At 73.6% G+C, this 57671-nt stretch carries 44 protein-coding genes and 1 pseudogene (2 of these 45 running past the window's edge); 20 read left to right on the top strand and 25 right to left on the bottom strand.

The window, feature by feature from the left end; translation table 11 throughout:
• From AB0J76_RS19190 to AB0J76_RS19165, 6 genes are all read right to left on the bottom strand, one after another.
• On the bottom strand, positions 1 to 2851 hold the 5' portion of the coding sequence (locus AB0J76_RS19190; protein WP_352320282.1) for an AAA family ATPase. It extends 62 nt beyond the left edge of the window; the window shows 2851 of its 2913 coding nt (coding positions 1–2851); its start codon is at positions 2849 to 2851; its stop codon lies off the left edge, out of view.
• 58 nt (positions 2852 to 2909) lie between these two features.
• Positions 2910 to 3344, bottom strand: a complete 435-nt coding sequence (locus AB0J76_RS19185) for a GNAT family N-acetyltransferase (protein WP_352320284.1) — start codon at positions 3342 to 3344, stop codon at positions 2910 to 2912.
• 92 nt (positions 3345 to 3436) lie between these two features.
• The gene (locus AB0J76_RS19180; protein ID WP_352320286.1) at positions 3437 to 4573 is read right to left on the bottom strand and encodes an acyl-CoA dehydrogenase family protein; all 1137 of its coding nucleotides are present in this window, start codon (positions 4571 to 4573) and stop codon (positions 3437 to 3439) included.
• A gap of 2 nt (positions 4574 to 4575) precedes the next feature.
• A complete protein-coding gene (locus AB0J76_RS19175) occupies positions 4576 to 5481 on the bottom strand; it encodes a hydroxymethylglutaryl-CoA lyase (RefSeq protein WP_352320288.1) in 906 nt (301 codons plus the stop codon).
• A complete protein-coding gene (locus AB0J76_RS19170) occupies positions 5481 to 7430 on the bottom strand; it encodes a biotin carboxylase N-terminal domain-containing protein (RefSeq protein WP_352320290.1) in 1950 nt (649 codons plus the stop codon). The genes AB0J76_RS19175 and AB0J76_RS19170 overlap by 1 nt, the downstream gene beginning before the upstream one ends.
• 2 nt (positions 7431 to 7432) lie before the next feature.
• Positions 7433 to 9001 (bottom strand): carboxyl transferase domain-containing protein, encoded by a 1569-nt coding sequence (locus tag AB0J76_RS19165; protein WP_352320292.1) that lies wholly within the window; start codon positions 8999 to 9001, stop codon positions 7433 to 7435.
• Positions 9002 to 9110: 109 nt separating this feature from the next.
• On the opposite strand from AB0J76_RS19165, the gene AB0J76_RS19160 reads away from it, so the two are divergent.
• Positions 9111 to 9662, top strand: a complete 552-nt coding sequence (locus AB0J76_RS19160; RefSeq protein WP_352320333.1) for a TetR/AcrR family transcriptional regulator — start codon at positions 9111 to 9113, stop codon at positions 9660 to 9662.
• Positions 9663 to 9893: 231 nt separating this feature from the next.
• Complete coding sequence (locus tag AB0J76_RS19155; protein WP_352320294.1) at positions 9894 to 12029, top strand: thiamine pyrophosphate-dependent enzyme; 2136 nt, start codon at positions 9894 to 9896, stop codon at positions 12027 to 12029.
• Here the strand turns inward: AB0J76_RS19155 and AB0J76_RS19150 are convergent.
• Together AB0J76_RS19150 and AB0J76_RS19145 are read right to left on the bottom strand one after the other, a co-directional pair.
• Entirely contained in the window at positions 12018 to 13676 is a 1659-nt protein-coding gene (locus AB0J76_RS19150; RefSeq protein ID WP_352320296.1) for a protein kinase, read from the bottom strand. The two genes, AB0J76_RS19155 and AB0J76_RS19150, sit on opposite strands and share 12 nt — an antisense overlap.
• Before the next feature lie 46 nt (positions 13677 to 13722).
• The gene (locus tag AB0J76_RS19145) at positions 13723 to 14427 is read right to left on the bottom strand and encodes a M50 family metallopeptidase (RefSeq protein ID WP_352320298.1); all 705 of its coding nucleotides are present in this window, start codon (positions 14425 to 14427) and stop codon (positions 13723 to 13725) included.
• 34 nt (positions 14428 to 14461) lie between these two features.
• Here AB0J76_RS19145 and AB0J76_RS19140 point away from each other — a divergent pair, with 34 nt between their 5' ends.
• The 8 genes from AB0J76_RS19140 to AB0J76_RS19105 all read left to right on the top strand — a co-directional run bounded on the left by AB0J76_RS19140 (position 14462) and on the right by AB0J76_RS19105 (position 23186).
• On the top strand, positions 14462 to 15349 hold the full coding sequence (locus tag AB0J76_RS19140; protein ID WP_352320300.1) for an amidohydrolase family protein: 888 nt from the start codon (positions 14462 to 14464) through the stop codon (positions 15347 to 15349).
• A gap of 4 nt (positions 15350 to 15353) precedes the next feature.
• Positions 15354 to 15830: a nuclear transport factor 2 family protein gene (locus AB0J76_RS19135; protein ID WP_352320302.1), complete on the top strand. Its 477-nt coding sequence runs from the start codon at positions 15354 to 15356 to the stop codon at positions 15828 to 15830.
• 32 nt (positions 15831 to 15862) lie between these two features.
• Positions 15863 to 16981, top strand: a complete 1119-nt coding sequence (locus tag AB0J76_RS19130) for a magnesium and cobalt transport protein CorA (protein WP_352320304.1) — start codon at positions 15863 to 15865, stop codon at positions 16979 to 16981.
• A gap of 183 nt (positions 16982 to 17164) precedes the next feature.
• Positions 17165 to 17770 carry a TetR/AcrR family transcriptional regulator gene (locus tag AB0J76_RS19125; protein WP_352320306.1) on the top strand — a complete coding sequence of 202 codons (606 nt, stop codon included), beginning with the start codon at positions 17165 to 17167 and terminating at the stop codon, positions 17768 to 17770.
• An 11-nt stretch (positions 17771 to 17781) separates the two neighbouring features.
• Complete coding sequence (locus AB0J76_RS19120; RefSeq protein ID WP_352320308.1) at positions 17782 to 20007, top strand: glycoside hydrolase family 3 C-terminal domain-containing protein; 2226 nt, start codon at positions 17782 to 17784, stop codon at positions 20005 to 20007.
• A gap of 337 nt (positions 20008 to 20344) precedes the next feature.
• Complete coding sequence (locus tag AB0J76_RS19115) at positions 20345 to 20581, top strand: hypothetical protein (RefSeq protein ID WP_352320310.1); 237 nt, start codon at positions 20345 to 20347, stop codon at positions 20579 to 20581.
• On the top strand, positions 20578 to 22644 hold the full coding sequence (locus AB0J76_RS19110) for a hypothetical protein (RefSeq protein WP_352320312.1): 2067 nt from the start codon (positions 20578 to 20580) through the stop codon (positions 22642 to 22644). The genes AB0J76_RS19115 and AB0J76_RS19110 overlap by 4 nt, the downstream gene beginning before the upstream one ends.
• On the top strand, positions 22641 to 23186 hold the full coding sequence (locus tag AB0J76_RS19105) for a hypothetical protein (RefSeq protein ID WP_352320314.1): 546 nt from the start codon (positions 22641 to 22643) through the stop codon (positions 23184 to 23186). The genes AB0J76_RS19110 and AB0J76_RS19105 overlap by 4 nt, the downstream gene beginning before the upstream one ends.
• Positions 23187 to 23232: 46 nt before the next feature.
• Here AB0J76_RS19105 and AB0J76_RS19100 read toward each other — a convergent pair whose 3' ends face one another.
• Complete coding sequence (locus AB0J76_RS19100; protein WP_352320316.1) at positions 23233 to 23985, bottom strand: IclR family transcriptional regulator; 753 nt, start codon at positions 23983 to 23985, stop codon at positions 23233 to 23235.
• A 445-nt stretch (positions 23986 to 24430) separates the two neighbouring features.
• Between AB0J76_RS19100 and AB0J76_RS19095 the strand changes: the two genes are divergently transcribed.
• Complete coding sequence (locus tag AB0J76_RS19095) at positions 24431 to 25252, top strand: fumarylacetoacetate hydrolase family protein (protein WP_352320318.1); 822 nt, start codon at positions 24431 to 24433, stop codon at positions 25250 to 25252.
• A 281-nt stretch (positions 25253 to 25533) separates the two neighbouring features.
• On the opposite strand, the gene AB0J76_RS19090 is transcribed toward AB0J76_RS19095, so the two are convergent.
• The 3 genes from AB0J76_RS19090 to AB0J76_RS19080 all read right to left on the bottom strand — a co-directional run bounded on the left by AB0J76_RS19090 (position 25534) and on the right by AB0J76_RS19080 (position 28837).
• Positions 25534 to 27048 (bottom strand): heparinase II/III family protein, encoded by a 1515-nt coding sequence (locus AB0J76_RS19090; protein ID WP_352320320.1) that lies wholly within the window; start codon positions 27046 to 27048, stop codon positions 25534 to 25536.
• Between the two features lie 84 nt (positions 27049 to 27132).
• A complete protein-coding gene (locus AB0J76_RS19085) occupies positions 27133 to 28260 on the bottom strand; it encodes a hypothetical protein (protein WP_352320322.1) in 1128 nt (375 codons plus the stop codon).
• Positions 28253 to 28837: an RNA polymerase sigma factor gene (locus AB0J76_RS19080; RefSeq protein WP_352320324.1), complete on the bottom strand. Its 585-nt coding sequence runs from the start codon at positions 28835 to 28837 to the stop codon at positions 28253 to 28255. Before AB0J76_RS19080 ends, AB0J76_RS19085 begins: the two co-directional genes overlap by 8 nt.
• A gap of 42 nt (positions 28838 to 28879) precedes the next feature.
• Between AB0J76_RS19080 and AB0J76_RS19075 the strand changes: the two are divergent.
• A pseudogene (locus AB0J76_RS19075) lies at positions 28880 to 29284 on the top strand (FAD/NAD(P)-binding protein); the annotation flags it as partial.
• A 215-nt stretch (positions 29285 to 29499) separates the two neighbouring features.
• Here AB0J76_RS19075 and AB0J76_RS19070 read toward each other — a convergent pair.
• From AB0J76_RS19070 to AB0J76_RS19050, 5 genes are all read right to left on the bottom strand, one after another.
• On the bottom strand, positions 29500 to 30450 hold the full coding sequence (locus tag AB0J76_RS19070) for a winged helix DNA-binding domain-containing protein (RefSeq protein ID WP_352320325.1): 951 nt from the start codon (positions 30448 to 30450) through the stop codon (positions 29500 to 29502).
• Positions 30451 to 30458: 8 nt separating this feature from the next.
• The gene (locus tag AB0J76_RS19065) at positions 30459 to 32492 is read right to left on the bottom strand and encodes a DUF3488 and transglutaminase-like domain-containing protein (RefSeq protein ID WP_364390007.1); all 2034 of its coding nucleotides are present in this window, start codon (positions 32490 to 32492) and stop codon (positions 30459 to 30461) included.
• 122 nt (positions 32493 to 32614) lie between these two features.
• Entirely contained in the window at positions 32615 to 33715 is a 1101-nt protein-coding gene (locus AB0J76_RS19060) for a DUF58 domain-containing protein (protein ID WP_352328497.1), read from the bottom strand.
• A complete protein-coding gene (locus AB0J76_RS19055; RefSeq protein WP_352328495.1) occupies positions 33716 to 34714 on the bottom strand; it encodes a MoxR family ATPase in 999 nt (332 codons plus the stop codon).
• Between the two features lie 13 nt (positions 34715 to 34727).
• Positions 34728 to 36857 carry a hypothetical protein gene (locus AB0J76_RS19050; protein ID WP_352328493.1) on the bottom strand — a complete coding sequence of 710 codons (2130 nt, stop codon included), beginning with the start codon at positions 36855 to 36857 and terminating at the stop codon, positions 34728 to 34730.
• Between the two features lie 151 nt (positions 36858 to 37008).
• Here AB0J76_RS19050 and AB0J76_RS19045 point away from each other — a divergent pair, with 151 nt between their 5' ends.
• From AB0J76_RS19045 to AB0J76_RS19035, 3 genes are read left to right on the top strand one after another with little or no spacing between them, the layout of a single operon-like run.
• Complete coding sequence (locus AB0J76_RS19045) at positions 37009 to 38208, top strand: hypothetical protein (RefSeq protein ID WP_352328491.1); 1200 nt, start codon at positions 37009 to 37011, stop codon at positions 38206 to 38208.
• Positions 38205 to 39548, top strand: a complete 1344-nt coding sequence (locus AB0J76_RS19040) for a hypothetical protein (protein WP_364390004.1) — start codon at positions 38205 to 38207, stop codon at positions 39546 to 39548. The genes AB0J76_RS19045 and AB0J76_RS19040 overlap by 4 nt, the downstream gene beginning before the upstream one ends.
• A gap of 44 nt (positions 39549 to 39592) precedes the next feature.
• A complete protein-coding gene (locus AB0J76_RS19035; RefSeq protein WP_352321472.1) occupies positions 39593 to 42649 on the top strand; it encodes a chromosome partitioning protein ParA in 3057 nt (1018 codons plus the stop codon).
• A 19-nt stretch (positions 42650 to 42668) separates the two neighbouring features.
• Here AB0J76_RS19035 and AB0J76_RS19030 read toward each other — a convergent pair whose 3' ends face one another.
• On the bottom strand, positions 42669 to 43985 hold the full coding sequence (locus AB0J76_RS19030) for an FAD-dependent oxidoreductase (protein WP_352321474.1): 1317 nt from the start codon (positions 43983 to 43985) through the stop codon (positions 42669 to 42671).
• Between the two features lie 74 nt (positions 43986 to 44059).
• Positions 44060 to 45349: an MFS transporter gene (locus tag AB0J76_RS19025; RefSeq protein WP_352321476.1), complete on the bottom strand. Its 1290-nt coding sequence runs from the start codon at positions 45347 to 45349 to the stop codon at positions 44060 to 44062.
• A gap of 129 nt (positions 45350 to 45478) precedes the next feature.
• Between AB0J76_RS19025 and AB0J76_RS19020 the strand changes: the two genes are divergently transcribed.
• Complete coding sequence (locus AB0J76_RS19020) at positions 45479 to 46102, top strand: HAD family hydrolase (protein WP_352321485.1); 624 nt, start codon at positions 45479 to 45481, stop codon at positions 46100 to 46102.
• A gap of 201 nt (positions 46103 to 46303) precedes the next feature.
• On the opposite strand, the gene AB0J76_RS19015 is transcribed toward AB0J76_RS19020, so the two are convergent.
• A complete protein-coding gene (locus tag AB0J76_RS19015; protein ID WP_352321478.1) occupies positions 46304 to 46498 on the bottom strand; it encodes a hypothetical protein in 195 nt (64 codons plus the stop codon).
• A 74-nt stretch (positions 46499 to 46572) separates the two neighbouring features.
• Between AB0J76_RS19015 and AB0J76_RS19010 the strand changes: the two genes are divergently transcribed.
• Positions 46573 to 47622 carry a LacI family DNA-binding transcriptional regulator gene (locus tag AB0J76_RS19010; RefSeq protein WP_352321480.1) on the top strand — a complete coding sequence of 350 codons (1050 nt, stop codon included), beginning with the start codon at positions 46573 to 46575 and terminating at the stop codon, positions 47620 to 47622.
• Here the strand turns inward: AB0J76_RS19010 and AB0J76_RS19005 are convergent.
• Together AB0J76_RS19005 and AB0J76_RS19000 are read right to left on the bottom strand one after the other, a co-directional pair.
• A complete protein-coding gene (locus AB0J76_RS19005; RefSeq protein ID WP_364390000.1) occupies positions 47615 to 51157 on the bottom strand; it encodes an AAA family ATPase in 3543 nt (1180 codons plus the stop codon). The genes AB0J76_RS19010 and AB0J76_RS19005 overlap by 8 nt on opposite strands.
• A complete protein-coding gene (locus AB0J76_RS19000) occupies positions 51158 to 52267 on the bottom strand; it encodes an exonuclease SbcCD subunit D (RefSeq protein ID WP_352323451.1) in 1110 nt (369 codons plus the stop codon). It lies immediately after the preceding gene.
• 107 nt (positions 52268 to 52374) lie between these two features.
• Between AB0J76_RS19000 and AB0J76_RS18995 the strand changes: the two genes are divergently transcribed.
• Positions 52375 to 53868, top strand: coding sequence for a prolyl oligopeptidase family serine peptidase (locus tag AB0J76_RS18995; RefSeq protein ID WP_352323450.1), 1494 nt, complete (start codon positions 52375 to 52377; stop codon positions 53866 to 53868).
• On the opposite strand, the gene AB0J76_RS18990 is transcribed toward AB0J76_RS18995, so the two are convergent.
• Complete coding sequence (locus AB0J76_RS18990) at positions 53841 to 54758, bottom strand: alpha/beta hydrolase (RefSeq protein WP_352323449.1); 918 nt, start codon at positions 54756 to 54758, stop codon at positions 53841 to 53843. The two genes, AB0J76_RS18995 and AB0J76_RS18990, sit on opposite strands and share 28 nt — an antisense overlap.
• Before the next feature lies 1 nt (position 54759).
• Complete coding sequence (locus tag AB0J76_RS18985) at positions 54760 to 55629, bottom strand: enoyl-CoA hydratase-related protein (protein WP_352323448.1); 870 nt, start codon at positions 55627 to 55629, stop codon at positions 54760 to 54762.
• 143 nt (positions 55630 to 55772) lie between these two features.
• Here AB0J76_RS18985 and AB0J76_RS18980 point away from each other — a divergent pair, with 143 nt between their 5' ends.
• On the top strand, positions 55773 to 57203 hold the full coding sequence (locus AB0J76_RS18980) for an LCP family protein (RefSeq protein ID WP_352323447.1): 1431 nt from the start codon (positions 55773 to 55775) through the stop codon (positions 57201 to 57203).
• A 71-nt stretch (positions 57204 to 57274) separates the two neighbouring features.
• Entirely contained in the window at positions 57275 to 57547 is a 273-nt protein-coding gene (locus AB0J76_RS18975) for a hypothetical protein (RefSeq protein ID WP_352323446.1), read from the top strand.
• Here AB0J76_RS18975 and AB0J76_RS18970 read toward each other — a convergent pair.
• Positions 57533 to 57671: the 3' portion of an alpha/beta hydrolase gene (locus tag AB0J76_RS18970; RefSeq protein WP_352323445.1), read on the bottom strand. 743 nt of this gene lie beyond the right edge of the window; 139 of the gene's 882 nt are visible here — the last part of the coding sequence; its start codon lies beyond the right edge, outside the window; its stop codon occupies positions 57533 to 57535. The genes AB0J76_RS18975 and AB0J76_RS18970 overlap by 15 nt on opposite strands.

The raw sequence follows: 57671 nt of genomic DNA, 5'->3' as shown, positions 1-57671 counted from the left end.
GCTTGGCCAGGATGTTGGAGACGTGCACGCTGACCGTCTTCACCGAGATGAACAGCGCCTCGGCGATCTCCCGGTTGCTGCGCCCGTTGCTCACCTCGCGCAACACCTCCAGCTCGCGCGCGGTCAGCCCCAGCGGCGGCCCTTCGGGTTCGTCGGGGCCGCCGACGCGGGCCCGCCGTCCGAACACGTCGAGCTGTTCGAGCAGCGGCGTGGCGCCCAGCTGCGCGGCCAGCTCCCGCGCCCGCGTCACCATCGCGGCCGCGGCGCGCCGGTCGCCCTGGGCCAGCGCCGCCTGGGCGGCCCCCACCAGGCACTGCGCCTCCGCGTACGGCTGCCGCAACCCCGCCCAGGCCGCCACCGCCGACTCCCACGCCTTGAGCTGGGCTGCCCCGCCGAGCCCCTCCTCCGGCCCGGTCAGCGCCGCGAACGTCAGCCGCTGCGCCTCCTGCAGGTCGCCGTCGACGGCCAACTCCCGCGCCACCTCCCGCAGCCGCGCCACGAGGGCCGCCGCGACCCCCGCGTACGGCGCGCCGCCCTCGCCGAGAGCGGGCCGGGCGAGCTGCGCGAACGTCACCAGCAGCGGCCAGGCGTACCGCGGCGAGGGCAGCAGGTCCTGGTTCTCCAGCCCCCGCGACGCGGCCTCCAGCGCCTCGCCGAGCCGCCCCTGGGCCCGCAGCAGCAGAACCTGCCTGCGCAGCTGCGGCAGCACGGTCTGGTCCCGGTAGGTGCCGCGCGCGAACACGCTGGCGGAGGACGACAGCAGCTTGTCGGCCCGGTCGATCTCCCCCCGCGCTAGCGCGATGTCCGCCAGGAACCCCTGGAGACTGGCCCGGTAGGGGGCCGGCGGCGCGAGGTCGAGCGCCTGCTCGACCACCTGCAGCGCCTCGTCCCAGCGGCCCAGCGACAGCAGCGGCTCGGTCAGGTTGATCGCCAGGAACGTGCCGGACGTGCGCGCCAGGCCGTAGTGCCCGGCCTCCTGCACGCCCTCGCGGGCGACCTGGGCGGCCCGCTCGTGCCGTCCGGCGCCCTCCAGCGCGTCGGACTCGGAGATCGCGCAGCGCATCAGCGCGTTGTAGGCGCCCTGGGCGCGGGCGACCCGGCGGGCCTCGGCGAACTGCCCGAGCTGCGCCTCGATGTCGGAGAAGCGCGACCGCGCCCAGGCGAGGCTGATGAGCGCGTGGGCCTCGACGTTCGCGTCGCCCATCTGGTGGCCGATCTCCATGGCGAGCTGCGCCGTCGCCAGCTTCTCCGGCCAGTCCTCCGGACGGTGCAGCATGCGCGCCAGCGTCTCCAGGACCTGGCCGCGCAGCTTGCTCGGCGGCTCGGCGGGCACCAGCTCGGCCGCCTGGCGCAGGTCGTCGAGATATCCGGCGCGGCCCAGGTCGTAGCGGGTCAGGCCGCGCTGGCGCAGCAGGGTGGCCGCGGTGATCGGGTCGGCGTCGAGGTCGACCTCGGCGAGTGCGGCCCCGGCCAGGGCCAGGCTGCGCTCGTACTCGCCGGCGAGGTGGGCGACCGTGGAGGTCTGCCTGAGCACGTCGAGGCGGCCGCAGCCGATGCGCTCGGCGGCGTCGGGCACCTGGTCCCACAGCTCCAGCACCCGCGAGAGCATCCTGAGCTGCTCGTCGTAGGCGGTGGACTTGCGGGCCGCGGCGGCCGCGCGCCAGGCGCTGACCAGCGCCCAGGTGGAGTCGTGGGCGGAGTGCCAGTGGTGGGCCAGCTCGATCGCGCCGCGCGGGGCGGGCAGGATCGACAGGTCGCGTTCGAGCGCCTGCGCGTAGCGGGTGTGCAGCCGGGTGTGCTCGCCGGGCAGCAGGTCGTCGTGGAGCGCCTCGCGGATGAGCGCGTGCCGGAAGCCGTAGCCCTCGCCGTCGACCACCAGCACGTTGCCCGCCACGGCCGGGCGCAGCGCCCGCGACAGGGCGGTGTCGTCGAGCCCGGCCACGGCGCTCAGCAGGTCGTGCTCGATGCGCTGGCCGCCCGCGCTGGCCACGCGCAGCAGTTCCTGGGTCTCGTCGGGCAGCCGCTCGACGCTGGCCAGCAGCAGGTCGCGCAGCGACTCGGGCAGCATGTCGCCGCCGTCGGCCTCGCTCAGCAGCGCCTCGACGAACAGCGGGTTGCCCTCGCTGCGGGCGTAGATGAGGTCCATCGCGGCGGCCGACGGCTCGCGCCGCAGGATGCTGGCCGCCTGCGCGACGGCCTCCCTGCGGGTGAGGCGGCGCAGCTCTATCCGGCTCACCCACTCGATGCGGCCCAGCTCGGCCAGCATCGGCCGGAGCGGATGGGTGCGGTGCAGCTCGTCGGTGCGGTAGGTGACCACGATCATCAGCCGGGCCGCCGTGCGCTGGTAGCGGACCAGGAACGACAGCAGGTCACGGGTGGAACGGTCGGCCCAGTGGGCGTCCTCGACCACCAGCAGCACCGGACGCTCCTCGGCCAGCCGCTCCAGCAGCCCGAGCACCTGCTCGAACAGCCGGGCCCGCGCCTCGGCGCCGTCCTTGTCCGGCTCGCCGAACTCGGGCAGCAGCCGGGCCAGCCCGCGCGTCGTGCCCCCGGGCACCAGCGCCGCCACGCCGTCGCGCCCGAGCTCGCGCACGAGCCCGCGCAGCACGGCCGTGAACGGCGCGAACGGCAGGCCCTCGGTGCCCAGCTCCAGGCAGCCGCCGACGAGCACCCGCGCATCGCCCGCCCGGTCGATGAACTCGCTGATCAGGCGGGTCTTGCCGACCCCCGCCTCGCCGCCGACGAGCACGGTGGACGACGCGCCCGCACGTGCTCTGGCCAGGGCGTCGCCCAGAGCGTGCAGCTCGCGGGCGCGCCCGACGAACAAGGGGCTGACGGTGTGAATGCTCACGCCCCAAGGATGCCATCAAACACCGACAAAACGGACCGAAACTCCGGGCCGTCGTCTGTCAGCGCAAAACCTTGCGGAAGAAGGTCGCCGACGCCTCGTAGCCCAGGGCGTGGTAGAACTCCGGCGCCCGCCGGGTGGCCATCGCCACGTACCCGGCCTGACGGGTACGGGCCCACGCCTCGAACTCCTCCAGCAGCCGGCGGCCGATGCCCTGCCGGCGCGAGCCCGACTGGACCATCGCCTCCTCGACCCAGGCGACCGGCCCGTTGGCGAACAGCGTCAGGTGCACGAACCCCAGCAGGTACCCGTGGACGCGCCCGCCCACCACGGCCGTGAGCAGCAGGGCGTCCTCGTTGCGCAGGAGCTGCGGGAGCGCGGCGTCGAAGGCCGCCCGCTCCGGCCTGAAGGTCAGCCCGAACTCGCGCGCCAACGCGAACACCTCGTCCGCGTCCGCCTTCTCCGCCCTCCTGATGAGAAGATCGTCCGCCGTCATGAGGTACGACACTAGAACCTCTGTGCCCTTTCGTCCATCGTGCCACGGGAGTGTGCCGTGACGTCCGGTACGGCGTGCGACACGGCCTCCGGTCAGAGGTCGCCGAGGCCGAGCTGGCGGGCGATGAGCATGCGCTGCACCTCGCTGGTGCCCTCGCCGATCTCCAGGATCTTGGCGTCGCGGTAGAAGCGGCCGACCGGGAACTCGTTCATGAAGCCGTACCCGCCGAACACCTGGGTGGCGTCGCGGGAGTTGTCCATGGCCGCGTTCGAGGACACCAGCTTGGCGATCGCCGCCTCCTTCTTGAACGGCGCCCCGGCCAGCATCTTCTCGGCCGCGTGGTAGTAGGCCAGCCGGGCGGTGTGGGCGCGCACCTCCATGTCGGCGATCTTGAACTGGATGGCCTGGTAGTGGCCGATCGGGTGGCCGAACGCCTTGCGGTCCCTGACGTACTTGAGGCATTCGTCCACGCAGCCCTGGGCCAGGCCCACGCTGAGGGCGGCGATGGCGATGCGGCCCTCGTCGAGGGTCTGCAGGAACTGCGCGTAGCCGCGGCCGCGCTCGCCGAGCAGGTTGGCGGCGGGCACCCGGCAGTCGGAGAAGGACAGCTCGCGGGTGTCGGAGGCGTTCCAGCCGACCTTGGAGTACTTCTTGGAGACGGTGAACCCCGGCGTGCCGCTCGGCACCAGGATCGTGGAGATCTCCCGCTCGCCGGTGAGCGCGGCCACGCCGATCACGCCGGTGATGTCGGTGCCGGAGTTGGTGATGAACGCCTTCGTCCCGTTGATCACCCATTCGCCGCCGTCGAGCACGGCGGTCGTCCGCATGCCGCCCGGCACGTCGGAGCCGCCGCCGGGCTCGGTCAGCCCGAACGCGCCCAGCATCTCGCCGGAGGCCAGCCGGGGCAGCCACTCCTGGCGCTGCTCGTCGGTGCCGAACCGGTAGATCGGCATCGCACCCAGCGAGACCGCGGCCTCCAGGGTGATCGCCACGCTGGAGTCGGCGCGGGCCAGCTCCTCAAGGGCCAGGCACAGCGCGAAGTAGTCGCCGCCCATGCCGCCGTACTCCTCCGGGAACGGCAGGCCGAACAGCCCCATGTCGGCCATCTTGCGCACGATGTCGTAGGGGAACTCCTCGCGCTCGTAGTAGTCGCCGATCACGGGCGCCACCACGTCACGGGCGAACGCCTCGACGGTCTTGCGCAACTCTTGGTATTCGTCGTTCAGCATGATCAGCCTTTCGCGAGGGCCTGGACGACGCGCGAGGGGCTGGGCCGGCCCAGCCGCTCGGCCAGCCAGGTGCTGGTGGACACGAGTTTGTCCAGGTCGAGCCCGGTCTCGATGCCGAGCCCCGACAACATCCACACGAGGTCCTCGGTGGCCAGGTTGCCGGTGGCGGACTCGGCGTACGGGCAGCCGCCGATGCCGCCGGTGGAGGCGTCGACGGTGGTCACGCCCGCCTGCAGGGCGGCCAGCGTGTTGCCGAGCGCCTGCCCGTAGGTGTCGTGGAAGTGCACGGCCAGCCGCTCGGGGCCGCCGAACGCGCCGATCAGCTCGGTGACGTGGCCCGGCGTGCCGACGCCGATCGTGTCGCCGAGCGACAGCTCGTAGCAGCCGAGCCCGAGCAGCCGCTCGCCGACCGCGACGACCTGCGCGACCGGCGTGGGCCCCTCCCAGGGGTCGCCGAAGCACATCGACACGTACGCGCGCACCCGCAGCCCGTGCTCCAGCGCTCTGGCCACGACCGGCTCGAACATGTCGAACTGGCTCTCCAGCGTGCGGTTGAGGTTCTTGGCGGCGAAGGTCTCGGTGGCGCTGGCGAAGATCGCGATCTCGGTGACGCCCAGCTCCAGCGCGCGGTCGAGCCCGCGCTCGTTGGGCACCAGCACCGGGTAGCGCACGCCGGGCCTGCGGTCGAGGCGGCCGAGCAGCTCACCGGCGTCGGCCAGCTGCGGCACCCACTTGGGGTGCACGAAGCTGGTCGCCTCGATCACCTGGTGGCCGGCGTCGGCCAGCCGGTCGATGAACTCGGCCTTCACCTCGACCGGCACGATCGCCGACTCGTTCTGCAGGCCGTCGCGCGGGCCCACCTCGTAGACCGTGACCCGCTCGGGAAGCCCTCGCATGCGGTACGGCATCACGCCTCCTCACCGGTGACCACGGCCAGCACGGCGTCCATGTCGACCGGCCTGCCCGGCTGGACGGGCAGCTCGGCGACCACGCCGTCACAGGGGGCGGTGACCGTGTGCTCCATCTTCATGGCCTCGACGACGACCAGCGGCTGCCCCTTGCTCACCCGGTCGCCCGGCTGCGCCTTGACCAGCAGGACCGTGCCGGGCATGGGGCTCCTGACCACGCCGTCGCCCGTCCCCGCGGCGCCGGGCCGGTCGCCCGGGTCGCCGATGAGGTGGCGGGTGAACGCCCACGACTCGCCGTCCTTGCCGAGCCAGAGCGTGTCGCCATGGCGGGCGGTCAGGTAGCGGGCGGTCCGGCCGCCGAGCGTGACGGCCGCCTCGCCGCCGCCAGTCGTGATCCGGGCGGGCACCGCCTCTCCGTCGAGCAGCACCTCGGCCGACCGGCCGGGCAGGCCGCGGACGGGCACCGCGTGCACGCCGTCGCGCGACTCCAGCCGCCAGGTCGTCCAGGCGGGCGCGCCGACCCGCCAGCCGTCGGTGACCTGCCAGGGGTCGGGGCCCTGCGGCAGCGTGTGGAAGATCAGCGCCGCCGCCGCGGCCACGTCGCGCGGCACGCCGGACTCCGGCAGCAGCTCGGGCAGCACCCGTTCGACCAGGCCGGTGTCCAGCTCGCCCGCCACGACCTCGGGGTGGCGGACGAGGGCGCGCAGGAACGGCACGTTGGTGACCACGCCCAGCACCGCGGTGCGGGCCAGCGCCCGGTCGAGCGACCTGAGCGCCGCCTCCCGGTCCGGCGCCCAGGCGATCACCTTGGACAACATGGGGTCGTAGTCGCTGCCGACGACCCCGCCCTCGGCCAGGCCGGAGTCGACCCGCACCCGGCCCGGCCCGTCGCCGCCGGGCTCGCGCAGGGCCAGCACGCGCCCGCCGCTGGGCAGGAAGCCGCGCGCCGGGTCCTCGGCGTAGACGCGCGCCTCGACGGCGTGGCCGTCGAGCCGCACCTGCTCCTGGCCGAACGGCAGCGGTTCGCCGGCCGCGACACGTAGTTGCAGCTCCACCAGGTCCAGGCCGGTGACCAGCTCGGTGACCGGGTGCTCGACCTGGAGCCGGGTGTTCATCTCCATGAAGTGGTAGGAGCCGGTGGTGCCGTCGACGATGAACTCGACCGTGCCCGCGCCGACGTACCCGACCGAGCGGGCGGCCTCGACGGCCGCGGCGCCCATGTCGGCGCGCATGCCGGGGGTCACGAAGGGCGACGGCGCCTCCTCGATGATCTTCTGGTGCCGGCGTTGCAGGCTGCACTCGCGCTCGCCCAGGTGCACGACGTTGCCGTGGGCGTCGGCCATGACCTGGATCTCGATGTGCCGGGGGTTCTCGACGTAGCGCTCGATGAGCAGGGTGCCGTCGCCGAACGCCGCCCGCGCCGTACGGCGGGCCGACTCCAGCGCGTCGGGCAGCTCGGCGGCCGAGCGCACCAGCACCATGCCCTTGCCGCCGCCGCCCGCGGACGGCTTGATCAGCGCCGGGAAGTCGGCCCACCGCGCCAGGTCGTCGCCCGGCTCGGCCCCGCCGGGGACGACCGGCACCCCGGCCGCCGACACGGTGGCCTTGGCCCGGATCTTGTCGCCCATGGCGTCGATGGCCTCGGGGGACGGGCCGACGAAGACCAGCCCGGCCTCGGCGCAGCGCCGCGCGAAGGCGGCGTTCTCGGCCAGGAAGCCGTAGCCGGGATGCACGGCCTGCGCGCCGGAGGCGAGCGCCGCCTCAACGATCGCCTCGATGTCCAGATATTTCGAGACTTCGAGGGCGATGTCTGCTTCGCGGGCGTGCCTGGCGCCCGCGTCGGGCGGCGTGAACACCGCCACCGACTCGATGCCGAGCGCGCGCAGCGTCCGGACGACCCGGACGGCGATCTCGCCCCGGTTGGCGATGAGAACACGGTCGAAGAACATGATCACATCCGGAAGACGCCGTAGCCGGCGGGTTCGAGCGGCGCGTTGGCCGCCGCGGACAGGGCCAGGCCGAGGACGGTGCGGGTGTCGAGCGGGTCGATCACGCCGTCGTCCCAGAGCCGGGCGGTGGAGTAGTAGGGGTTGCCCTGGTGCTCGTACTGGGCGCGGATGGCGTCGGGGTCGGCGTTGCCGACCGTGGTCAGCACGTTCGCCGCCTGCTCGCCGCCCATGACGGAGATGCGGGCGTTGGGCCACATCCACAGGAACCTGGGCGAGTACGCCCGTCCGGCCATGGCGTAGTTGCCCGCCCCGAACGAGCCGCCGATCACCACCGTGAACTTGGGCACCCGCGCGCACGACACGGCCGTCACCATCTTGGCGCCGTGCTTGGCGATGCCGCCCGCCTCGTACGCCTTGCCGACCATGAACCCGCTGATGTTCTGCAGGAACACCAGCGGGATGCGGCGCTGGTCGCACAGCTCGATGAAGTGCGCGCCCTTCATCGCCGACTCGCTGAACAGGATGCCGTTGTTGGCCACGATGCCCACCGGGTGGCCGTGCAGGTGTGCGAAGCCGGTGACGAGGGTTGAGCCGTACTCGGCCTTGAACTCCAGGAAGCGCGAGCCGTCCACCAGGCGGGCGATGACCTCGCGCACGTCGTAGGGCTGGCGGGTGTCGGCCGGGACGAGGCCGTAGAGGTCGCGCGGGTCGTGCCGCGGCTCCTCGGGCGCGACCGTGTCCCAGGGACGGGGGGCCCGGGGGGCCAGCGTCGAGACGATGTCGCGGACGATGGCCAGGGCGTGGGCGTCGTCCTCGGCCAGGTGGTCGGTGACGCCGCTGACCCGGGAGTGCAGGTCGCCGCCGCCCAGCTCCTCGGCCGTGACCTCCTCGCCGGTGGCCGCCTTCACCAGGGGCGGACCGCCCAGGAAGATCGTGCCCTGGCCGCGGACGATGACCGCCTCGTCGCTCATGGCCGGCACGTACGCGCCGCCGGCGGTGCACGAGCCGAGCACCGCGGCGATCTGCGGGATGCCGCGGGCCGACATCGTGGCCTGGTTGTAGAAGATGCGCCCGAAGTGCTCCCGGTCGGGGAAGACCTCGTCCTGTCTGGGGAGGAACGCGCCGCCGGAGTCGACCAGGTAGATGCAGGGCAGGTGGTTGTGCAGGGCCACCTCCTGCGCGCGCAGGTGCTTCTTGACGGTCATCGGGTAGTACGTGCCGCCCTTGACGGTCGCGTCGTTGGCCACGACCACGCACTCGCGCCCGGCCACCCTGCCGACGCCGGTGATGATCCCGGCGGCGGGCGCCTGGTCGTCGTAGAGGCCGCCGGCCGCCAGCGGCGACAGCTCCAGGAAGCGGGAACCCGGGTCGAGCAGCCCGTCGACGCGGTCGCGCGGCAGCAGCTTGCCCCGCTCGACGTGGCGCTGCCGCGACCGCTCGGGACCGCCGAGCGCCGCCGCGGACAGCCGTTCGAGCAGCTCGGCGGCCAGCCTCTCGTTGAGCTCGGCGTTGCGCTTGTACGCCTCGCTCCCGGGCTCCACGGCCGACTTCAGCACCGGCCAGTCGCTCATGAGTCCCCTCTCGTCATGGCCGAGATGTTAGTCATCATTAACGTAATCGTCTAGCATGTGAGACGTGACCACTGCCTCCACACCTACCCGCGAGCGCGGCAGAAGGCGCATGGAGATCCTCGCGGCGGCCGCCCGGCTGTTCGCCGCCCGCGGTTTCCACGGGGTCTCCATCGAGGACATCGGGGGCGCGGTCGGCGTCTCGGGTCCCGCGCTCTACCGGCACTTCAGCGGCAAGGAGGCGCTGCTCGCCGAGATGCTGCTCGACGTCAGCTCCCGGCTGCGGGAGTCGGCGGTGGCGGTGGCGACCTCCTCCGGCGGCCCGGCCGAGACGCTCGACGCGCTGCTCAACGTGCAGATCACGTTCGCCCTCGACCAGCCGGCGCTGATCACCGTGCACGACCGCGAGCTGGGCAACGTGCCCGAGCCGGAGCGGCGCAGGATCAGGCGGCTGCAGCGGCTCTACGTCGAGGAGTGGGTGACCGTGCTGGCCGAGCTGCACCCGGCGTGCCCGCCGGCCCGGCTGCGCGCGGCGACGCACGCGGTGTTCGGCCTGCTCAACTCGACGCCGCACAGCGCGGGCGAGCTGCCCCCGCACGACATGCGCCCCCTGCTGCACACGATGGCCCGCGCCGCGATCGAAGCCAGCGTTAACCATCACTAACTGACCGTCGGCCATTCCCGCCGTACGAAAACCCCCGATACGCCGTAAACCTCTGCAAACGGTCATGGATCAGGGTTAAACGGACCGGACCACAATCTGTCATGCACTCCGGCAGACGGCGGCGGCGATGACGGACATAATCAGGGTGTGGCGCGCGACACTGTTGAGACACATTTCATCCAATCCGTTGAGGCGCTGAAGTCAGGCCCCGCCCGAGATCCCGGCGGCCCGGTGCGCGAGGGCACGTCGCTCACCGGCGACCGGTGCCGGACCCTGTTCCAGCGCCAGCTCGACAGCCGCCTGCTCGACATCGCCGCCCGCTGGCTCCGCGAGCAGAACGAGGGCTTCTACACGATCGGGTCGGCCGGCCACGAGGGCAACGCGGCGGTCGCCGCCGCGGCCCGGGCGAGCGACCCGGCGCTGCTGCACTACCGGTCCGGCGCCTTCTACCTGACCAGGTCCGAGCAGGCCGGCCGGCTGCCCGAGCAGGGCCTGCGCGACGTGCTGATGGGCCTGACCGCGGCCGCCGACGAGCCGATCGCGGGCGGCCGGCACAAGGTGTTCGGCCACCCCCACCTGGCCGTCATCCCGCAGACCTCGACGATCGCCAGCCACCTGCCACGCGCCGTGGGCGTGGCCTTCGCCATCGAACGGGCCGCCGCGCTCGGCGACCGGTCGGCCTGGCCGCCCGACGCCATCGCCGTGTGCAGCTTCGGCGACGCCTCGATCAACCACGCCAGCGCCCTGACCGGGCTCAACACCGCCTCCTACGCCACCTTCCAGGGGCAGCCGCTGCCCATCCTGTTCGTGTGCGAGGACAACGGCATCGGCATCAGCGTCCGCACCCCCAAGGGCTGGGTGGAGGCGGCGGCGCGGCGGCCGGGCATCGCCTACTTCGCCGCCGACGGCTGCGACCTGGCCGACGCCTACGACGCCGCCACGCTCGCCGTCCAGCACGTCCGCGCCAACCGCTCCCCCGCGTTCCTGCACCTGTCCACCGTGCGGCTGATGGGGCACGCCGGGTCCGACGTCGAGTCGGCCTACCGCACCCAGCGGGAGCTGCGGGCCGACCTGGAGCGCGACCCGCTCGTCCGCACCGCGCGGCTGCTGGTGGAGGCCGGTCTGGAGACGCCGGAGGAGCTGCTCAAGACGTACGAGTCGGCGCGCGAGCACATCCTGCGCATCGCCCTGGAGACCACCCGCGCCCCGCGGCTCGGCTCGGCCGCGGAGGTCATGGAGCCGATCGCGCCGCGCCGCCCCGAGCTGATCGCCAACATCAGCCCGACCGCGGCCGAGGGCCCGATCAGGGAGAAGGCCTTCGCCGGCACGCTGCCCGAGACGGAGAAGCCGCTCACGTTGTCGCAGACCATCAACCGCACGCTCGCCGACGCGCTGGTGGTCTACCCCGAGATGACGGTCTTCGGCGAGGACGTCGCCAAAAAGGGCGGCGTCTACGGCGTCACCCGGGGGCTGCAGAAGCGGTTCGGCGGCTCGCGGGTGTTCGACACGCTCCTCGACGAGCAGGCCATCCTCGGCCTCGCGCTCGGCTCGGCGGTGTCCAACCAGCTCCCGGTGCCGGAGATCCAGTACCTGGCCTACCTGCACAACGCGCTCGACCAGATCCGCGGCGAGGGCGCCACCCTGTCGTTCTTCTCGCGCGGCGCCTACACCAACGGCATGGTCGTCCGCGTCGCCGGCTACGCCTACCAGAAGGGCTTCGGCGGCCACTTCCACAACGACAACGCGGTGGCCGCGCTGCGCGACATCCCGGGCCTGGTCCTGGCCTCGCCCGCGCGTCCCGACGACGCCGCCGCCATGTTGCGCACCTGCCTGGCCGCCGCCCGTACGGCCGGGTCGGTCTGCGTGTTCCTGGAGCCGATCGCGCTCTACCACACGCGTGACCTGTTCGAGGAGGGCGACGGCGGCTGGCTGGCGCCGTACACGCCGCCGGGGCGCTGGCGCGAGACGCACGTCCCCGTCGGCCGGGCCCGCTCGTACGGCGAGGGCCGTGACCTGACGATCGTGACGTTCGGCAACGGGCTGCGGATGAGCCTGCGCGCCGCGGTCCGGCTCACCCAGGAGGGCTACGGCTGCCGCGTCCTCGACCTGCGCTGGCTGGCCCCGCTGCCGGTGGACGACCTGCTGCGGGCGGCCGAGCTGACCGGCAAGGTGCTGATCGCCGACGAGACCCGCCACTCCGGGGGCGTGTCCGAGGGCGTGACGACCGAGCTGATCGACGCCGGGTTCACCGGGCAGGTGGCCCGGGTGACCTCGGCCGACAGCTTCATCCCGCTGGGCGACGCGGCCAACCACGTGCTGCTGTCGGAGGAGGAGATCGAGCAGGCGGCGCGCAAGCTACTGGGCTGAGCGCGCCCCTCTGACGCAGGCCGGCTTCGACCAGGCGACCGTGGTGGCCGCCGAGATGCGCAGCGGCACGCCCACCAGGAAGCAGTAGCCGGTGTCCGGGTCGAGCCCGGCGACGCGGCCGCTGGTGGCGCCCGTGCCGAGGGCGACGACGGTCACGTCGCCCCCGCCCGCCCGCGAACGTTGCAGGACGACCGGGTAGCGGCGGGCGTCGGCCGGGAGCGCCCAGCTCAGCTCCACCAGGGCGCCGCGGTCGGCGGTGACCTTGAGCCTGCGGGGGGCGAGCGCGGCGACGTCCCGCTTGCTGATCGGCGGAGGGGTGGTGGCGGCGGTCGCCGCGGGGGTCGCGGCCTCGGGGCGGCGGTCGGTGGGGCCCGAACCGGCGGGCGGCTGCAGCGACAGGTAGACGGCCAGGCCGGTGCCGCCGATCGCCACGGCCGCGACCGAGCCCCCGATCAGCAGGCGCCTCCCGAGGCTCCCGGCCCCGGCAGGCGGCGCCGTGACCGCCTCCCGCCTCGCCCCGCCCACGTCTCCGGTCGTGGTGGCTCCGCGCCGAGCGCCGCCCACGTTCCCCGTCGTGGGGGCCTCCCGCCTTCCCCCACCCACGTTCCCCGTCGTGGGGGCCTCCCGCCTTCCCCCGCCCACGCTCCCCACGCGGCCGGGCAGAGGCGGGGCGGGGGCGTGGGGGAGGCGGCTGCCGGTGGCGGGGAGGGAGGAGTCGCCGGGGTGCGGCGGGGCCTGCGGGCCGCCGCGCGGGCGGCGCGGGACGGTGGACGTCGCCGGCCCCGGCCCCGGATCCTGGCCCACCAGGTCGGTCACCGGCAACCCCAGCTCGGCCTGCACCTCCTGCAACCGCCACGCCAGCTCCCTGGCCGAGCCCGGCCGCAGCCCGGGCTGCTTGGACATCGCGTGCAGGATCGTGCCGAACACCGCCGGCGGCACGTCCGGCCGGTTGATCGGCGGCGGGTCGAGGCTCAGCACCCGGTACATCAGCGGCGCGATCGACGGGTCGGCCGGGTTGTGGAAGGCGGGCTGCCCGGCCAGCAGGTGGTAGAGCGTCGAGCCCAGGGAGTAGATGTCGCCGGAGACCGAGTGCGGCTGCCCGGTGAGCACCTCCGGGGCGGCGTGCAGCGGGGTGAACGCCTGGGAGGTGGCCGAGATCTCCGCGTTGTCCACCACCCTGGCCACGCCGAAGTCGGCGATGGCGGGCTCGCCGTAGCGGGAGACGAGGATGTTCTGCGGCTTGATGTCGCCGTGCAGCACCCCGGCCTCGTGCACGGCGGCCAGCGCGCCGGCCAGCTTGACGCCCGCGCGCAGCACGTCGGGCACGCCGAGCGGCCCCTCCTTGCGGACCCTGTCGCGCAGCGAGCCGTTCTCGAAGAAGTCCATCGCGATGTACGGCTTGCCCGAGCGCGTCACGCCGGTGTCGAAGACGGTCACGACGTTGGGATGGCCGGTCAGGCGGCCGGTGAGCCGGAGCTCGCGCTGGAAGCGGCGCATGGTGCGCTGGTCGACCCGGTCGACCGACAGGACCTTCAGCGCCACGACCCGGTCGAGGCGCTCCTGGTAGGCGCGGTAGACGACGGCGAAACCGCCCTGGCCCGCCTGGTCGAGCACCCGGTAGCCGGGCGCGTCCTCGGCTGGCAACACGGCACTCCCCCCTGTTGCCGGTGAGTTTAATGTGAAATTTCGGCTTTCAAGGGGTCAACGGGTTCATCAGGTACGCCCCGAACACCACCGACACGGCGGCCACGACCAGGAAGAAGAAGACGTAGAAGCCGCCGGGCAGGAACGTCAGCCGGGCGAGCTGATCGGCGTCGGAGTCTCTGGCCTGCCGCCGGCGCCGCTTGCGCTGCAGCTCGACGATCGGCCGGACGCCGCCGAACAGCAGGAACCACGTCGCGACCATGGCCACGATCTGCTGGACCTCGGCGGGCGCGTACATGGACAGGGCGAACACCGCGCCCCCGGTGACCAGCAGGATCAGCGCGCCGTAGAGGTTGCGGATCAGCAGCAGCATGCACACCAGGAAGAGCAGCACGCTCCAGATCAGCAGCGTGATGCGGCCCTGCTCGGTCAGCCAGGCGGCGGCCAGCCCCAGCAGCGAGGGGGCCAGGTAGCCGGCGAGCGCGGTCAGCACCATGCCGGGGCCGTTGGGGCGGCCCCTGGTCAGCGTGACGCCGGAGGTGTCGGAGTGGAGCCGGATGCCTTCGAGCTTGCGCCGGGTGAGCAGCGCCATGACCGCGTGGCCGCCCTCGTGGGCGATCGTGATCAGGCCCCTGGACACCTGCCAGGGTGTGCGGAACGCGACGACCGCCAGCGCGGCCAGCGCCGAGACCAGCACGACCCAGGGGTCGGGGTCAGGCTGAACCTTGATCAGGTGGGTCCAGAGCATGTCCATCGAGGAGAAACACTAGCCGGGTAAAGTCCCGGCTGTGGCCGCAGAACTACATTCTGACGCGGACGTTCCGGCGTGGTGGCGCGACCTCGGGCTGCCGGGCGTGATCGACCTGCATGTGCACTTCCTGCCCGAACGAATGGAACGCCGGGTCTGGCATCACTTCAACCACGGCGGCCCGCTGATGGGCGCCGGCTGGAAGATCGAGTACGAACAGCCGGTCGAGGAGCGGCTGACGAGGCTGCGCGAGATGGGCGTACGGCGTTTCCCCGCCCTGGCGTACGCGCACCGGCCGGACATGGCCCGCGACCTCAACGCCTGGACGCTCGACTTCGCCCGCCGCAACCCCGACTGCCTGCCGTCGGCGACGTTCTACCCCGAGCCGGGCGTCGCCGGCTATGTGCGCGCGGCGCTGGCGGACGGCGTCCAGATCTTCAAGGTGCACCTCCAGGTCGGCGGCTTCGACCCGGCCGCGCCCGAGCTGACCGAGGTCTGGGGGCTGCTGGCGGAGTCGGGCGTGCCCGTGGTCGTGCACGCCAGCTCGGTGCCCGTGCCCGGCGGCCACGTGGGGCCGGGGCCGATCGGCGCGGTGCTGGCCGCCCATCCGCGGCTGCGGGCGGTGATCGCGCATCTGGGCATGCCCGAGTACGAGCCGTTCTTCGAGCTGGCCGTCCGCCATGAGCGGGTCGCCCTGGACACCACCATGGCCTTCACCGACTTCTCCGAGCGCGGCATGCCGTTTCCCCACCGATTGCGCCCGGTTCTGCGTGATCTCGGGCTTTCGGGGAAGGTGGTGCTCGGCAGCGATTTCCCGACGATCCCGTACCCCTACGCGCACCAGCTCGACGCACTCGCCCGCCTGGATCTCGGCGAGCAGTGGCTGCGGGCGGTGTGCTGGGACAATGGTGCGGCCATGATTCGATAGCAAGGTGAACGATCGGCACGTGGCGCTCATCAGCGCCTTCTACGACGCTCTGGGCCGCGCGGACTTCGCGGCCATGGAACGCTGCTACCACCCCGAGATCAGTTTCGGCGACCCCATCTTCCAGGAGGTCGAGGGCCGCGACCGGGTGATGGCGATGTGGCGGTTGCAGCTCGGCGTGCGCGACGGACTGAGATCCGCCTACCGCGACGTCCAGGCCGACGAGTTCAGCGGCTCGGCCCACTGGACGGCCAGCTACACCTTCTCCTCCACCGGCCGCACGGTCGTCAACGAGATCGACGCGCTGTTCAGGTTCGAGGACGACCTCATCGTCCGCCACCACGACGATTTCGACTTCAGGCGCTGGTCCAGAATGGCTCTCGGCAGGCCGCAGGGGCTGCTGTTCGGCTGGACGCCGATGTGGCGCAAGACCATCAGGGACCGGGCGACCCAGGAGCTCGACAGCCTGGTGTCCCCACAGTAAGTAGTCGACACGGCAACCGGAACGGAGGGTGCATGGCCAGGGTGAAGGGGTTCAGGCGCAGCGGTGACAACCGCGAGGAGGCGCCGGAGCACTCGATGGACCCGCGCGCCGCCGAGGAGCACCCCTACCGGCCCACCGTGATCGACAACGCCGTCTACCAGAACGGCGAGCGGGTCGACAACCCCGGCTCGCTCGCCGACGCCTTCGAACGACTCAAGCAGATGCCGGACAGCATGGCCTGGATCGGCCTCTACCGTCCGAAGGAGTGGGAGCTGGTCAAGCTCGCCGAGGAGTTCGAGCTGCACGAGCTGGCGCTGGAGGACGCGATCGTCGGCTCCCAGCGGGCCAAGGCCGACCGCTACGGCGACACGCTGTTCGTGGTGCTGCGCGCCGCCCGCTACCTCGACGACGTGGAGGAGGTGGCCTTCGGCGAGCTGCACGTCTTCGTCGGCCCCAACTTCGTGATCACCGTGCGCCACGCCGAGGCCCCCGACCTGCAGGGCGTGCGCAAGCGCATGGAGTCCGACCCCGACCTGCTGCGCCAGGGCCCGCAGGCCGTCCTGTACGCGATCCTCGACGCCGTGGTCGACGGTTACGCGCCGGTGGTGGCCGGGCTGCAGAAGGACATCGAGGAGATCGAGGTCGAGGTCTTCAGCGGCGACCCCTCGGTGTCGCGGCGCGTCTACGAGCTGTCCGGCGAGGTGATCGAGTTCCAGCGGGCCACCGCGCCGCTGGTGGGCATGATCCACGGCTTCATCGCCGGCGCCGCCAAGTACGGCGTCAACGACGAGCTGCAGAGCTACCTGCGCGACGTCGCCGACCACGCGATCACCGTGACCGAGCGCATCTCGGCCTTCCGCCAGATGTTGCAGAACATCCTGGTGGTCAACTCCACGCTGGTGACCCAGGCCCAGAACGCGGAGATGGCCCGCATGACCGAGGCCAGCATCCAGCAGGGCGAGGAGGTCAAGAAGATCTCCGCGTGGGCGGCCATCCTGTTCGCCCCGACGCTGGTCGGCACCATCTACGGGATGAACTTCGACTTCATGCCCGAGACCCACTGGGTGTTCGGCTACCCGTTCGCGATCCTGCTGATGGCGGCGGTGTGCATGGTGCTCTACATGGTCTTCAAACGCCGCGACTGGCTCTAGGGCCCGCCGCGGTCGGCCGTGGTCCGCTGCGGTACGCCGTGGTCCGCCGTGGTCCGCCGCGGGCGTTGGTCCGCGAAACTAACCACGTGGTAGGTTCTTGGGCGAGCCGGTGGAGGGCCGATCCCGCGGTCCCCCGGCCCGCATTCGCAGCCCGCGTGCCCCCAGACCCAGAAAGGCCGGCCGGTGACCGAACCGACGCCACGGCGAGGGAGCAAGGGCGAGCGCACGCGCGCCCGCATCCTCGACTCCGCCACGGAGCTGTTCTCCCGCTCGGGTTTCCACGCGGTGTCGCTGCGCGACATCGCCGCGCACGCGGGCCTGACCCACGCAGGGCTGCTGCACCACTTCCCCGGCAAGGAGAGCCTGCTCATCCAGGTGCTCAGCCGCCGCGACGAGGTCGACGGCGAGCTGATGGGCGGCCCCGACGACGGGCTCTCGCCGCAGGAGCTGCTCGACCGCGCGGTCGAGCAGGTCGCCAGGAACATGGGCACGCCCGGCCTGGTCGGGCTGTACGTGAAGATCTCCGGCGAGGCCGCCGATCCCGGCCATCCCGCCCACGACTACTTCGTCCAGCGCTACCGCAGGCTGCGCCGGCAGGCCGCGTGGCTGCTCGGCGCCCTGTTCGAACGCGCCACGCCGCCGCTCGACCACGATCCCGACGCCGTCGCCCAGCAGCTCATCGCGCTCGTCGACGGCCTGCAGACGCAGTGGCTGCTCGACCCGGACCAGGTGGACATGCGTGCCGCCGTCATCACCTTCCTCAAGCAACTAGGACTGCAGCCCAGATAACGAGGTGTTCCATGGCTCTTCCCCCCGACCTCACCACGGCAGAGAAGGCGTCGCTCACGTCCGGGAGCGACACCTGGCACACCACGGCGGTCCGCGACGCGGTGCCCGCGCTCACGCTGTCGGACGGGCCGCACGGCATCCGCCGCCAGCGCGAGGACGCCGGCGACGCGCTCGGCCTGACCCGCAGCGAGCCCGCCACGTGCTTCCCGCCCGCCGTGGCTCTCGGCTCCTCGTGGGACCCGGCGCTGGCCCGCCGGGTGGGCGCGGCGCTGGCCAAGGAGGCCGCCGCGCTGGGGGTGGACGTCGTGCTCGGCCCGGGGGTGAACATCAAGCGGTCGCCGCTGTGCGGGCGCAACTTCGAGTACTTCTCCGAGGATCCGTACCTCACCGGGGTGATGGGGGCGGCGCTGGTCACCGGCGTCCAGTCGCGCGGCGTCGGGGCCTGCGTGAAGCACTTCGCGGTCAACAACCAGGAGACCGACCGCATGCGGATCAGCGCGGACGTCGACGAGCGCACGCTGCGCGAGATCTACCTGCCCGCCTTCGAGCACATCGTCCGCGAGGCCCGCCCGTACGCGATCATGAGCTCCTACAACCGCGTCAACGGCGTGTACGCCTCCCAGCACCGCTGGCTGCTGACCACCCTGCTGCGCGAGGAGTGGGGCTTCGACGGCCTGGTGATGTCGGACTGGGGCGCGGTCAACGACCGGGTGGCGGCCCTCGAAGCCGGCCTGGACCTGGAGATGCCGCCCACCGGCACCGACGGCCTGATCGAGGACGCGGTGCGCTCGGGCCGCCTGCCCGAGTCCGTGCTCGACCTGGCGGCGGGCCGCGTGGCCGGGCTCGCCGAACGCGTCGCCGGCCGCGAGCGGCACGACGGCTGGGACGTCGACGAGCACCACGAGCTGGCCCGCGAGGCCGCCCGCGCCTCCGCAGTGCTGCTGAAGAACGACGGCGTGCTGCCGCTCGCCCCCGGCCTGCGCGTGGCCGTGCTGGGCGAGCTCGCCCGCACCCCGCGCTACCAGGGCCACGGCAGCTCGCACGTGGTGCCCACCCGCCTGGACACCGCGCTCGACGCGCTCGGCCGGGCCGTCGAGGGGCTGACGTTCGCCGCCGGCTACCGGCTCGACGGCCAGGCCGACGCCGACCTGGCCCGGGAGGCCGTGGAGAGCGCGGCGGCGGCGGAGGTGGCCGTGGTGTTCCTCGGCCTGCCCGAGGCCGCCGAGTCCGAAGGCTTCGACCGCACCTCGATCGACCTGCCCGGCGTCCAGGTCGAGCTGCTGCACCAGGTGGCCGAGGTGTGCCCGCGGGTGGTCGTCGTGCTGTCCAACGGCGGGGTCGTGTCGGTGGCCGGGTGGCGGCACCTCGCCTCGGCCGTCCTGGAGGGCTGGCTGCTCGGCCAGGCGGGCGGCGCGGCGCTGGCCGACCTGCTGCTCGGCACGCACAGCCCGTCCGGACGGCTCACCGAGACGATCCCGCTGCGCCTCGCCGACGTGCCGTCCCACCTGCACTTCCCCGGCTCCGACGGCCACGTCGTGTACGGCGAGGGCCGCTACGTCGGCTACCGGCACCACGACACGCTGGGCACCGAGGTCGCCTACCCCTTCGGCCACGGGCTGACCTACACCCGGTTCGAGTACTCCGACCTGGACGTGCACGAGACCGGCCCGCACACCTGGGACGTCGCCTTCACCGTCACCAACACCGGCGACCGCCACGGCCAGGAGGTGGCCCAGCTCTACGTCGCCTTCGAGGCCGAACATCCCTCGCGGCCCCGCCACGGGCTGCGCGCCTTCGCCAAGGTCGGCCTGGCCCCCGGGGCGAGCGAACGCGTACGGCTCACCCTCGGGCCGCGCGACCTGGCGCGGTGGTCGGTGACGCGCGGCGGCTGGCGGATCGACCCCGGCGCGTTCACCGTCGAGGTGGGCGCGTCGTCACGGGACATCCGGCTGCGCGCGGAGATGAGCACGCCCGGCGACGGATATGTGGGCGAACTGAGTGAGATGTCCACGCTGGGCGAGTGGCTGGCGCACCCGGTGGGCGGCCGGGTGCTGAAGGAACGGCTCCGGCAGGCCCCGGGGCTGCCCGACCTCGACCGGACCGATTCGCCGTTGGTGGGGCTGGCGCTCGGCATCCCGTTGATCAAGTTCCGCACGTTCGGCATCGGCCTGACGGCCGAGGTCGTCGCCGACCTCGTCACCGCCACCCGGAACGCCGTCCCAGGGGATGACCGTTAGGCCGTCCATCCATCCGTCCTCTTGGGCAAACCCCATGACCGTCCCCCCAAGAGGACGCACCCTCATCTCCCCCAGCAGCACCGCGCCCTCCACACTCAGCCTCGCCACCAGCGCTCGTCTCCCTTCACCTGACACCCACCCCAACACTTCCTCCTCGCCTCTATCCAACAAATAATGCGTTTAGTCTATTTATCATTACAAACTCCCCACCTCTAATTCATCAGCCCAGAGCCGAATTACGCGAGGGCCCCTTTTTCATTTCACCGACGCCGACGCGGCGGGCTAATATGCCATCGACCACCCCTCCCCCGCCCCCAAAGCGCAACGAAATCGGGTGATGATGGCGACGCAGCACGAAATAACCGCCGCCCGGCGTCACATCGAACGGCTGCGCGACGAACACGCCAACGACCTGACGGCCCTGATCCGTCTGGTGGACGGCGGCGCGCTCAAGGGCCCCGCCGGCGACAGCCTCGCCGCCGACCTGCGCACCTGGGACCACGGCTTCAAGGACCTCTTCACCCGGGCACTGAGGCTGCTCGACACACTGCACCCGTCCGAGCCCGCCTCATGACCCCTCCCGTGGGCATCGACCCCGCCCTGATGACCCAGCTCATCAACGGCATGAACCGAGCAGGCCGCACGCTCCCCGACATCGGCCTCCAAGTCGAACGAGCCCTCACCACCCTGGGCCTGTCCCTGTGGGGGCCGGCCCAGCTGTCGACCATCGGCCGCCAGTTGCACGACCGGATCCCCACACTCCAGGGCCGTCTCGACCTCATCCTCGCCACCCCGGACCGGCGCCCCGGCGAAGACGGCGTCCTGTGGGCCGACGAATCCCCATGGCTGTCGAAATCCCCCTCCGAAGGCACGGCCGCGGCCACCGCACTGGCCGCGCGACTCCGTGCAAAAATCGCATCCCATTCACTCGACGCAGAATCCGTCGCCGAACTCGAACGTCACAAGAACGACCCGTTCTTCGCCGTGGCCTTCCTCACCCTGATGCCGCCACGTGAACTCAAATCGCTCATAGCCCGCGCCTACTCCTCCGACCTCCCGCCCGGCGACCGTCCCCTCCTCTACGACACGGCCACCCAGGACAGGTTCCTCACCATGCTCAGCACCCTGCTGGGCACCGCCTCCCACGGCGTCGGCCGGATGCGCCTGGCCGCCGACTACGCCGACCGCCTGATCGAGGACATCGACCACCCCCAGGACGCGTTCGCCGTGAAAAGACTCCTCCAGGACGGCGACTTCGACCACACCTTCCTGCTCACCCTGGTCCGCAAGCTGCACGACCAGGACCTGGCCCATCCCCCCGACCTGTCCCTCCCCCGAGACCCCTGGACGCTCCCCGGCCCCAGAGACGTCTCCCCCGGCGACCTCAGCCCCATGGGCACCGCCCTGATCGCCCTGGCCCACCACCCCGCCGTGGCCCAGGACTTCTTCACCGACCCCGCTCGCAAACCCCTCGCGTACCTGATGCGCACCCACCCCTGGCTCGGCGACGCCGACGCCGACCTCGGCTGGGCCATCCAGGCCGCCACCACGGAGTTCCGCGACCACGACCTGCCACCGGGCGGATCACGCGGCTACAAGTCCGCCCTGATCGCCTCATGGGCGGTCCGCTTCTGGAGCGACCCCAAGGTCCAGACCAACCTCCCCTCCACCCGCCCCCACCTCGGCATCGTCCTCACCCAGTACATCGGCGACGTACACCGCGACGCCCAGTCGTTCACCGACAAGCGGCCCGGAGTGGAGGCAAGCGCCAATGCGGACAAGAACCTCCTCGGCGGCGACCCCTACGGCGCCAAGTTCAACGCCAAGGACATGAAGCAGGCCATGGCCTGGGCGTTCGAGGACGACGACGCCTTCCGGAAGGTGACCGCCGCGCACGGCCTGTACGCCGCCCGGATGCTGGACGAACTGGCAACCAAGATCGAATCGGAGGTCGAGGCGGATCTCACGGCGTGGCGCCGGGCGCATCCCGGCGCCACTCGGCGGCAACTGGACGCCGCACGGCAGGACATCCTCGAGGAGCGGATGAGCCGGAGTGGAGGCGCGGAGTTCGCCCGAGCGGCACGCGGCCTCAGCGTCACGACGTGGATGATCACCGATGCGGCCAACATCTCCGGCATCGAGAAGGCGAAGGCCGAAGACGCCCGCTTCTCCGCGTTCAAGGAGATGACGGAAGCGGTCGCCGGGCTTGCCCCTGGCCCTCCCGGCAAGTTCATCGGACTGCTGGTCGACACGGCCAAGGGAGAGCTCTTCGGCAAGATCAAGCCCAACCGGGAGGAACAGGCTCGCATGAACGCCGACGATGCGCTGGGGGCCGCCAAACACATGTTCTCGGACCTGACCGCCGCCACCATGATGCGCCACGGCTTGTTCGGGGACGGTTCCGTACCGGCCAGAACGCATCCGTACCGTCACAAGGACTTCTCGCCGGGGGCTGCCGGGCATTTCCTGGTCAATGGAGAGATCAAGCCTTGGGACGAAATGAACTCGGACCAGCGGGAGTCCTACGACGAGTGGCTGCATCTCAACGAGACCGGCCGCGTGTTCGACCGCCCGGACGCGGCCATCGTGCTCGGTTTCAAGGAGTCCGAGGCCAACTATCAGGAGCGAGATTCATGAGAATCTGGTCCTTGGTGACCTTCCTCAGCGCTCTCACGATGTCAGCATGTTCGGCCCCCTCTACTCTGCCGCCGGACAACCGGCCGCTGGGTGACGTGACCGCAACGCCCCAGGAATGCGACATGATCTCGGCGGACGCTATCAAGATCGCCACAGGTTTCAAGAACTACAGTGCCGTCGGCACGAAAATGGACAAGGGCCGTTTCGCGTCATGCTCCGTGGCCACGGATCTGACCGCAGAAGGCAAGCTGGGGCTCGTGATCGAAGTGTTCGATCCGTCGCCGGATGATGCGGAAGATCTGGAGAACACAAGACGATCCACCAATGGGACCGATCTTCCTTATGGTCTCGGGCCCGGTTTCGCCGCTCGACGGAAGAATGGTCAGGGTCAGAACATTGCGTTTGTCTACGGGTGGACGTCTGACTACAGGCGGCTGCTTACCGTGAACATCATCGAGGGGGCGCCGGGGAGGGATTCTCTGGCGGATGCGGTGGAGTTTTTTCGGCAGCTCAAGCCGTTGCTGCTCACCTCCCCTCGATAGTCGGTTGTCTTGTGGTGATCGGCGGCTGTCGGGGGCTTCTGGCGGGTCAGGTGGGGAAGTCGGTGAGGTGGGGTTCGGCTTCGGTTATGGATTGGCGGAGGTCGGTCAGGAGGGACGGGAGGCGTTCGGGGGTGTAGCGGGCCGAGGGGATCGAGATGGACAGGGCTCCTACGGGGGTGCCGCGGCCGTTGCGTAGCGCCGCTCCGATCGCCGAGACGCCCTGTTCCGTGCCGTCGAGGTTGAGGGCGTAGCCGCGGGGGCGGATCTCGTCGAGTTCGCGGAGCAGGGACGCGCGTTCCTGGTCGGGCAGGTCCTGGTAGAGGGCGGCGAGCTGGTCGCGGGGCAGCGAGGACAGCAGGACCTTGCCGCCGGAGGCGCGGTGGGCGGGCAGGATCGTGCCACGGCGGTCGCCGACGTACAGGATCTGCGGGGATTCGATGCTGTCCAGGAAGCGTACTTCGGTGCCCATCCTGACCATGAGGTTCACGGTCTCCCGGACGCGGGCGCACAGGGCCTCCATGGCCGGCCGGACGTGCGCGCGCAGCTCGCGCAGGGACGAGCCGCCGCCGTCGCCCGCCGCCGGGCCGAGGAAGGGGCCCGGCAGGTAGGCGTGGTGCTCGTCCTGGACGGCGAAGTCGCGATAGACCAGCATCGCCAGCAGGCGGTGCGCGGTCGAACGGGCGATGCCGAGCTCCTTGGCGACGTCGGTGACCTTGAGACGTCCTTGGTCACGCAGCATGTGGAGCAGGAGCAGCGCGTTGTCGACCGAGCCCAGGGGGTACGCGGGCTTGTTCTTCACAGCAGAACGCTAGTGCAGTACGCGGAATTACTCCCTAGCGTTGGGCAGCATGAATCCCGAGGAGGGGGGTACATGCGGGCCTCACCGCCGGGCATCCGTCCTGTTCTGGGATTAGGTCGGCGGCTTGATGCGTGTTCGTCCTGGGTCGGGGCGCGGGTGCGTGGGGGTGAGTGGAAGACGCTGCATCCGACGGTCCAGCGGGCGGGCGAGGTGGGGTGGGTGGGTGGGTGGCGAGCGTGGGGCTGTCGTGCCGGCCCACTCCGGTCCGGACGGTCCGCCGGGTGTCACCCCGGCCTTCGGGCGGGCATCCAGTGCCTGGGGCTGCTGTCGCCTGGGCATCGCCGCATCCGGGACGCGGTGGTTTCAGGCGCGGACCCGGTTCGAGTTGTTCTGTTTCTCCGACACGCCCGTCTGAGGGCCTGCACCAGTATCGAGAGGAGCTCGAGTGAAGCTCGCGACGCTGCGACTGCCGCGCCGTACGGCCGCCGTCCGGATCGACGGGGAGCACGCCGTTGAGGTCGGGGCGCCCGACGTCGGGATGTTGCTGGCCGATCCGCGCTGGCGGGAGGTGGCCGCCGCGGCGGACGGGGCGCGGCATCCGCTGTCCACGGCGGACCTGGCGCCCGTGGTGCCGGTGCCGGGGAAGATCATCTGTGTCGGGCTCAACTACCGCGATCACATCCTGGAGATGGGACGGGAGTTGCCGCGGTATCCGACGGTGTTCGCGAAGTTCGCCGAGGCGCTGATCGGGCCGTACGACGACATCGAGTTGCCCGCGGTGTCGGACTCCATGGACTGGGAGGGTGAGCTGGCCGTGATCGTCGGGGCGGAGGTGCGCGGCGCCTCGCGCGAGGAGGCCGAGGCGGCCATCGCCGGGTACTCGGTGCTCAACGACGTGACGGCCAGGGACTACCAGAACCGTACGGCGCAGTGGCTGCAGGGCAAGACGTTCGAGGGGACGACGCCGTTCGGGCCCTTCCTCGTCACGCCGGACGAGATCAGCGGGGCGATGACCCTGGAGTGCGAGGTGGACGGGGAGGTCGTGCAGCAGGCGGACACGGCCGGCCTGGTGTTCCCGCCGGCCGAGCTGATCGCGTACCTGTCACAGATCCTCACGTTGCGGCCGGGCGACGTCATCGCGACCGGCACGCCCGGAGGGGTGGGGCATGCCCGGAGGCCGCCGCGGTACCTGATGGACGGGAGCAAGGTCGTCACCCGGATCGCGGGGGTCGGCGAGCTGGTGAACACGGCTCGCCGCTTGACCTGACCCGGCCTCGCCGGACGCCGGGCCGACGTATTTCCCGGACCGCCCCGGGCCGGACCTGGTCTTTCTGGGTGCCGCGACGACGTTTCCTTCCCTGATCGCCTGTGCGCAGCCGACCTCGACCGTCGCCCGGTGCTGCCGGCGCCGTCGTGGGTGGCTGCCGAACTGCACGAGGGTTCGGCGGCGGGCGCAGGAGACGTGGTGCAGGGGCGGTCCCAGCGGACGGATGCCGGCGGTAGGGAGGGCGCGGTGCTCGCTGCAGGACGGTGTGCTCGGTGTGCGGGTCAGGGTGAAGGGTTCCATGGCGGGGGTAGGTGGGGGGCGGCTGGGGTGGCGGTGCCTGGGAGGATCACGGTCAGGACCTCGGCTGCGCTTCCTGACGTGATCGTCACCGCCTCCTCCGTGCGCAGGTAGCCGGTGGAGACGGTGGTGGTCCCCACCTCCATGCCCGTCGCGGGCCGCTGGAGCAGCGTGACCCGCCAGCCGCCGTCGCCGAGCACCACGGCGTCCGGCCGCCGCTCGACCAGCCGTAGCGCGGGGTCGAAGTGCCACAGGCTGCGCAGCGTCCCCGACGGCACCGAGTCGCGGACGGCCATCACGTCCTCGCCGTGCCCGACCAGGACGCGGCGGGTCCTGGTCACCCCGTAGGCGTCGTCGGCGAGCTCGAACTCCTGGCGTCCGGGGCCGAGGTCGGCGTGCACCAGGCGGGTGGCCGTGCCGGGACGGAAGTCCCCGTCCGGGACAGGCACGTTGTGGGCCTGCGGGGTACGGGTCCAGGCCGCGTACTCGGTGCGTTCGTAGGAGTGGAACCCGGCCTCGACCAGGATGCGGCGGCCCTGGGCGCTGTAGGTGACGCCGAGGTGGTCCTCGTGGCCGTGCAGGCGGCGGCCGGGGCCGAACCTGATCGAGTAGTGGGCCGAGCGGGGGTCGTCCCAGGCGGTCCTGCCGAAGACGTATCCGGCGTCGAAGACGCGTACGAGGGGGCCGTCGTGGGGGAAACCGGGGGCGCGGGTGTCGGCCGGGCTGTCGCCGATGGGGGTCAGGCAGCCGTCGGGCTGGGTGGCGTGCGCGATGTAGCCCTCCAGCGCGGTCCGGCGGCCGGCGAGGCGGGCTGGGGGCTCGGCGCCGCTCTCGCTGATCGCGCGCAGGGCCACGCCGAGACGGCGGTGCACGTACAGGCCGTAGCGGGGGGCCTGTTCGTGCAGCACGCCCTGGGCGTCGACGGCCAGTTCGGCCGATCCGGTCATCCTGCGTACGGCCAGGTCACGCCACTTGGCGCGGCCGAGGCGGCAGCCGATGAGCAGCAGCCCGATGTCCTGGTCCAGCCCGTGGTTGTGGCCCGCGCGGTAGAGCGCGGGGTCGGCCAGGACCTCGCCGTGCTCGGCCAGGCTCGCCCACAGCTGCGGGGTGCGCACGTGCTCGCTCAGGCAGACCAGCACGGGCGCGCGCAGGGCGACGGCGTGCTCGGCCCACGCCCACGGGCTCAGGTCGTGCCCGCCGCGCGGGTTCCGGCTGATCCACTGCGCGGTCACGTCGGCGGCGCGTTCCAGGCAGGCCCGCTCGCCCGTGCGCTCGTACGCGGCGACCAGCCGGCCCGCCCAGCGCAGCGTGTGCAGGTTCAGCGCCCAGGAGCGGTTGCCGTACGGGTCGGCGGTCCAGTCGATCTCCGTGCCGAGGTCGGCGGGTGGCAGGCCGGCGAATCGGACTCGTCCGTCCATCACCTCCGCGACGTCGGCGGCGGGGAACTGGTCGCTCAGGCAGATGGCCCTGCCGGTGGTCGTGCGGGCACGCCAGAACACGTCGCGGCTCCTGTTTCGGGGCGCGCTGAACTCGCCGCGCGGCGGTCACGCGCCTGCCGGGATGGGGTCAGTGCAGGTCGGGGGTCAGTGCAGGTCGGGGGCCTGGTCGGTCCAGCCTGCCGTGAGGACGATCTGCGAGCTGCCGGTCCCGCCCGCGTCGGCGCCGGCCAGGACCTGGGAGGTGGCCGGGTCGATGATCAACGTACGCCGGACGCCGGTGGGGAGCGGATAGCTGAACGCCTCCCCCGGACGGCCCAGCGGGTCGGCGCGACCGCCCAGGTAGCGGACGTCGGGCAGGTCGGCCAGCGCCCGGTAGGCGGCGGCGCGTACGGCGGGGGGTGACGGCTTGCTCCACAGCAGGCCGCTGAGCGCGTCGGCGAGCAGGCCCGCCGAACCGGCAGGCAACATGGCGGCCACCCGCTCCCTGAGCGCCGCGGGGTCGGCGGGCAGCTCCTGGATCTGGCGGAACGTCAGGTCGCGGCCCGCCATGGTGAACGGCGCCCGGCCCGTCACCGGGACGACCCGCCCACGCCCCGCACAGCTCTCCTCGGAGGCCGGCCCCGAGGGGGGCGCTGGGGTGGTGGCGCGGCCCGGGTCCGACGCGGAGGCGGCAGGGGGCGAGCTGGGGGCCAGGGTGGAGGTGATCGTAACGGTGGAGTCGGGAACCGGGGTGAAGGTGCAGGTCCAGGCTCGGCCGTCGCGGGTGGCCCAGAGCTCGGTGAGGCGGTCGCCGTCGTGCACCCGGCTGATGTGCCAGTAGGCCGCCTGCTGTCCGGAGGCCGCCGTACTGGCCGCCGCTAGCAGGATCGAGCGGCCCGGCACGGCGGGCGGCGTCCCTCTGACCAGCATGAGCGCCACGGCGAGCGCGGCGGCCGTGGCCGTGGCAAGGGAGAGCGCCGACAGCCGCGTCAGGCGCCGGCGGCGGCGTCCGGCCGCCACCCGCCGCCATACCCTGGCCTGGGCGTAGGGCGCGGGCGCCGGATGCCCGTACAGGTCACGCAGGGCTCGCAGGTCGTCACCGCCAGGAAACGAGCGCGGGTCGGGAGCGGGGCCGGACTGCTCGGGGACCGAGGACGGGCGCGGGTCGGGAGCGGGGCCGGACTGCTCGGGGACCGAGGACGGGCGCGGGTCAGGAGCGGGCCCGGACTGCTCGGGGACGGAGGAGGAGCGCGGCCCCGGGGCGTCGGAGGCGGGCGGGCGGGGGTCAGGCATGGGTGGCCTCCAGGACGTGCGTGCCGAGCAGGACGCGCAGCTTCCTGCGGGCCCGGCTGAGCCGCGACCCGACGGTCCCGTACGGGATGCCGAGGACGGTGGCGATCTCGTCGTGGCTCAGCCCGGCGAGCGCGACGAGCAGCAGCACGTCGCGGTCGCGCCGGTCGAGCTCGGCCAGGGCGGCGGCCAGGTCGGGACGCAGGCTCTGGGCGCTGACCCGCAGGGCGACGGCCTCCTCGTGGCCGGGCGCGTCGCCGTCGGGGCCGCAGCGGCCGAGCGCCCGCAGCGTGCGGGCCTCCAGCCGGCGCTGCTTGCCGATGAGGTTCGTGGCGATGCCGTAGAGCCAGGCGCGCACGCCCGCCCGCGACGGGTCGTAGTGCGCGCGCTTGCGGAAGGCGGTCAGGAAGGTCTCGGCGACGATGTCCTCGGCGTGGTCGGGGCCGAGCCGCTGCGCGACGTAGGCGTGGATCTCGCCGAAGTACCGGTCGAACACCTCCTCGAAGCGTTCGTCGAGCGTGCGCTCGCCGGGCGCGCGGGCGGCCCACGGCACCGCCGTCGCGATGGTCTCCCCCGTCATGTCCAGCCTCCGTGCGTCAAGTGGTTCTTCTCTTATCACCCGATGCGCCGGATCGCTTTCACGACAATTCACTCTCAACGGTCACATGCCTTTCTTCCGGGTAGGCGGATGGCATGGGGGAGCTGGTCATCGCCCTGGTCGGGGTGGGACCGCGGGGGTTGTCGGTGCTGGAACGGCTGCTGGTCCGGCCGGCCCGCGTGGTTCGGGGCGAACCCGACGGCGGGCGAGAGCACGGTGCGCTCGCCCGACGGTCTCCTGCCCGAGGAGCGGTTCGGGTCGCCGGCCGTCTGGGGCGGCCTCGACCCGGCGGAGTGCCCGCCGCGCCGGCTCTACGGGCAGTACCTGGCCGACGCGTTCGCGGCGTTGTGCGCGTCGGCGCCGCCGCGGGTGGGGGTGCGTCCGGTGGTGGCCGAGGTGACGCGGATCGTGCGGACGGCGGACGGGCTGCGGGTCAGCGCGGGCGGGACGGCGTACCGGGTGGACGAGGCGGTGCTGACGACCGGGCACGCGGACGTGGAGGTCACGCGGGAGCAGCTCACGCCGGGCCGGCACGCCGAGCGGTGGAGCGGGGCCGTCTACGTCCCGCCGGGGCCGGCCGTGGAGATGCCGCTCGATGTCCTGCCGCCGGGGGCTCGGCCAGGGGGAGCGCGGCGGAGACGCGGTCAGCGACCGCTGAGGAAGCGGCGGACGTCCTCGACCTCCGCCTGGACCAGCTCCTCGGGCAGCTCGCCGAACGGCTGCACGCTCACCTGCGCGCCCTTCCTGGACCACACGCCCGCGACCGTCCCCGCCGACAGCACGACCGGGCGCAGGACGCCGCCGCCGGGGAACACCTCGGCGGCGTGCTCGGCGGCCAGGACGCCGTCCCGGCCGCGCCAGCCCATCAGGTACTCGTCGAAGGCGGGCGCGAGGCGCAGCACGGGCTCGCCGGGCTCGGGCGGCTCCTGGTCGGTGCTCGCCCGCCAGGCGGCGCGGGCCTCGCCGAGCGGCAGGCCGGACCAGGCGGCCAGGTCCTCGGGGGTGGCCGGGTGATGGGCGCGGCTGTAGCGCACCGCCAGTTCCTTCAGCGCCTTCCCGCGGTCGGGCTCGGGCACGACGGGCGCGCCGAGCCAGTCGCCCGCGTGCACGTACGTCGGCTTGCCCGCCCTGGACGGGCCGAGCACCGCCAGGCCGTGATGGGCGGCCAGCGCCATCAGGTGCACGACGCCCTGGCCGCGGGCCCGTCCGGCGAGGCGTTCCGTCAGCTCGGCCTTGGTCAGCGGGCCCTGGCCGGCGAGCGCGTTCACGGCGAGCGGGAGCAGGTCGTCGCCTGTGACGCCCTCCTGCCGCAGGCGGCGCAGGGCCGCGGTGTCGCTGCTGGTGAGGGCGTGGATCCAGGGGAGGTCGTCGGCGTGCACGAAGTGCAGCGTGCCGCGCGGGCCCCACGTCCTGACGATCTCGCGGGCCTGCCAGGCGGCCTCGATAGCGGACGGTGTGAGGGTGGCCGAGCGGGCGCGGAAGGCGAGCAGGGCGGAGGGCACGTCCTGGGCCTGGATCGCGGTCAGGTGCCGGACGACGTCGGCCGCGGTGAGGCCGGGCGGGCGGTGCAGGAGCTGGGCCTCGACGCTTCTCATGGCCTGGATCATCGCAGGAGGAGGCGGTCGCGCAGGCGGGTGGGGAGGGGGGTGCGCGAGCGCGCGGCGCGGCGGACGGCGTCGCTGCCGTCCCATGCGCGGGCGGCGTCGGCGTCGGTGACGTCGTCGGGGGCGTACCGGACGAAGTTCGAAATTTCGGCCAACGGCCTGAGATGGGTGGTGATGTCGGGGGGCTGGCCGGTCAGGACGTCCTCGGCGGTCAGCGTCCGCCTGCCGCCCAGCCGCAGGTCGTGGCAGGTCTGCCGCCAGGCGGCGAGTACGCGGTCGCCGGGCGTCCCGCGGCGTCTTCTGGACCGCCTGCGCCACCAGGGCAGCACGGCGGCCGTCACCGCGTACGCGACCAGCAGGCCCCCGCCCGCGGCGGCGGCCGGCAGCCAGGGCGACGGCCCGCCGCCGGGCGGCGCGCCCTGTTCCCCGGCCTTCGGGCGGGCCGTGCCGGACCGGTCGCCGCCCCCGCGCGCGAACTCGCCCTCCAGCCGCTCGCTCTCCTCGATCGCCGAGGAGACGACGTCGTGGTCGTCCTTGGCGCCGCTGCGGCCGGGCGTGGGGTAGAACGGCCGCCAGCCCAGCCGCTCGAACTTGATCTCCGCCCACGCCATGACGTGCCCCGACCTGACGTGGTAGACGCCTCCGGACGCCTGTCCCGGCCGGAAGCCCACCACCACCCGCGAGGGCAGCCCGAGCGTCCTGGCCATGAGCGCGAACGTCGCCGCGAACTGCTCCGACGTGCCCCGGTGCGTGGTCCGCAGGAAGAACTCCAGGCCCTTGAGCGAGTGGCCGGGCGGCGCGGTGACGTCGTAGGAGGCGCTGGTGCGCAGGTAGCTCTGCAGCCGGTACGCCTGCTTGATCGGCGCGTCCGCGCCCTTGGTCGCCTGCTGCGCGAGCTCGCGGAACAGCTTCTCCTGCGGCCCGGGCGGGAACGCGGTCAGCGCGGCGTCGTCGTGCGCGGGGGTGGCCGCCAGCAGGTCCTCCTTCGACGGCTCCGGCACCCTGGACGTCACCGCGTAGGCGAAGCCCCTGCCAGGACGCCTGCCGGCGCCCGCGGCGGGGTCGGCCAGCAGGGCGCCGCTCTGCGGGTCGGCGGCCAGCCCGGGCACGCCGTCGACCTCGACCGGCCGTTCGGCGGCGGGCAGCCACGTCCCCGGCAGCCCGGTGAAGGTCACCCGCTGCCGGACGACCCGGGCGGCTCCCGTCCACTCCCCCTCGGGGACCCGGCCGCCCGTGGGACGGAAGCGGGCCCCGGACGTCCAGCGCACGCCGTCGTAGCGGTCGAGCACGGCCAGCCGCCAGTTGAGCGGCTTGTCCGCCTTGACGGTGAACAGCTCCCTGTCGGGGATCTGCAGCCAGCCCGACACGCGGTCGAGCGGGCTCACGCTGTCCACCCGCCGGGGCGGCGGCGGTTCGGCGTCCTGCCTCGGGTCGTACGGGTGCGCCGCCACGGGCAGCAGCGGCCCCACCGCCAGCGCCAGGGCGGCCAGGACGGCGGCGGCGGGCAGGCCGCCGAGCAGCCAGAGCGGCGAGCGGTCGTCGCGGACCAGGGCGAGGGCGGCGACGAGCACGAACAGGGCGGCGGCGACCGGCAGGTTCGAGCCCTCGCCGTCCACGCCGAGCAGCAGCGCGGCGGCGAACACGGCCAGGGCCGGGACGGCGGCGGCGATCCTGGTGCGGGTGCGGGTGAGGGTCTCGGCGCCGATCACGGCCGCGGCCCAGACGAGCGTGTGCACGAGGACGAGCAGGCGCGGCTCGGGCTGGGCCGGGAGCAGCGTGGTGAGCAGCGCGTGCCAGGCGTCGGCCACGTCGGCGAGCACGCCGGGGGCCAGGCCGTGGTAGAGCGGGATCGTCCCGGCGAGCCAGGCGACGAGGTCGAGCGCGAGCGCCAGCCACAGGGGCCGCCGCGCGGTGAGCGCCGCCACCAGGACGGGGGCGACGGCGGCGGGCACGATCGCGAGCAGGAGCTCCGCGCCGGGGAAGACCCGGTGGAACCCCCACCCGGCGACCCCGGCCACGGCGGCCACCACCACCAGCCCGACCCCTCCCCGCCACCCCACCCCGAACGCAGGCGGAGGAACGACAGGGGCGGACGCGGAAGGGGCAAGGGCGGGCGCGGGAACGACAGGCGCGGGCGCGGGGGGTTCTGGGGGGGTCATCGCGGGGTCCAGGCGAAGGGGAGGGCGGCCAGGTCGGTGAGGGGGACGACCGTGACGCCGGGCACGCTCACCGGCCCCGGCCCGGTGTGCACGCAGATCACCCGGTCGAAGCGCCGCCGGACCCCCGCCGCCCGTCCCGCCTCGGCCGCGTCGCCGGTGACCAGCACCAGCGACCCGCCGCCGCGCGCCACCCGCATGATCTCCCCCACGCCCGCCGGGCCCGGCCGCGCCAGGGCGAGCCGGTCGAGGATCGCGTCGGGGTCGGCCTCGGCCCTGGCGCCGGCCGCCGCCCGCTCGCCGGTCAGCACCCGCACCGGGAACCCCGCGCGGGCGGCCGCCACCGCCACGGACGCCGCCGCGTCGACCGCCAGTTCCGTCAGCTCCCGCGTGTCCAGGACGACGGTCGTGGTGGGCAGGCTCGCGTCGATGAGCTGGCGCACCATCAGCGTGCCGGTCCTGGCGCTGGAGCGCCAGTGGACGTGCCGCAGGTCGTCGCCCACGACGTACTCGCGCAGGGTGTGGAAGGTGACGGTGCCGCTGGGGGCGTTGTCGCTGGTGGGGCCCTCCAGGTGGTGGGCCCGGCCGGACGGCGGCACGGACAGCGTGACGGTGCGCGGGCGGACCAGGAGGGTGACGGCGTCGCCGTACCGCCGCACCCGGCGCGTGAGGCCGAACGGGTCGGCCCGGACCAGCAGCAGCGGCCCGACCGGGATCTCGCCGCGCACGCCGGTGGGCAGCGGGTAGGAGACGGTGCGCGCGGCGTTGCCGGGCAGCCGGGGCAGGCCGATCAGGTGCTCCGACGCCCCGACGCGGTCCTGGACGCGCAGCCCCGACAGGCTGCGCCGGCCCCGGTTGACCACGTTCAGCACCGCGACCGCCGCCTCGCCCCTCGGCACCTTGAGCGGCGTCACCTCGCGCCGCACCTCCAGGTCGGGCGCGGGGGCCGTCCAGGCGAGGGCGGCGGCCAGGGCGAGCACGCCGCCGGTGGCCAGCACGACCGGCTCGGGGTAGCCGAGCGCGAACCCCGCCGCGTAGAGCGCCGCCGAGCCCGCGAGCGTGACCCACCCGAGCGGGGTGAACAGGGCCGTGAGCCGCATCTACGCCGCCTGCGGCACCGGCGTCCCGGCGATGATCTCGCCGAGCGCGGACGCCGCGCCGATCTCGCGCAGCTCGGCCTCCGGCGTGACGATCAGCCGGTGCGCCAGCACCGGGACGGCCAGCGCCTTGACGTCCTCAGGCACCACGTAGTGCCGCCCGGCGGCAGCCGCCCTGACGCGGGCGGCGCGCAGCAGCGCGAGGCTCCCCCGGGGGCTCGCGCCCAGCCGCAGGTGCGGGCTGGTACGGGTGGCCGCGCACAGCCCGACGATGTAGTCGTAGACCGGGTCGGCCACGTGGATCCGGGAGGCGAAGTCGATCATCCCGGCCACGTCCGTCGCCCGCGCCACCACCGGCAGCCGCTCGACCTGCGGCCCGGTCGGCCCGCCCTTGAGCACCTCGACCTCCGAGACGTGGTCGGGGTAGCCGACGGAGATCTTCATCAGGAACCGGTCGAGCTGGGCCTCGGGCAGCGGGTACGTGCCGTCCATGTCCACCGGGTTCTGCGTGGCCACCACCAGGAACGGCCGCGGCACCGGGTGCGGCTCGGCGTCCACCGTGACCCGGCGCTCCTCCATGACCTCCAGCAGGGCCGATTGGGTCTTGGGCGAGGCCCGGTTGATCTCGTCGGCGAGCACGATGTTGGCGAACACCGGGCCCTGGTGGAACTCGAACCTCTGGTGCGCCTGGTTGAAGATCGACACGCCGGTGATGTCGCTCGGCAGCAGGTCGGGGGTGAACTGGATGCGCCGCCACTCGGCGTCCACGCTGGCCGCGACCGAGCGGGCGAGGGTGGTCTTGCCGGTGCCCGGGACGTCCTCGATGAGCAGGTGGCCCTCGGCGAACAGGCAGATCAGGGCCAGTTCGACGGCCTCGTGCTTGCCGCGGACGACGCGTTCGATGTTGCCGGCCAGGAGCTGGAACCGCTGCGCGAACTGGCCGGCCAGGGCGGCAGGCGGCTGGGCCTGGACCATCTGGTCCGGGTAGTTGTACTGGGTCAAGCGGTCCCCCTCCTCAGTCGGTGCACTCGAAGAGCGGCGGCGCCGGGAACGAGCCGCGGGGCGTGGTCATGAGCGTCTCGCTCAGGTAGGCCACGCCGCCGTTCCACTCGATCCTGTTCCAGACGTCGCTGGTCTCCTTGCTCTCGTCCTCCGTGACGCTCTGGCCCTTGACCTGGCAGATGACGGTGAGCGAGAGGTACTGCCCCTTGGGGATGCGGCCCGCCTCGCCGGTCTTCGTCGCGGCGGGGCGCACCAGCGTGTCCACCACGTTGTTGTTGGCGTTCTTGTACTGCTGCCTCGGGTAGGTCAGGTCCGCCTCGGCGGTGGCGACGTCCGGGCTCTCCCCCGCCGCGTTCGTGGCCTTGAGCTTGAAGGCGTACTTCGCGTTGTTCTTCAGGCCGTCCACGGTGAACGACGTCCCCTTGATCGCGTCGTTCGCGGCCGCGCCGCTGAGCTGGTAGGTCACGCCCGGGTCGCCGTTCTCGGGGGCGCTCCAGGTCAGCTCGGCGCCCCGGTTCCTGGGCTTGGCGGCGAAGTTCGACGGCGCGCCGGGCGCCACGCAGGGCCTGGCCCCCGCGCTGCGCTGCGACTCCACCTCGCCGCCCGGCCAGTGGGCGACGACGACGAAGGTGTACTCCCGGGCGCAGTCGCCGCCGGTGAACTCGAACTGGAAGGGCCCGTCGGCGTCCACCGACTGCGGTTCCGGCCGCCCCTCGCCGGACGCCTTGAGCGTGTAGCGCTCGACCTTGCCGCCGGTGGACGGGCTGAAGGTGACGGTCACCCGGCCGGGGCCCGACCGCGCGGTCACCGCGCCGGGCGCGCCGGGGGCGGCGGTGGGCGTCGGGGTCGGGGTCGGGCTGGTCGTGGGGGTCGGCGTGGCCGTCCTGGCCGGGCGGCGGGGGCGCTCGGCCTCCTTCGTCCCGGTCGGGTCGGGTTCGCTGGTCTGCGGCGGATCGTCCGGCGGCGGGTCGGTGATCGTGGGGTCGGGGCGCGGGGTCTGCTTGGGCTTGGGGGTGCTGGTCGGCCCCGGCACGTCGGAGTCGTCCTTGTCCACGTCGTGCTTGCGGCCCTCGGGGTCGATGACCAGGGCCTTGTCGCCGTTCTCGTCGTTGGCCCAGAGCAGGCCGTCCTTGACGAACACGTCCACCGGGCCCGGCCCGTCGGCGACCTGCAGCGTGGTGGGCCGGCCGCCGGCGGCGCTGTCCCAGACGATCAGCGCGCCCCGGCTCTTGTCCGGTACGTACACCTTCGACCCGAGCACCTGGGGCACTCCGAGCCCGGCGGGGTCGTCGATCGCGAACCTGGTGCTGAGCACGGCGTTGGAGGAGGTGTCGAGCACGACGAGCAGCCCCGAGCCGCCCGGCGTCAGCACCGGGACGAGCGGGCCCTCGGTCGTGGCCGGGGTGAGCACGCCGCCCTTGGCCGCCCGCGCGACCTCCTTGGGCAGGGCGATCTCGCCGACGCCGCCGTCCGCGCCCACGGTGACGGCGGTGGCGGCCCGCGTGTTGACCACGACGGGCAGGCCGCCGGCGATGGTCACGGCCAGTTCCTCGCCCGGTTCGCCCACCTTGACGGGGGTCGCGGCGACACCGCCGGACACCGGCACGACCTCGCCCCTGGCGGTCACCGGCACCCACAGCCTGCCGCCGCCGTCGATCCTGGCCGCGCCGAGCGGGCCGGGCAGGGTGACCGGCGCGCCCACGGCGTTCAGCGTGACCGGGTCGATGCGCTGGACGCGGCCCGCCGCCGGATCGACGGCGTAGGCCGTGCCGCCTGAGACGGCGAGCTGCGTCCCGGCCGCGCCGAGGTCGCGGGTCTGGGTGACGGTGAGCTGGCTGGGCTCGACCCGGCTGACGAAGCCGGTGCGGTCGTCGACGAGCAGCACGTTCGTGCCGTCCTGGACGACGCGCAGCTGCTTGCCGGCCTTGTCGTCGAGGTAGCCGTCCACCTCGCCCGACAGGCCGTTCACGTGCACGATCTTGCCCTTGGCCCTGGTCCACAACCACGCGCCGACGTCGGCCAGCTCCGGATTGGCGCTGGAGACGCCCACGCCGAACCACGCCGCCGCGGCCACCAGGATCACGGCCGCCCCACCGGCCATCAGGGCCGTCGCCCGGTCCCCGCCGAGCACACGGATGGACAACCGTCACTCACCCCGTATGTGCGATCACAAAGAGTTTGCCCCGCTTTAACCGGGATCACCCTAGCGGCCAGGAGTCCCATCCGCGTCCGTACCGGCTGGTAGCCCGCGCCGGGTTCCGTGTCTGTCGGTGTGAAGCCGTACCTTAGTGCGCGTGTCCGAACAGCCCCTGACCCTCGACGCCGCCCTCTCCGAGGAGGCGGTGTTGTCGACCTACCGCCGCATGTTCGCCGCGCTGGCCCGCGACAGCGGCGCGGTGGTCGACGACCCCGCCCTGGTCGACATCGCCGAGACGCTGTTCGCGGCGTTCGCCGAGGCGGGCGAGGAGTGGCTGACGCACGAGCAGATGCGCTTCGCCTGCCGGGCCTACCCCGGCGACCAGTTCGACAACCGGCTGCGGGTGCTCAAGGGGCTCGGCGCGATCCGCGAGGTGTTCCCCAAGCCCAACCAGCTCCGCTACCGCGCCTCGTTCACCAGCGTCGTCGGCCTGATGTTCATCCGCCGCATGATGGACGACGGCGGCCAGTCCGAGATGCACCGCCTGCTCGCCCTGGAGGACCTCAACGTCGCCGATCCCCGCACCACGATGGAGGAGGCCCGGCAGAGCGCGGTCAACCTGGCCCGCGCGTTCCGGCTCTGGGCCCTGGAGCTGATCACGCTGACCACGGGCACCATCGAGGAGCTGCGCGAGCAGGCCCCCAAGCTGTGGGGCACCGAGGAGATCGCCCGGCGCGCCCAGGGCCTGCACGGCACGATCCTGACCCGCTGGCCCGAGCTCGACCGGGTCTGCACCGATCTGCGCGCGTCCATCTACTCCTACAGCGACGCCTCCCGCCGCGCCGCCGGCCGGCTGGCCGACTCGGCGGGCACGACCCGCAACCTGACGCTGCTGCCCACCGAGACGTGGCGCACGTTCGCCCAGACCGCCTCCAAGGAGCGGCTGGCCTCGGTGCTCGACGGGTTCGTCTTCGACGCGCCCGCGCCGTGGCACGATCCGGCCGCCGTCGCGCGGGCGGTCGACGAGGCGCCGCGGCCGGCTCCCGTCCAGCCCACTCCCCCGCGTTCGGCGCTGCCCGACCCCGGGCCGGAGGGCTCGCTCGACTCCTCGCCGGGGGCCGCCGTCGAGCGGCTCACGCAGGTGGCCGAGTCGCTGCTCGGCGCCGCCTCGCGCGTCGCGCTGGCCGACGTGATCGGCTCCGACTGGCCCGCGGCCCGCCGGCTGCTCGCCGACCTGACCACCGCCGACCTGCGCCCCGAGCTCCCCTACCGGCTCACCTGGTCCGACGGCCTGACCGTCGATCCCGACGGCGAGCCCGCCTGGCTGTCCCACGGCTATCTGGAGCGCACCTCATGACGTCCACCGGTTCTCCGGCCTCCGAGCGCGGCCGGTCCGCCGGTCAGGCGCTCGCCCACGCGCGGGCGCGCTCCGGCGGGCCGCTGCCGCTGGGGGCGGGGGTGCCCGCGCCCGCCGGGATGACCCGCCTGACCCGGCCCGACTCCACCGGGCACGCGCTGCCGGTCTGGCCCGACGGGGTGACGCCGTCGCTGCTGGAGGAGTACCAGGTCGCCGCCGTCCCGGTGGAGCGGGCCGGCGAGACGCGGCGGGTGCTGGCGGCCACGCTCAAGTGCTGCTGGAACGATCTGTCGGTCGATCCGTGGCCCGGCGACCCGGCGCCGGTCGAGCTGGTGCTCGACACCTACCGGGCGCTGATCGGGCGTACCGACGACCTGATGCGCAACTGGGCTCGGGGGGCGCTGCGGCGGCTGCACGACTCGGCGTGGATCGTCCTCGACGACGGGGTGGTGCGGCTGGGGCCGCGCTGCGCGCTGTGGCCGGCCGAGTCGCACGCCCAGTTGCAGGAGCTGGTCCGCCGCCTGCCCGAGCCCGAGCGGCCGGAGCTCACGGTGGTGGGCGACGCCGACATCGTGGCCGCGGCGGTCCTGCCCGTGCCCGGCGCGGGCGGGCGGGCCGAGCTCGGCGTGGCGGAGTTCGACGACCTGCTGGGCGCCTACGACGAGCGGCGGCGGGCCGAGCTGGTGGCCGCGTTCATGGTGGTCGAGCACTCCGCCGAGCCGGTCGCCGAGGGCCGCTTCGCCGCACTGCGCGATCCGGCGCTGCGCCACACGCTGGGCGAGATGCTGGCCCGCCGCGGCCGCGTCCTCGTCCAGCTGCGCGAACGCTGGACGTCGGGCTACGACGACACCCACACGGCCGCCCTGGCCCAGCCCCCGTCCCCCGCCCCCGAGCCGGCGGCCGAGGCTTCGGCCGCCGCTCCCGACGGGGAGACGGCGGGCGTGGGCGCGGCGGCTCGCCCGGCGGCGGCCGCGGGGCTCGGCGTGAGCGAGCGGGCGGTGCTGACGCTGGTGCTGGTGCACTCGGTCGCGATCCCCAGGGCCGAGGGCCTGCTGCCGGAGGACTCCTGGCTGTCGCCGCACCCCACCCCGGTCGAGGAGCTGCGCCGCCACACCCAGGTCCCGATCGGCGAGCTGGAGTCGGCGCTGCGCACGCTGCGGCACGCCGGCCTGCTGGCCCAGGTGAAGGCCGGCGAGGAGGCGGGCGGCTACGTCCCGGGCCCGCAGTTCCACCGGCTCACGCCGGCGGCCCGGCGGCGGCTGCAGGAGGAGCTGATCCTCGCCGCCGGCCCGCACACGCCGCTCGCGGCGGCCGTACGCGCCCGCAGGTCGGCGCAGTGAACGTCATGACAGATGGAAGGGTTACGGGGGTTCGGGTGTCGCAGATGGAGAACGTCGTCGGAGACCGGGTGCTGATCGCCGTGCAGGCGGTCAACATCTCACGGCTCTCGACCCATCCGGTGCCCACGGTCCCCGGCACGCTCATCGTGGTCGCGGGCGCGGGCCCCAAGGACTCCAACGGCGCGGGCAAGTCGTCGTTCATCGCCTCGATCACGGCGCTGCTCGGCGACGAGCAGTGGCGCTTCGCCTCGGGCGCCAAGGCGGTCTCCGAGCTGCTCTTCAACGCCGAGCTGGCCAGCGGCGCGGGCGCCCGCCAGTGGGCGAGCGCCGACCACGGCTACATCGTGGGCGTCTTCGGCCCGCCCGGCCTCGACTCCTTCGCCCCGCCGCCGGCCCCGCCCGAGCCGGTCGCCTCACCCGACCTCACCCTGACCGATGACGGAAGGGAGGGCGAGGAGGGCGAGCAGGACAGCGGGGAGTTGTTCGAGGTGCCCGACACCTCGGGCGGCGCGATCACCGTGTGGCTCAGGGTCAACCAGGAGGCTCCGCACCTGGAGATCCGCTGGCGGGAGGGCGTCCATCTGGCCGCCTCGCCGTCCGAGGCCGAGCGGGTGGCGCGGGCCGACGAGATCTGGGCGTCGCTGCCGAGGTCGGCGGGCAAGCGCGACGTCGTGGCCCGCGACCTGACCAAGGTGCTCTACGGCGACCGGGTCAGGTGCGTGTCGTTCCTGTCCACGTCCGTGCGCAGCAAGGTCGCCACCAACCTGCTCTCCCAGCCGCTCAACGAGATCTCCCCCGAGCGCGTCTTCGAGGCCATCGCGGCGCTCACCGGCCTCGACGCCGAGCTGGAGCAGGAGCGCGAGGCCCGGCGCGACGAGCACGCCAAGCGGGTGCGGGCGGCGCAGGCGGCCGACCGGCTGGCCGAGTTCGAGGTGGAGTCCAAGGCGCTGCTCGGCACGTTCGACCGCCGCGACCAGGCCCGGGTGCGCCTGGCCGAGGCGTTGCGCTGCTGGCGCGGCAGGCAGGCGCGCAAGCTCGCCGACGCCGCCGCGAAAGACGAGCTGCTGGCCGCCGACCTCGGCCGCCACCGCGCCGCGGGTGAGTCGGCGGCCGAGGAGATCGCGCTGGTCAAGGCCGAGATCGCCACGCTGCGCGAGGACACGCTCGACCGCCAGGTGTCCCAGGCGCGCAAGGAGCTGGCCGCCCTGCAGGCCCGTACCACCAAGCTCGACGCCGACCGCGCGGTGGCCGAGAACTCCGCCGACGAGCTGCGCGCCGCGATCCCGGCGCTGGAGGAGACGCGCAGGTTCGCCGACGGTCGTGACGTGCCCGCCGCCGAGGCCGAGCTGCGGCAGGCCGGGCTCCGGCTCAACGAGGCACTCAAGGCACTCGGCGTGGCCGACCAGGAGGTGTCCTCGGCGCGGGCGGCGCTCGACGACGCGGAGGGCGGCCCGGCCGCGGCCCAGCTCGACGCGCTGTCGGCGGCCGGTGTCGGGGCGACCGGCCTGCTCGACGCCCTCGACGTGGCCGAGCAGGCCCGCGACGCCGCCCTGCCCGGCGCCGGCCTGCGCGGCTGGCCGCACGAGCACGCCGTCATCGTCGACGCCGCGCGGCTCGGCGAGGCGGCGCGGGCCCTGGCCGGGCTGCCCGGGTCCGTGCTGGTCAGCGCGGCCGGGGTGAGCGTGGTGGGGGCCTTCGACGGGGTGGCGACCGGGCGCGAGGCCCGCATCAAGGCCGCCGGTCAGCGGCTCAACCGCGCCGAAGACGCCCAGGAGAGCGCCGCGGAGGTGGTGCGCGCGGCCGAGGAGGCCGTCGCCGAGGCGCAGCGGCGGCTGGAGGGCGCGCGGGCCGGGGTGCGGCTGGCCGAGCTGGAGGCCAGGCTGGCCGAGCGCCGCGACCGGCTCGTCGGGCTCAACGCGGCGATCGAGGAGCTGGCGCCGAAGGTCGCCGAGGCCGAGCGGCAGGCGGGCGCGCTCGACTTCCGGGCCCGTACCCGCGACATGGAGATCGAGCGGCTCGACGGGCGGCGGCAGCGGCACGAGAGCGAGCGGGCGCAGGCCCGCGAGCAGGAGGCCAAGGTCACCGCCGAGCGCGAGGCGCTGCGGCTCGACGCGCTGGCCGCCGACTGGGGCGGCACGGTGGAGACCGCCCGCGAGTGGATCGCGGCGCTGCCGGAGGAGGAGCGCCCGCGCGCGGCCGAGGAGTGGTGGCGCGTCGCCGAACGCCACTTCGACCAGGCGTTGCGCGACACCTTCCCCGAGGAGGACGCCGAGATCCCGGAGGAGCTGGCGTTCCTGCTGTCGGAGCGGGGCGGCAGCACGGCGCGCGAGCAGGCGACGTTCGCGGCGGTGTGCGGGGCGCTGGCCTCCTACCTGCGCGGCCAGGAGGAGTACGAGAAGCACCAGCGGCGGCAGATCGAGGCGCAGGTCGTCTCCCGGCAGCGCGACCTGGCGGCGGCGGCCCGGGGCGCGGAGGAGGCGGCGCAGTCCACGGCCGTCCACCGGGCGGCGCTGACGGCGGCGATCAAGGCCAGGCTGACGCGGGTGGCCGAGGAGTTCGAGAAGCTCGACACCTCCTACGGCGGCTACGGCGCGACGCTGGAGTTCCCGGTGCCGCCCGCGCCCGCCGACCCCGAGCAGCGCTGGCAGTGGCGGGTGACGCCGAAGTGGCGGCGGGGCGAGGGGCAGGGGTTCGTGCCGTACAACCGGCGGGCCAACACCGCGCTCATGGACGAGAAGGCCGTCAAGCTGGTGTGCGCGGCGGCCATCGCCTCCTCCGGCGGCGGCCATCTGTGCCTGGTGCTCGACGAGCTCGGCCGCAACCTGGGCAAGGAGCACCGCAGGGAGGCGGTCGCGCTGTTCCGGCGGATCGGCGAGACGTACGGCATCACGGTGATCGGGGCGCTCCAGGACGACATGGAGCCGTACGCGATCGACGCCTGCGGCCAGTACGTCAAGCTGCGGCGCTCGTCGGACGCCATGCCGTACAACGAGCCGCCGGTGATCGTCGGCCACGACCAGCACGCCGAGCGGGTGCGCGCGCTGGCCGCGTACGTCGACCGCAGCCAGCCGGTCGGTCAGCCGGTCGAGCAGCCGGTGTAGCGGGCGCGGGGCGGGCGGCTCAGGCGGCGCGGCCGAGGTCGCCGGCCGTCAGGGCCCGGCGGAAGTCCTCCCCGGCGTGCTCGACGGCCGTGAGCTGCACGGCTTCTCGCCGGAACACCATCGACAGCCCCCAGTCCGCCAGCACCCGCGCCTTGTGGTTGAACGTCGGCACCCACGCCAGGTGGTACGCCCGGTGCGCCAGCCACCCCAGGAACCCGGTCAGCCGGATCGCGTGCACCTGCGCCACGCCCTGGTGGTGGCCGAGCCCGGCCACCGACCCCAGGTACGCGTGCCGGTACGCCTTCAGCCGGCCGCCCCTGACATGGGCCGCCAGGTTGCGGGCGAGCAGCTTGGCCTGGCGCACCGCGTGCTGCGCGTTGGGCGCGGTGAACCGGCCCGGACGGGTCAGGTCGGGCACGGCCGCGCCGTCGCCGGCCGTGAAGGCGTCCTCCAGGCCGGCCACCGTCAGGTATTCGGTGGCCCGCAGCCGTCCGGCCTCGTCCACGGGCAGCCCGCTGTCGGCGGCCAGCGGGCTGGGCCGGCCGCCGGCCGCCCACACCAGGGTCCCCGCTTCCAGCGACGTGCCGTCCGACAGCCGGGCCACGCCGCCCTCGGCCGAGTTCAGCCGGGTCTCCAGCCACACGTCCACGCCGCGGGCGCGCAGCGCGTCCACGGTCCAGCGGCCGAGGTCGGGGTGGAGTTCGGGCAGGATGCCGCCGGTCGCCTCGACCAGGGTCCAGCTCAGGTCGGCGGGCTCGATCCCGTCGTGGTAGCGCAGGGCCTCGTCGGCCAGCCCCTGCATCTCGGCCAGCGCCTCGACGCCCGAGAACCCGCCGCCGACCACCACGAACGTCAGCGCCCTGCGCCGCACCAGCGGGTCGTCGGTCGAGGCGGCCGCGGCGAGCTGGGCCAGGACGTGGTTGCGCAGGTGCACGGCCTCGCCGAGGCTCTTGAACCCGACCGCGTGCTCGGCCAGCCCCGGGATGGGCAGCGCGCGGGTGATCGACCCGGCCGCCATCACGAGGATGTCGTACGTGAGCGTCCTGGCCGGCCCCTGGACCGGCTGGAAGCGCGCGGTGCGGGCCTCGTGGTCGACGCGGGTGACGTGGCCGGTGAGCACGCGCGCGCCCTTGAGCACCCGGTTGAGCGGGGCGACGACGTGGCGGGGCTCGATCGTCCCGCCGACCGCCTCGGCCAGGAACGGCTGGTACGTCATGTACCCCCGCGGGTCGACCACGGTGACCGTCACCTCGCCCGACCGGATCAGCCGCCGCAGCCCGCGGGCCGTGTACATCCCGACATATCCACCGCCGACGATCAGAATGTGCTTGCTCATCGTCCGCTCCTCCTCATCAGGTTCTTCACCAGGAGGACGGGACAGCCCCGGCGGATGTGACAGGAAAACCCGGCCTATCGGAGCGAGATGTCACCGGTCTCCGGCAGGGCGAGCAGGCAGAGCAGGCTCAGCAGGGCCATCGCCGAGACGTAGAGGCCGACGCCCATGACGCCGAGGCCGCTCGTCTGCAGGCTGGTGGCGACCAGCGGCGGCACCGCCCCGCCCAGCACGCCGCCGAGGCTGTAGGCGACCGAGGCGCCGCTGTAGCGGAACTCCGTCCTGAACAACTCGGGCAGGTACGCCCCCATCGGCCCGAAGATCAGCCCCATCAGCCCGAGCGCGCCGGCCAGCGCCACCCCGGCCAGGACGACCGACCCGGTCTCCATCAGCGGGAACATCACCAGCCCCCACGCGACGGCGACGGCCGTGCCGGTGAGGAGGGTGCGGCGGCGGCCCAGCCGGTCGCTGACCACCGCCGAGACGACCGTGCCCGCCGCCATGAACAGCACGCCGATCATGGTCAGGGTCAGCATGGTGGTCTTCGGGATGCCGAGGGTGGCGGTGCCGTAGGACAGGCAGTAGGTGGTGGCGGTGTAGAAGAGCGTGTAGGCGACGGTCATCGCCCCGGCGGCGAGCAGCACCCGCCGCCACTGGTGGCGCATCAGCCCGGCGAACGGCACCTTGGCGATGCGGCGCTGGTCGAGTGCGGCCCGGAAGACCGGCGTCTCGGAGATCCGCAGCCGCACGTACAGGCCGACGACCACGAGGAGCAGGCTGGCCACGAACGGCAGCCGCCAGCCCCAGCCGCCGAACTGCTCGTCGGTCAGCGTCTCGCCGAGGATCAGGAACAGCCCGTTGGCCACGATGAACCCGGCCGCGGGGCCGAGCTGGGGGAACATCGCGTACAGACCGCGCCTGCCGGGCGGGGCGTGCTCGGTGGCCAGCAGCGCCGCGCCGCCCCACTCGCCGCCGAGGCCGATGCCCTGGGTGAAGCGCAGCAGCACCAGCAGCACGGGCGCGGCCACGCCGATGGCCGCGTACCCCGGCAGCAGGCCGATCGCCACCGTGGACAGACCCATCACCAGCAGCGAGACGACCAGCATCGACTTGCGCCCGACGCGGTCGCCCCAGTGGCCGAACACCGCCGACCCGAGCGGACGCGAGACGAACGCCACCGCGAACGTCGAGAACGCGGCCAGCCGGCCGGCCACGGGGTCCATGCCGGGGAAGAACGCGGTGTTGAGCACCAGCGCGGCGGCGGTCCCGTAGATGTAGAAGTCGTAGAACTCGATCGCGGTGCCCATGAGGCTGGCCATGGCGATCCTGGTCGTGCTGGGCGCGGAGGCCCGGGGGGAAGTCTTCACTTCGCGGCTCACTGTCCGGACTGACACCTTGTCAAGCGGTACAACGACGCTACCACCTGCGCAATGTCACACAGCCGCCCGATAGATTCGACGGCGAATGTCACCTTTCGGGAGGAACGCACCTTGGCCGTGGAACTGGTCATCTTCGACTGTGACGGGGTGCTCGTCGACAGCGAGCGCATCTCGGTACGCGTGGGCACCGCCGCCCTGCGCCGCCTGGGCTGGACGATCGACGAGACCGAGTACGCCGAGCGCTTCGTCGGCTGCAGCAACGAGTACTGGGACGAGCAGGTCGGCGAGACGCCCCCGGGCTGGCACGACCAGATCACCCAGGAGTACCTGGCCGCGATGGAGGCCGAGCTGCGTGCCATCGAGGGCATCGAGGCCGCCCTCGACCGCCTGGACATCCCCTACTGCGTGGCCTCCAACGGCCGGCACGCCAACGTCCGCAACAGCCTGGAGCTGACCGGTCTGGCCCGGCGTTTCGACGGCCGCGTCTTCAGCGCCGAGGACGTCGCCCGCGGCAAGCCCGCCCCCGACCTGTTCCTGCACGCCGCGGCGACGATGGGGGCCGCGCCGGAGGGGTGCGTGGTGGTCGAGGACAGCCCGTTCGGGGTGCAGGCGGCGATGAGCGCGGGGATGCGCTGCCTGGCGTTCGCGGGCGGCCTGACGCCTCCCGCCCGCCTGTCCGGCCTCGGCGCCACCCTCTTCCACGACCCCACCACCATCCCCGACCTGATCGCCGCCCTCTGACCCCCGCCGCGGAAGCGGCCGCTCACCTCACCCGCGCCACCCTGGCCGCGCCACCCTGGCCGCGCCACCCTGGCCGCGCCACCCTGGCCGCGCCACCCTGGCCGCGCCACCCTGGCCGCGCCACCCTGCCCGCGACCGCCCTGCCCGCGACCGCCCTGACAACCGTCCTCCCGACGGCCCCGGACGGACCCACCGCCCCGGTCACGCCTCGCCGTACCGGGCAGACGGGCAGGCGGGGTCGAGGCGGTCGGCGGCGCGGCGCAGCGAGTGTGCGAGCCGCGCCCGTACGGCGGCCCGCTCCGGATCCCGCCTGCGCGGCGCCCCCGGCAGGGCCGCGTCGAGCGAGCCGCGGAACCCCATCGCCGTCCGGTGCGCGAGAACCTGCATGGCATCCATGTCTCTCCTCCTTAATCAATTAAGACCTTAATCAATTAAGAACGCACCGGCAAGGCGTTCGATACGGTTGGACGATGGCAAGGGTCACCCTGCAGACGATCGCCGACAGGCTCGGCGTGTCCCGCGCCACCGTGTCGTACGCCTTCTCCCGGCCCGACCAGCTCAGCGACGGGCTGCGGCGGCGCATCCTGGAGGTGGCCGACGAGCTCGGCTACGCGGGCCCCAACCCGACGGCGCGCTCGCTCCGGCTCGGCCGCGCCGGCGCGCTCGGCCTGCTGTTCAGCGAGACGCTGGCCTACGCCTTCGCCGACCCGTACGCGCTCGGGTTCTTCCAGGGGCTGGCCACGGCGGCCGAGGAGGCGGGCGTGGGCCTGCTCATCCTGCCGCTGCCGCACGGCGACCGGCGCAGCGACACCGTGCGCGACGCGGTGGTCGACGCGTTCTGCGTGGTCTCGCTGCCCGACGGCCATCCGGCGCTGGCCGAGGTGCTGGCCAGGAAGCTGCCCGTCGTGGTGGTGGACGAGCCGTACGTGCCCGGCCACCCCTTCGTCGGCATCGACGAGCCGGCCGCCGGGGCCGCCGCCGCCGCGCACGTGCTCGGCCTCGGGCACCGGCGCGTCGCGGTGGCGATGGTCGGCCTGCACGACGACGGCCACACCGGCTGGGCCGACCGCGCCCGCCAGGAGGGCGCGGTGTTCGCGGCGATGCGCGCCCGGCGCGGCGGCTACCAGACGGCCTGCGAGCAGGCCGGCCTCGACTGGGACGACGTGCCCTTCTACGAGGTCGCCAGGAACTCGCGGGAGGCGGGCAGGAAGGCCGGCCACGCGCTGCTGCGGCTGGACCCCCGGCCCACCGCGATCCTGACCAACACCGACGTGCTGGCCCTCGGCGTCCTCGACGCGGCCGCCGACCTGGGCCTCGACGTGCCGGGCGAGCTGTCGGTCGTCGGGTTCTCCGACAGCGCGGCGCAGGAGGCGGGGCTCACCACGATCCGGCAGGCCAAGCAGGAGATCGGGGAGGCGGCCGGGCGGCTGCTGCTGTCGGGGGCCGCGGCCCGGCCGGAGCGGCGGCTGTTCCCGTACGAGCTGGTCGTGCGGGCCTCGACCGCGCCGCCGCCTAGCTGACCAGGGTCGAGCCCCTGCGGGTCTTGCCCACCTTGAGCTGCACGGGGATCCGGGTGCGCAGCTCGCCGACGTGGCTGACGATGCCGACCGCGCGGCCGCCGTCGCGCAGCCCGTCGAGGATGTCCAGCACGTCGTCGAGGGTGTCCTCGTCGAGGGTGCCGAAGCCCTCGTCCACGAACAGCGTGCCGACCTCCGCGCCGCCCGCCTCCGCCGTGACCACGTCGGCCAGGCCGAGCGCGAGCGCGAGCGAGGTGATGAAGCTCTCGCCGCCCGACAGGGTCGCCGGGTCGCGGTCGACCCCGGTCCAGGCGTCGGCCACCTTCAGGCCCAGGCCGCCGCCGGAGCGCGCCCGGGATCCGGCGGTCTTGCGCAGGTCGTGCCGGAGCAGGTAGCGGCCGGACGACATGTGGTCGAGGCGCTCGTTGGCGGCGTCGACCACCTGCCGGAGCCGCTCGCCCAGCACGAACGACGTCAGGCTCATGTTCCACTGGTTGTCGCCGGACGTGCCCGAGGCCAGCGCCGCCATGCGTTCGGCCAGCCGGTGCCGCTCAGCCGCGGGACGCCACCGCTCGATGCGTGCGGCCAGCTCATCGCGCAGCTCGGCGAGGCGGGCGGCCCTGGCCGCCGCCCGGTCGCGCTCGCTCGCCAGCCGCGTGTGCGCCTCCTCCGCGGCGTCTCTGCCGGCCTCGGCGGCCGCCAGGTCGGGCGCGGGCTCGGCGGCCGCGGCGATCAGCTCGGGGTCGGCGAGCAGGGCGGTGACGGCGGCGTGCTGGTCGTCGAGCCGCCGCAGCAGCTCCGCCTTGCCCTCCCGCTCGGCCGGGCTCCGGTAGGCCTCCTCGGCCTCCCGCACGTCGGCGAAGCCCGCCTCGGCCGCCGCCCGCCCGGCCGCCCCGGCCGCGGCGTCGAGCTCGGCGGCCGCCGCGACCGCCGCCCTGGTGGCCTCCAGCGCCTCGCGCAGCAGCTCGGCCTCGTCGTTGAGCCTGGACAGGCGGGCCGTCAGGGTCGGGTCGCCGCCCCTGGCCGCGTCGAGCCGCGCGCCCAATCGCCCGGCGTCCGCGCTCAGCTCCTCATGTCTGGTACGGCCGGCCGCCACCCGCGCCGCGATGCGGCGTCCGCGCTCCTCAAGCTCGGCGCGTTCGCGGCCGAGCGCGGCCACCTCGGCCGCCAGCCCCGCCTCCCTGGCCGCCACCGCCGCCAGCCGCCGCACCTCCTCCTCGGCCGCGGCCAGCACCCGCCTCCCGTCGAGCTCCCCCAGGGTCTCAGGGCTGGCATCCGCCGCGAGCGGGCGCTCCGCGTGCACGGTCTCGGGGTGCAGGGTCTCGGGGTGCAGGGTCTGGGTGAGACGGGTGTGCAGGCGGGTGCGTTCGGCGGTGAGCCGGGTGCGGTGGGCGTGGTGGGCGGCGAGCGCCTCGGCGATCTCCCTGGCCCGGTCGCGGACGTGGTCGCGCTCGCCTTCGAGGCGGTCGAGCGCGTCGGCGAGGGCGGGCTCCCGGTCGGCGACCGACCGCAGCCGGGCCAGCTCCTCCTCGGCCGCGAGCACGCGCCCGGCCGCGGTGTCGGCGGACAGCCCCTCGGTGGCCGCCGAGGCGTCGGCGAGCCGGGACTCGATCGAGGCCAGGGCGCGTTCGGCGGCCTCCCGGTCGGCGGCGGCCGCCTCGTGGGCGGTCTCGGCGGCGTGCTCGTCGTCGGGCGAGGGCGCGCTGGGGGCCGGGGCGGCGGGCACGGGATGGTGCTCGGAGCCGCACACCGCGCACGGACGCCCGTCGGTCAGGTCGCGGGCCAGCTCGGCCGCCATGCCGTCGATCCTGGCCTGACGCAGGTCGAGCCAGCGTTCGCGGGTCTCCTGGGCGCGGTCGACCAGGACCTGGTGGGCGGCGGCGGCCGACTCCAGCTCGGCGGCGAGGGCGTCGCGGCGATGCGCGGCCTCCAGGACGGAACGGGCGGCGTCGAGCCGGGCGGCGGCGGCGGGCACGGCCGCCGCCTCGGCGCGCACCTCGGCCAGGGCGGCGCCCGCCGCGGCCAGCCGGGCGGGCAGCTCGGCCTCGGCCGCCGCCACCTCGGCCTCGCGCTGGGCCAGCGCTTCCAGCTCACCGGCCAGCGCGCCGAGCTCCCGGTCGACGTCGATCAGGTCGGCGGCGGCGTCGCGGATGGCCTGGGCCGCCGGGATGCGCGCCGCGGCCACCCGCGCGTCGGCCAGCCTGCCCTCGGCGTCCGCGATCAGGCCGGGCAGGACGGCCAGCCGCGCGGCGACGGTCTCATCGGCGCTGACCAGCTCGGCCAGCTCCTGCTGCACCCGCGACAGGTCACGCCGGACGACCGACAGCCGGGCCTCCTCGGTGAGCAGCTCCGACAGGCGGGCCAGCTCGGCCCGGCGCTCCCGCTCCAGGCCCTCCAGCTCCTCCACCGACGGCTCCGCGCCACCCGCCGGCCCCTCGACGCTCTGCGCGGGGCGGCGGGTGAGCAGGGGCCGGGCACGGGCCAGGGCGTCGGCGACCATGGCGCGGGCCTTGGCGGCGGCCTCGGCGCGCTGCCGGGCGGCCGTGATGAGCGGGAGCACGCGATCGGCGCGGGCGGCGTCGTCGATGACGGCCTGGAGGTCGGCGCGTTCGTCGGCGCGCTCGTCGAGGGTGCGGCGCAGGGTCAGGGCCTCGGCGTGTCGGCGGCGGCGTTCGGCGAGGGCGGCGGCCTGCTCGAACCGCGACCGCGCCGCGCGTACGGCGTCGCCGGCGGCGGCGTGCCGCTCCTCGCACCCCTGGACGACGGCCCGCGCCGCGTCCAGCAACGCGCCGGCCCACCCGAGCGGATCGTCCGCCGCCGACGGCAGCCCCCCGTCCCCGCCACCGCCGTCCGACGCGGAGGCCAGGAGGGGGCCGGCGGCTTCCTCCAGGCGTTCGACGGCGAAGGCGACCTCGCGCCCCAGCTCCTGCTCCTCCCGCCCGGTGGCCCGCCGCCGCTCGGCCAGCCACGCCTCGGCCTCGGTGAACACCTTGACGGTGAACAGCCGCTCCAGCAGCCGGGCGCGGTCGTCGCCGTCGGCGCGCAGGAACTTGGCGAAGTCGCCCTGCGGCAACATCACCACCTGGCAGAACTGCTCGGCGTTCATCCCGAGCAGCCCGCCCACCAGGTCGCCCGCCTCGTCGAGCCGGGTCGTGAGCCCCTGCCAGGCGGCCCCGCGGCGCTCCTCGACGACGACCTTGGCCTTCTCCTCGGTGAACCCGGTGCCGCGCAGCTTGGGACGCTGCCACGCCGGCGACCGCCGGATGCGCAGCGAACGCCCGCGGATCGTGACCTCCAGCGTCACCGAAGGGCCGGTGCCGGCGGGCGCGTGGTCGCAGCGCAGGCTGCGGGCGCTGTTGCGCTGGCCGGGCACGACGCCGTAGAGGGCGAAGCAGAGCGCGTCGAGGATCGTGGTCTTGCCCGCCCCGGTGGGCCCGTGGATGAGGAACAGGCCCGCCTCGGTGAGGGCGTCGAAGTCGACCGTCTCGGTGCCGGGGAAGGAGCCGAAGGCCGTGAGGGAGAGCCGGTGGGGCCGCATCTACGCCGTCGTCTCCTTCATCCGCGACGCCTCGACCGCCTGTCTGAGCAGGTCTTCCTCCTCGGGCGCGGCGGGCTCGCCGCGCACCTCGCGGACGAAGTCGAGGGCGACCTCTGCCTCGGGCCGCCCGCTGACCTTCACCGGCCCGGCGGCGGGCGCCGCGCCCACCGGCTCGAACGACAGGGCGAGGGCGTGCGGGAACCGGGCCCGCAGCCGGTCCATGGCCTGTTTGGGACGGACGGCGTCGGTCAGGGTGATCTGCAGCCAGTGGTCTTCGTAGGCGGCGAAGGCGGGCAGGGTGAGCAGGTCGTCGAGGTCACCGCGGAGCCGCCCGACCGGCCGGGGCACGGGCGCGGGCACGAACTCGGCGCCCGAGCCGAGCGTGACCAGCCAGCAGCCCTTGACGTGGCCGGCCTCGGAGAAGGAGTAGGCCAGCGGGGAGCCGGAGTAGCGCACGGTCTCGGACATGCGCTGCCGCCCGTGCAGGTGGCCGAGGGCGACGTAGTCGACGCCGTCGAAGGCCGACAGGGGCACGTGGGACACGCCGCCCACGCTGATGTCGCGCTCGCTGTCGCTGGCCTGCCCGCCGGTCACGAAGCAGTGGGCCAGCACGACGGCGGCCCGATGGCGGACGGCGTCGGCGCGCACGCGGCTCATCGTGTGGGAGATCGCGGCGGTGTGGCCGCGATCGGGCAGCTGCCAGGGGGTGCGCACCAGCTCGGGCTCCAGGTAGGGGATGCCGTAGAAGGCGACGTCGCCGACCAGCACCGGCTCCCACGACTGCGCGGGCTCGGTGCGGACGTGCACGCCCGAGGACTCGAACAGCGCCGACCCGAACCCCAGCCGCAGCGCCGAGTCGTGGTTGCCGCTGATCAGCACCACCCGCGCCCCGGCGGCGCGCAGGCGGGCCAGCGCGTCGGAGAGCAGGGCCACCGCGTCGACCGGCGGCAGGGCGCGGTCGTAGACGTCGCCGGAGACGGCCACGACGTCGACCCGCTCGGCGCGCACCGTCTCGACCAGGTGGTCGACGAACGCGGCCTGCGCCCCGAGCAGGCTCTCCCGATGGAAGGAGCGCCCGAGGTGCCAGTCGGAGGTGTGCAGGATCCGCATGTCGCAGGAAGCTAACATCTCTCACCGACAAATGCGGCCCCTCCTGTCACAGAAGCCGGGAGTAGGCTGGATGATCGGCGGGCAAACCAACGCACATGGGGAGGCCGATGCGCACTGGCCGTGGCACCTTGAGCGTCGCCGCCGGCCTGGTGCTGGTGGCTCTCGCGTCGGTCGGCTACGTGTTGCCGCCCGCGTTCGACCCGCCGCCGCTGAAGGCGGATCCGGCGTTCGCCGCGATTCCCCCGCAACCGGCGGAGGAGCTGCGCCCGGTGGTGGCGGCCACCCCGGTGCGGCGGGAGGAGATCTCGCTGCCGGCCGAGGGCCAGCGCCTGGAGGGCACCTTACGCGTGCCGCTCTCGCCCGGCCCGCACCCGGCGATGGTGTTCGTGTCGGGGTCGGGCAACGGGTCGCGGACGGAGTTCACGCCGCAGGCGGAGTTCCTGGCCAGGGCGGGCGTGGCGACGATCGCGTTCGACAAGCGGACGGTCGGCTACGACTTCCGCGACCGCGACTTCGGGCTGCTGGCCGACGACGCGCTGCGCATGGTGGAGTACCTGCGCACCCGGCCGGAGGTGGACGCCTCGCGGGTCGGGTTGTGGGGGGTCAGCGAGGGCGGCTGGGTCGTGCCGATCGCGGCGGCCAAGAGCGCGGCGGTGGGCTTCGCGGTGCTGGTCTCCTCGCCGAACGTCTCGCCGCTGCGGCAGGTCGCCTGGGCCCTGAACGAGCAGTTGCTGCGGCTGCACGCCCCCATCGGCGCCCGCGACCTGCTGACCAGGGCGATGGGCGGCGTCGGCTTCACCTTCCTGCGTTACGACGCGATGCCGGCCTTACGCCAGGTCAGGCAGCCGGTCCTGGCGTTCTACGGCACGACCGACCCCTCGATCCCCTTCGTGGAGTCCACCAAGGCGCTGGTCACGGCGCTCGGCGAGGCGGGAAACGACCGGTACACGATCCGCTTCATGGACAAGGGCGACCACGCGATGCGGGTCAACGGCGGCCCGTTCACCAAGGGTTACCTGGAGACGCTGGCCAACTGGATCACCGGCCTGCCGGGCACCGCCAGGCCGTCGGTGCACATGGCGGGCAGCACGCCGGTCCAGCGCTTCGAGGCCAGCGACGTGCCCGCGGCCCCCTGGTACGCGGGCGGCACGATGCTCGGGCTGACCGTCTGCCTGGCCGCCGTCGGGTACGTGGCGGGCCCGGTGGCGGCGATGGTCGTCCGGCTGCGCGGGCACGGCAGGCAGCCGGTCGAGACCAACGCCCGGCTGTGGCCGCCGATCAGGCGCAGGCTGCGCAGGATGGCGTGGACGGGCCTCGGCCTGCTGGCCTCGGTCGTGGCGTTCATCATGCTGCTGGTGCTGTTCTCGGTGAACCAGGCGGGCGCCTGGCCGGCCGTGCTGGCGGGCTGGCTGGTGGTCCGCGTGCTGGCCGCGCTCATGCTGATCCAGGAGGTCACGGCGGTGGCCGCGTACGTGTCGGCGCTGCGCGAGGGCATGCAGCCCACCCGGTGGCAGTACGTGGCGATCGGCGGCGTGCTCGGCGGCACCGGGCTGCTCCTGGTGGCGGCGGCCTACTACGGCCTGTTCTCGTTCCCCTGGTAGGCGGTCATCCAGCGGTCGAGCTCGGCGAAGACCTGCTTGCGCGCGGGCTCGGCCGACAGCACCAGGTCGTGCACGCCGTCCTGGATGCGCACGCAGGTGACGTGGGGGCCGATCGAGGTGGCCCAGCGGGCCATGTGCTCCGGGTCGAGCACGATGTCGGCCGAGCGCGCCTCGGGCACGAAGTCGCGTACCCGCAGGCCCGTGGAGGAGGCCAGGACGAGCACCGGCACGTCCACCGCCAGCCCGCGGTGCAGCCGCCGCTGGGCCCGCCGGATGGCGGCCAGCCACATGGCGTGCACGGAGAACCCGACCAGCGGCTTGAGCTCCAGGTCGTAGTCCCATTCGCCCTGTTCGGTGCGGTGCAGGCTCTGGCCGTAGGCGGTGCTGATGCCGAGGGGCAGCGGCCGCCGGACGTAGGACATCGGGGTCTTGAGCAGGTCGGCGGCCAGCCGGAGCGGGGCCGGCACGTTGAGGTCGAGGAACGGGCTGTTGAGCACGAGCCCCTGCACCAGGCCCCGACCGCGGACCCGGTCGGCCCACAGCGCGGCGATCAGGCCGCCGGTGGAGTGGGCGTTGACGGTCAGCTCGTCGTGGTCGCGGCGGATGAGGCGGACTGCCTCGTCGATCTCGGGGAAGTGGTCGGTGACGCTCCTGATCAGCCCCCTGGTCTGGTGCGGGAGCAGTGAGCGGCCGTACTTGCGCAGGTCGAGGGCGTAGAAGTCGATGCCGCGCTGGACGTAGTGGTCGGCCAGATGGTCCTGGAAGAAGTAGTCGGTGAACCCGTGGACGTAGAGCACCGCCCTGCGCGAACCGGTCTTCCTGGAGATCAGGGTCGCGACGACCTCGCCCTCGAAGTCGGGCTGCATGGGGAGAACGGTGATCTCGTACATATCAGACAGAATATGGATTGTCCGGCCATGTGGGGACGCCGGGCGGAAGGTCGGTGCTCACCTTCATCGGGAAGTCGGCCGGACGCTTCTCCAGGAACGCCGTCACCCCCTCCACCGTGTCGGCCGCGCCCCCGAGTTCGGCCATGAGCCGGGAGTCGGCGGCGTGCGCCTCCCACGGCGAGGCGGCCGACAGGCCCGACCACATCAGCCTGCGCACGGCGGCGACGGAGACGGCCGAGGTGTTGTCGGCGATCTCGCGGCCCAGCGCGTACGCGGCGGGCAGCAGCTCCTCGTCCGGCAGCACCCGCGACACCAGGCGGCCCTCCAGCGCCTCGGCGGCGGGGAAGACCCGGCCGGTCACCGCCCACTCCATGGCCCTGGAGATGCCGACCACCCGCGGCAGGAACCAGCTCGACGCCGCCTCCGTGACGATGCCGCGCCGGGCGAACACGAACCCGAACCTGGCGCTCTCGGCGGCCAGCCGGACGTCCATGGGCAGCGTCATCGTGACGCCCACGCCCACCGCCGGGCCGTTGATCGCGGCGATGACCGGCTTGAGCGAGGCGGCGATCCGCAGCGCGACCGTGCCGCCGCCGTCGCGCGGCGCGCCCTCGACCAGCTCGGCCGGCTCGGCCTGCGCCCGGTGGCCGAACGTGCCACCGCCGCCGCCCAAGTCGGCCCCCGCGCAGAAGGCCCGCCCGGCCCCCGTGACGACCACCGCGCGCACGTCGTCGTCGGCGTCGGCGAGGTCGAACGCGCTGATCAGCTCGGCGCGCATGGTCAGGGTGAAGGCGTTGAGCCGCTCGGGGCGAGACAGGGTGATGGTGGCGACGCGATCGGCCACGTGGTACTCGATCTCGGAGAAGGCCATGACCCGAATCTTATTCGGTTTCCGATGTTCATCCTCCGATAAAGACATATTTCGCATCCAATGCGTAGGCTGCCCGCGCTGTCCGTGCCTGCGGGTTACGGTGGAGTTCGGGAAACGGGGATGGCGTGCAGGGTAAGGAACCGGTGAGCGCGGGAGCGGTCCTCGGCTGGCTGGCGCTCTCGGCGCTGGCGCCAGGGGCCGCGCATCTGCGCGCCGGCCGGCGCACGGCCGGCCTGATCCTGCTGTCGTGCTACTTCGCCGGCCTGCTGGCGCTGCTGGCGCTGGCGCTGACGACCGACAACCTGCTGGGCGCGCTGACCCAGGACTCGTGGCTGACCGCGATCGTCGTCGGAGCCGCGGCGCTGGGCGTCGCCTGGTTCGCGGTGATCGTGCACTCCTTCGTGGTGCTGCGTCCCGGGCGGCTGCCGCAGAACGGCCAGATCCTGGCCGGCACCCTCGCGGGGCTGCTCGCCGTCGCCGTGGTGGTGCCGTTCGGGCTGGTCGCGCAGAACGTGTGGACGTACCAGAAGACCCTCGGCGACATCTTCACCGGCCCCGAGCCGGCCGAGCCCGCCGTCCCGGCCGGGCAGGAGCCGCCGCAGGACCCGTGGGCCGGGCGGGACCGGGTCAACATCCTGCTCCTCGGCGGCGACGCCGACGACAACCGCACCGGCGTGCGCACCGACAGCATGAACGTCGCCAGCATCGACGTGAAGTCCGGCAACACCGTGCTGGTCAGCCTGCCGCGGAACCTGGAGAACGTGCGCTTCCGCCCCGGCACGCCCATGGCCCAGCGGTTCCCGGACGGCTTCCGGCTGCCGCCCGACCCCGGCGGCGGCCGCAGCGACCTGCTCAACAGCGTCTGGGAGTACGCCGACGCGCACCCGGAGATCTTCGGCGGCCGCCGGCAGCAGGGCCCGCAGGTGCTCATGGACACCATCGGCTACACCCTCGACCTGAAGATCGACTGGTACGCCCTGGTCAACATGTGGGGCTTCGCCCGACTCATCGACGCCATCGGCGGCATCACGCTCACCGTCGAGCAGGACGTGGTGTTCGGCAAGTACAACGAGGGCCTGGTCAAGGCCGGCACCAGGAAGCTCAAGGGCGCCGACGCGATGTGGTACGCCCGCTCCCGCACCTTCAGCGACGACTACACCAGGATGCGGCGGCAGCGCTGCGTGCTCGGCGCGCTGCTGGACCAGGCCGACCCGGCGACCGTGCTGGCCCGGTTCAACCGGATCGCGCTGGCCACCAAGGAGCTGATCAGGACCGACATCCCGCGCTCGATGCTGACGAACCTGGTGCCGCTCGCGCTCAAGGTCAAGAACGCGAAGGTGACGAGCCTGCAGTTCGTGCCGCCGCTGATCCGCACCGGCTACCCCGACTGGGACAAGATCCGCCGGCTGACCGCCAAGGCCGTGCGCGACTCGGCCGCGGCGACATCCGCCGTCGCGGCCTCGGCGAGCCCGTCGGCCACGGCGTCGGCCACCGAGGGTTCCTCTCCCCGGAAGTCCGGCAAGCCATCCGCGCCGCCGACCAAGGGGCTCACCGAGGGATGTGGAGCGGGTTGAGCCGGACGCCCTGACGACCCGGTCACGGATGGCATGCTGGGGGGCACCGGCAAATCTGGAGGAGATTCGCGATGTCCCACCCCCTCGGCAGCTCACCCGCCGTCCGGCGCACCCCTCTCGACGCCGAGGAGAGAGTGCGGGCCGAGGCCGGTTTCGTCCCCCTCGTGGCCCAGCAGCTCACCGAGAACGGGCGGTTCAGGGTGAGCGCCGACAGCGCCGAGCTGGTGGAGGTGTTCCAGGGGGTCGCCCGCAAGGTGGGCGAGCTGCTCGGCCGCCCGGTGGTCAGCTACTCCAACGGCCGCTACATGGTGATCACCTTCGCCCAGGACTCACCGGTGGGCTGAGGCGGGGCTGCGGTCCAGCAGGGCGCGCAGGATCCGGTGGGGGTGCGTCCACAGCAGCGCGCCCCCGGCGCCGGGCACGACGTGCCGCACCGCTCCCGGGATGCGGGCGGTCAGGCCCTCCCCC

Source organism: Nonomuraea sp. NPDC049624 (genome assembly GCF_040675255.1).
Lineage (GTDB): Bacteria > Actinomycetota > Actinomycetes > Streptosporangiales > Streptosporangiaceae > Nonomuraea.
Note: the sequence above shows the minus strand (reverse complement) of the source record. Positions and strands in the feature narration are given on the sequence as shown.

Coding starts and splice junctions, on each gene's coding strand:
- AB0J76_RS19000 (WP_352323451.1), bottom strand. CDS start 52,267: ATGCGGATCCTGCACACCTCCGACTGGCACCTCGGGCGCTCCTTCCAT.
- AB0J76_RS19120 (WP_352320308.1), top strand. CDS start 17,782: ATGGCTCTTCCCCCCGACCTCACCACGGCAGAGAAGGCGTCGCTCACG.
- AB0J76_RS19105 (WP_352320314.1), top strand. CDS start 22,641: ATGAGAATCTGGTCCTTGGTGACCTTCCTCAGCGCTCTCACGATGTCA.
- AB0J76_RS19110 (WP_352320312.1), top strand. CDS start 20,578: ATGACCCCTCCCGTGGGCATCGACCCCGCCCTGATGACCCAGCTCATC.
- AB0J76_RS19180 (WP_352320286.1), bottom strand. CDS start 4,573: ATGCTGAACGACGAATACCAAGAGTTGCGCAAGACCGTCGAGGCGTTC.
- AB0J76_RS19060 (WP_352328497.1), bottom strand. CDS start 33,715: ATGCGGCTCACGGCCCTGTTCACCCCGCTCGGGTGGGTCACGCTCGCG.
- AB0J76_RS19085 (WP_352320322.1), bottom strand. CDS start 28,260: ATGCCTGACCCCCGCCCGCCCGCCTCCGACGCCCCGGGGCCGCGCTCC.
- AB0J76_RS19130 (WP_352320304.1), top strand. CDS start 15,863: ATGGCCAGGGTGAAGGGGTTCAGGCGCAGCGGTGACAACCGCGAGGAG.
- AB0J76_RS19145 (WP_352320298.1), bottom strand. CDS start 14,427: ATGGACATGCTCTGGACCCACCTGATCAAGGTTCAGCCTGACCCCGAC.
- AB0J76_RS19165 (WP_352320292.1), bottom strand. CDS start 9,001: ATGAGCGACTGGCCGGTGCTGAAGTCGGCCGTGGAGCCCGGGAGCGAG.
- AB0J76_RS19035 (WP_352321472.1), top strand. CDS start 39,593: ATGGAGAACGTCGTCGGAGACCGGGTGCTGATCGCCGTGCAGGCGGTC.
- AB0J76_RS19185 (WP_352320284.1), bottom strand. CDS start 3,344: ATGACGGCGGACGATCTTCTCATCAGGAGGGCGGAGAAGGCGGACGCG.
- AB0J76_RS19070 (WP_352320325.1), bottom strand. CDS start 30,450: ATGAGAAGCGTCGAGGCCCAGCTCCTGCACCGCCCGCCCGGCCTCACC.
- AB0J76_RS19040 (WP_364390004.1), top strand. CDS start 38,205: ATGACGTCCACCGGTTCTCCGGCCTCCGAGCGCGGCCGGTCCGCCGGT.
- AB0J76_RS19005 (WP_364390000.1), bottom strand. CDS start 51,157: ATGCGGCCCCACCGGCTCTCCCTCACGGCCTTCGGCTCCTTCCCCGGC.
- AB0J76_RS19080 (WP_352320324.1), bottom strand. CDS start 28,837: ATGACGGGGGAGACCATCGCGACGGCGGTGCCGTGGGCCGCCCGCGCG.
- AB0J76_RS19030 (WP_352321474.1), bottom strand. CDS start 43,985: ATGAGCAAGCACATTCTGATCGTCGGCGGTGGATATGTCGGGATGTAC.
- AB0J76_RS18985 (WP_352323448.1), bottom strand. CDS start 55,629: ATGGCCTTCTCCGAGATCGAGTACCACGTGGCCGATCGCGTCGCCACC.
- AB0J76_RS18975 (WP_352323446.1), top strand. CDS start 57,275: ATGTCCCACCCCCTCGGCAGCTCACCCGCCGTCCGGCGCACCCCTCTC.
- AB0J76_RS19010 (WP_352321480.1), top strand. CDS start 46,573: ATGGCAAGGGTCACCCTGCAGACGATCGCCGACAGGCTCGGCGTGTCC.
- AB0J76_RS19015 (WP_352321478.1), bottom strand. CDS start 46,498: ATGGATGCCATGCAGGTTCTCGCGCACCGGACGGCGATGGGGTTCCGC.
- AB0J76_RS18995 (WP_352323450.1), top strand. CDS start 52,375: ATGCGCACTGGCCGTGGCACCTTGAGCGTCGCCGCCGGCCTGGTGCTG.
- AB0J76_RS19175 (WP_352320288.1), bottom strand. CDS start 5,481: ATGCCGTACCGCATGCGAGGGCTTCCCGAGCGGGTCACGGTCTACGAG.
- AB0J76_RS19115 (WP_352320310.1), top strand. CDS start 20,345: ATGATGGCGACGCAGCACGAAATAACCGCCGCCCGGCGTCACATCGAA.
- AB0J76_RS18990 (WP_352323449.1), bottom strand. CDS start 54,758: ATGTACGAGATCACCGTTCTCCCCATGCAGCCCGACTTCGAGGGCGAG.
- AB0J76_RS19160 (WP_352320333.1), top strand. CDS start 9,111: ATGGAGATCCTCGCGGCGGCCGCCCGGCTGTTCGCCGCCCGCGGTTTC.
- AB0J76_RS19170 (WP_352320290.1), bottom strand. CDS start 7,430: ATGTTCTTCGACCGTGTTCTCATCGCCAACCGGGGCGAGATCGCCGTC.